Raw genomic sequence first — 43,034 nt, forward strand, 5'->3', positions numbered from 1 at the left:
ATATCCCAACTTGCTCCGGCGAAAGCTGACTGGGTGTAACCGTTTCTGGCATACCAACCTCAATAAACAGGACAAAAAAGAAAATCTATAGGATCACCCTGATCAAGCCAGACAGCAATAAATCGGGAAACCTCGGTTAGGCTGCTTTTCCCTTCACACAGTGGGTATAACCCTATAAGCTGAAAATTTTGAATAAACTTGCTTAAATCAGGAATCTAGGTCAATTTTACCCCAGGCCCCTGAGGGAGAATTACACCCCTGCGGGAAAACATGATCACATCGGCTAAGCTTATTTTGCTCGATTGCATAATAATGCCCAGGTCAGCCGCTCCACAACCCCGGTGATATCTAACTTATGTTTGCGCTGAAACTCGGCCACCGCTTCCTTGGTCTTTGCATCAAAAATCCCCTGGCGTTCGACCCGATAGCCGTTCACCTGGAGTAAGGTTTGTAATTGATAGACATCCCGGCCGGTTAAGCCTTGGCGTAGGATCCGCTCTCCCAGGGGGACTTTATCCTTGAGGGAAAACCACGTTTCTGGCCCCGCCACGCCATCAATCCGTAGGCCAAATTTCCGCTGATAACGCTTTAGTGCTTCTTCGGTGCGACTGCCAAAATCCCCATCCACCTTGAGGGTAAACCCGTGGGCCTTGAGTAATTCCTGTAACTCCACCACATCCGGCCCAACTGACCAGGGATAGAGCGTTGGCCCTGTTAAGGCATAGGGTGAGATTGAGCCAGTCATAGATCGTCAGAAAGGGGCAGCGATAAAAGGCAACAGGCAGCAAGGAACTCTTCCCAAAGCATAGGCACTTTTAGCAAAATTTAGCCCAGGCCCAGGAATTTTAGCCCAGCGGTTATAATTAGTAGCTTAGGATACTTAATCTTCACCCCACAGCAATAACGCCATGAGTCGCGGCACACTTTTCGACAAGGTTTGGGATTTACATACCGTTAGCACCCTTCCCTCTGGGCAAACTCAGCTTTTTATTGGCTTGCATTTAATCCACGAAGTCACCAGTCCCCAGGCCTTTGCCATGATTCGGGAGCGGAAGTTACCAGTCCTATTCCCCAACCGCACAGTCGCCACTGTGGATCACATTGTCCCCACCGATAACCAGGCCCGCCCCCTAGCCGACTCCTTAGCCGAAGAAATGCTCCAGGCCCTTGAGAAAAACTGCCAGGATTACAATATTCGTTTCTATGGCATTGGTTCGGGGAATCAAGGGATTGTCCATGTCATTGCCCCAGAGCAAGGCTTAACTCAACCGGGGATGACCATTGCTTGCGGGGATAGCCATACTTCTACCCACGGGGCGTTTGGGGCGATTGCCTTTGGAATTGGGACGAGTCAAGTTCGTGATGTTCTTGCTTCGCAAACCCTAGCCTTGGCCAAGCTCAAAGTCCGCAAGATTGAGGTCAATGGCAGTCTTCGTCCGGGTGTCTATGCCAAGGATGTAATTTTGCACATTATCCGTAAGCTTGGAGTCAAGGGTGGGGTGGGCTATGCCTACGAATTTGCGGGTTCAACCTTTGCCCAGATGACAATGGAAGAGCGGATGACGGTGTGCAATATGGCCATTGAAGGCGGGGCCCGCTGTGGTTACGTTAATCCCGATCAAGTCACATTTGATTATCTTCAGGGTCGAGATCAGGCGCCAAAAGGTGAGGCCTGGGAGCAAGCCGTGGCCTGGTGGCAGAGTTTAGCAAGTGACCCCGATGCGGTCTATGACGATGGGGTGGTCTTTGATGCGGCTGAGATTCCACCGACTGTCACCTGGGGCATTACTCCCGGCCAAGGAATTGGGGTCAATGAGCCGATCCCGGAGCCTAAGTATTTACCCGATTCGGAAAAAGCCCTCGCTCAAGAAGCCTATACCTATATGCAACTAGAACCCGGTCAACCGATCCAAGGGACAAAAGTTGATGTTTGCTTTATTGGCAGTTGCACCAATGGGCGGATTAGTGATCTTCGGGAAGCAGCCAAAATTGCCCAAGGCCGTCAGGTTGCCCCAGGGATTAAAGCCTTTGTCGTCCCAGGTTCAGAGCGGGTGAAGGAAGCGGCCGAGGCAGAGGGCCTGGATCAAATTTTTACCGCCGCTGGATTTGAATGGCGCGAACCTGGCTGTTCCATGTGTTTAGCCATGAATCCCGATAAACTCCAAGGCAGTCAAATCAGTGCTTCCTCTTCTAACCGTAATTTCAAGGGTCGGCAGGGATCGGCTTCAGGACGGACATTATTGATGAGTCCAGCGATGGTCGTGGCCGCGGCGGTGACGGGGCAGGTGACAGATGTGCGGGAATTGTTGAATTAAGGATTGAAGCTTAAGGATTGAAGCGGCCCTTGAGAATCTGTTCAGCCAGGGCGAGATCGGCCGGAGTTGTGATCTTCAGGTTGGTTTCCTCGCCCATGACGATCTGAACAGGTAAATCAAATTTTTCAAAGAGGGCGGCATCATCCGTAACCTCCAGGCCCAGGTCTCGTCCTTTTTGATGGCAGTCTTTTAATTCCTGAACCCAGAACCCCTGAGGCGTTTGGGCGGCCCAGAGAAAGTCCCGATTGGGGGTTGCGGTGACAATGTTTGTCGAGTTAACAATCTTAATGGTGTCTTTAACCGGAATTGCCGCCACAAATCCAGAGCAGTTCTCAAGGGCCTGGGCGCAACGCTGGAATAAATCAGGTGTGGCCAAGCATCTAGCTCCATCGTGGATCAGAACCTGAGTCGCATCATCCGGGAGAGCTTGTAGGCCATTATAAACTGACTCTTGGCGGGTCTTTCCCCCCGGAATGAGAACAGTCGGGTACGGGAAATCAAATTCCGCCAGTAGCACCTGCCAGTCCGGAAAATCTCCAGGTTGGCCAATGATTCCTAACCAGGAAATAGCAGGTGTCGCTCTAATTGCTGTCAATGTCCAGGCCAAGAGCGGCCGACCCAGCACCTCCAGTAGGAGCTTATTCCGGTGACTGCCCATGCGTTTACCCAGGCCGGCTGCCGGAATTAATAAATGCATAGTTAAGGTTCAAGTTCGAGGTCTGGAAACCAATTATCCTCCAAAACCTACCCCAAACCGATAAGAATTTTCTAGGAAGATTTAATCAATCCCAATGGGTCGCCGGAACGCCTAAAATTTCTCAAGTCTAAGAACGGCGGCCGGGTGTACCTTGATCTTCTGGAGGTGGAGAATCGGCCATCAGGGTCGAAGTTGTCCGGTTGATCTGTTCAAGGGAAGACATTGAGGTGGCGCGGCCAAATCCCCAGGCCAGGCTGAGGCAAACGAGACTGACAACAATCGCAATTACATAGGGCATGGTAGAGACCTCTGAAGAAGGGTTAACTGGGGAGAAGGTAGGGGAAAACATCATTTTTAGTGTCTGTTGGGAGGCGCAGGGCAAGCAGCTTGGGCAGTGAGATGAGTAACTCGAAAGTCATTTAACCAATGGCATCCTTGCTGGATCAAGTCAGGGAGGGAATAAAGAGGCATTAGATAAACTTGGTCATTTTGGCCGGCAACCGCTAGGTGTTGGGAGGCGGCCGGACTGACATCGAGGGTATAGGAAATACCGGCCTGGTCATTCACAGTCGCAATGGGTTGACCACTCAAGGCCCAAACACTGACAATGCCATCCTGCCCCGCACTGACAATCATTTCGCCATCTTGACTCAATCCTAAGCTGAGAATACTACTCATGTGACCCCTAAATTGACGGATTTTACGACCGTTCAGTTCCCACAGGCCAATGATTCCGCCTTCCCCAGCCACAATCACGGTTTTGCCATCGGGGGTAATATTTAAGCTGGTCAGCCAACCTTGCTGGGGGTTGAACTCGCGGATTAACTTGCCAGTCTTCACATTCCAAAAGCGCACCCAACCATCTTGACCTGTACTGACTACGGTTGAAGTGGGGGAGTTTTCGGCCCCTGGAGTTGGAGGTAAGAAGCGTAACCCCCAAATTGCCCCAGTATGGCCGTGGAACTTACGAGCAGACTGAGGTGGCCAAGCTGGGAATTGATCAGCGGTTGCTGTGAACGGGCCTGACCAAACCAGAATCTCCCCGGTTTTCCCCGCCGCCGCCAAATACTGGCCATCCCCACTAAAGTCAACGGCATAGATGGCTGGCCCAGGCGGTTGCAGGGATAGAACAGAATTGGGGTGCTGCTGGAGGGGCCAAATTCCAACCGTACCATCATCACCCCCAAAGGCGAGGCTCTGGCCATCAGGGCTAAATTCCACGGTATTCATTCCCTGCGAGCTGGCCTGGATCCGTTGGCTGAGTTGCCCATTCAGTTGCCAAAGCTTAAGGCTGCCATCTTTCCCCGCAGTGGCCAGGTGATCTCCTTGGGGAGAAAAGTTAACGTGCCACACACTGGCCTGACCTGCGCTCCAGAGCTTATCTCGGGGTTGAAAATCCCACAGGAACAGCCGACCACTGGGATCGCTACTCAGGAGTGTTTTCGTTCGCTGATTGAAATCCACACTGGTGACAAACCGTTCATGGCCCGATAGCTCATGTTGGAGTAAGCCATTTACAGTCCAGAGACGAATTATATTATCTTCACTCAGAGTCAATAATGTTTCCCCAGAGGGACTGGCTCCGACTAAATAAGCTGGGGTTAAACTGACCCGCCACTGGTTAATTTGCTGGCCTTGGGTCGTCCAAAGCCGGAGAATCCCATCCTCTCCAACTGTGGCAATTTTTTTGTGGTTAATAAAGATGACACTTTTTTGGATTACGGCTTGACCCAGGCCCGCCTGCCAGGCCCCCACCAACTGCCCCGATAACGTCCAAAGCCGAATAAAGCCATCATTGCCCGTGGTGACGAGGGTTTGCCCATTGGGAGCGTAGGCAAGGCTGAATCCTTTGGGGGCCTGGGCAAAAAAGCGTGACTGGAGGCGGCCATTTGCGGCCCAAACTAGGACTTCACCTTGATTGGTTAGGCCCGCTAAGGTGGTTTGGGTTGGACTGAACTTAAAGCTCGCCAGGCCTGTTGCCAAGTTGCCCAATGTAAATAATTTTTGCGGCTGACCGGCTAGATTCCAAACTTCACCCGTGCCGGCCTGGGTAAAGAGGGCCAGTTGCTCACCTTCAGGATTAAACCGCATTCCCACGAGGGGTTGGGTGGACAGTTGGGCCTGGGCTAATTTCTCCCCTTGGATATTCCAACGTTGAACCTGGCCGTCTGTGAGCACCGTCAGCACTTGTCCATCTTGGGTGAGGCTGCTACCAACTAAGGGTTTGGCAATGTTCCATTGGTTGCGGGCCAGGATGCGGCTGAGGATCGTATTCAGGGTTAGGATCGGGCGCGTGGTTGGGTATTGACTCAGGGGCTGTGGGCCAACAATCCGCAATAGTTCCCGGCCATTTTCGATTGCCGCCACCAGCGAGGGTAAGGGTTGGGAGGGAAATTGATTGAGGATATTGATACTGTCCTGTTCAAGGCCCAAACTGGCTTGGGAGCTTTGGAGTTCTTGGCTGGTGCGCACCAGGCCTGTACCGACTACAATCGCAATCACCGACACTAACCCTAAACCAGCTAATGATAATTGCCCAAGGCGGCGGGCCTGTTGGCTGGCTTGACTCAGGATGCGATTGGCCTGGGCCATGGCTTCTTTTTCTTGACGTTCAATAATCAGGGTGCGTTGGGTTTCCTGTTGTTGCCAATCTTGGGAAGCGGCTAAGAATTGATAGTCTTGGTCACTTAAACTTTTGTCACTGGCCCAACTTAAGGCTTCTTTGAGGCTTTCTCCCCGCAATAGCCGCGAGGTATCGCTACAGTTGGACTCGACCCAGGCCTGGAGTAATACCCCATAGGGCCGTAATTGCCCCAGTTGAAACTCCACCCAGGCCAAGTCAAACACCTGGGCATAAATTGGATTAAAGACCCGTAACTGCCCCTGGTCGTAAGCCACTAGGCCGGTTAACCGCAATTCAATCTGTTCACTACTGTCATCGGCAGGAATTGTCCCGGTCTGGAGCAGGTGTTGATACAGGCCTAAAATGCGGCTGGCCCGTTGTTCATTGGCCAAAATCCGGTTGCGAATGGTTTTTAAGTGTTCTGGTTCATCATGGTGTTCCCAATCGGTTAAGACTCTGGCCTGGACGAGTTGGTTAATGGTGGCGGTCTCCTGGCCTGGGGGAATGGGGTCTAAAAGGTGCTGTTGGGCCAGGCGGCAGAGTTTTTGGGTCAGAAAGGGTTGCCCCCCCGTCCAATCTAAGATGGCCTGGAGTACGGTTTCTGGGTTCGGACTGAGATCGGCCAAGCCTTGGGCTAAGGGGGCCGCTGCCGGTAATGCTAAACCCTCTAGGGGAATGGCGCGCCCAATATTAAAGGGAGTCCGTTGCTTATCTTGAATTAAATTGGCAGGAGTTGTCACCCCCATCAGCGCAAAGGTGAGGCGATTAAAGGCTGGATTATCCACCCGTTGGTTATAACAGGCCCGCATCCAGGTAAAGAAGTCATCGGTGGCGAAGGGTAAACTCAGGAGGCTATCAATTTCATCAATAAAAATGACCAGTGGGGTCGAAATCAGATCCAATAAGACGGTTTCAACAAAATCCCCTAGACGTTGCACCGGCCCTAGATAGGCGCGTTCTCGCCACCAGGCCCGCAGTTGAAACTGCTCTCCCAGGCCAAACCCCTGCACCAAGGCCCCAATCAAGCTGGCGTACCACTGATCACTATTGATGTTTTGGCTGCCAATCTTGGTAATATCTACGGCTGCACAGGCCACCCCCGCGGCTTGTAACCGTTGCATCACCTGAACCCGCAAACTAGACTTTCCCATCTGGCGGGCATTGAGGACATAACAAAATTCCCCGCCCATGAGTCCATCAAAGAGGGCCATATCCGCCGCCCGTTGCACATAGGTACGAGCAGAATTGGGTAAGCTTCCGCCAACTTGGTAGGAAATGCTTGAACTCACTAAAGGCGGGGATGTCATTTGAGAGCATGACCCATTGATGGCTGGACAAAGGATAAATCAAGGAAAAGTTGGCGAGGCATTATCTCCAGGACTTCTAAACGTTTCTAGTGGTCTAGCCCCCCCTGTGTAACCCAACAAAACAAATCAAATCAGTCTTGATGGTTACTCCAGACGCAGAAGCAGGCAACCGATGTTCCAATAATCTTCCCAATCTTAAGCCAGGCAACTAAGAGTGGAGCAAGCCAGAAACAGTTACTCATCAATGAGCCAGGAATTAAAGGTTGCGGTTTCATCCAAAATTCGCTTCGGTCGTAAAACGAGGATGACCTGCCCCAAAATTTCCACCTCTGCTTCTGTCCCTAACCAGGCCAAGCGGATATCTTCACCCTCCATCACTAAAACATAGCGTTCGGGATCCCAGGCCCGCTGGCCCCGATCCACAATGACTAAAACCTCTTCGCAGGGCTGATCCGCTGGGACATTGGGAAGATTGGTAGTTTTCGATAAAATTGCCATCGGTTCTATAGCTTGGCGAATGACCTGCCACCCTGGGATCGGGACAAAGGCTCCGGCCTGGGTTGATTTGAGAGTTGCAAAGGCACCTGTTTCCGTAAATTGAGGCACTTGAGCTAGGGCCTGGGAGGTAAGGGGCAGTTGCCCAACCAGAGGGACAATCCGAGGCATTTCTTCTTCAGATTCCAGACGATAAAACGGCAGACGGGGGGCCGTTTTGGCAGTGGGAACGGTGGTGCTCAGGAGGAGGGCTTCCAAGGCTTTGCGGGCTGGGTTGGCCTGGGCATAACTGAGACCTTGGGCAATCAGGCGAGACCGCTCTACTAAATCAACCTGTTGGCGAGCTAAATTCCAGTAATAAGCGGCCACCCGATCTCCCCCAGTTTGGCCAAAGGATTCTGGAATCGTGATCCGGCCGGCGTTTTTGAGGGCATTGGCGATCTCATGGGCCCCATCAGAGTCCAGGCCCCGATCCTGAATTAACTCCGCCCCCCAAACCCGCTCCTGTTGATTCAAAATCCGTAGTTCGTAAAGACAATCACTGGCCCGTTGTTGGAAATGAGCTAGGGTTTGACTGTTAGCTGGCCCAGCTTCAAGACTCTTAAAAACTTGAATGGCTGTAATGATTTGATTTTGATGAATCGGTTCAAAGCCTGTAGCTTCAAAAATGGCCTGGGGTGAGAGGCCTGATTTTTGCAATTGTTGACAAGCACTCGCCCAATCCAGCCAGTTCCCTTCTTTGCGGCGGAGTTTTTGGAGGATTTGGGTAATTTCAGGTTCACTTAATTGGGTAGTTTCAACAGTCATAAAATTATTTTTTTAGTTGGAATCAGATTAAGAATTACGTTTTACCCAGGCCCGAAACTCTTGTAGTGTTTGCGTTTCACCAATTTCTAGACGCTTTTGCAAAAATTCAACGAAAACAGGAGCTGGGATTTGGGGAAATATCAGACTTGTAACCCTGTGATAGTAGGAGCCTTGTTCCAGGAGATAATACTGCAACGTCTTTCCATCGTATCGCCAAACTTCAGGAATCCCTAAACTGGCATAGATAGGCAAGCGGGGTAAGGAAGAACTAGTGGCATCAACTTCTAAGATCAAGTCCGGGGGTGGATCTCCCGCCCGTAAATCAACATTCACTTTACCGCGAATAACTGGCTCATGTTGAATGTAGTAACAGGAATCAGGCTCACATCCCCTACTCATATTGTCAGTTTTTAAGAACATTGAACCAAGTTCTCGAATATTAATTTTCAGTTCATCACAGAGAGTTCTAATCAAGGAACTTAAAAAGCATTTACTGCCTTCATGAACTGCTAAAGGGGGCATAATTTCTAAGTCACCATCCAGGTAATAAAACCGAGCTTTGCGATCTTCTCCTGTCTCTTCAATTAATTTTTCAAAGGTCTCCCAACTGACATGAGGTAAAATCCGTGGTGCGGTAATTTCTAAGTCACCATCTAGGTAATAAAACCGAGCTTTGCGATCTTCTCCTGTTTCTTCAATTAATTTTTCAAAGGTCTCCCAACTGACATGGTGTAGGACAGCAGACGTAGCATCTAGTAAGTAGGTTAAAGATTCAGAACTGGAGGCGAGCATAGCTTTCACCATTGATATAGATTGACTTGAGGCGATGATTACCAGGCCTGGGGTTGAAACTTAGCATCATTCAGGATCACAACTTGATCGCCCGAAAGACCTAAATGACCCTACATTCAGGATAAAGCAGAATAAATAGTTACTTGCTCTCCCTAACGGATATGGCTGGTCTGATTGATACCGCAGAGAAATAGAGTCTCTTAAATCCCCAACCGCTGATAAACTTCCTCTAAATTACTCAGATGTTGTTTCGGATCAAAGCAATCGGCGAGTTCCTTGGCTGAAAGATGTTGACTGATTTCTGGATCAGTGGCTAGGGAGTCGCGAAAATTACCACCTTCTTGATTCCAGGCCTGGTGGGCATGGCGTTGAACTAAGGCATAGGCTGATTCACGAGTTAAGCCTCTTTCCACGAGGGCTAACAACACCCGCTGACTGAAAATAACCCCACCATATAAGTTCATATTCCGGGACATATTTTCCGGGTAAACCTGCAATGTGCGGATGAGTTCTGTCGCTTCCACCAACATAAAATGAGCCGTAATGGAACTGTCGGGCAAAATCACCCGTTCCGCCGCACTATGGGAAATATCCCGTTCATGCCAAAGGGCGACATTTTCTAAGGCCACCATCGCATTTCCCCGCAATAACCGCGCCAGGCCAGTCAGGCGTTCCGAGCGAATCGGATTGCGTTTATGGGGCATGGCCGAGGAGCCTTTTTGTCCCTTAGAGAAATATTCCTCAACTTCAAGCACATCTGTCCGTTGGAGATTGCGAATTTCCACCGCAAACCGCTCTAGACTGGCTCCCAACAACGCTAAAACCTGGGCATATTCAGCATGACGATCCCGAGAAATCACTTGGGTTGAAGCTGGATCCGGTTGCAGTCCCAATTTTTGACAGGTGAGAGCCTCAACTTGGGGACTAATGTTGGCATAGGTTCCTACGGCCCCCGAAATTTTCCCGACAGCAATGGTTTGATGTAACTGACACAGGCGTTGGCGATTTCGTAACAGTTCCGCTAACCACCCGGCTAACTTAAACCCCAAGGTAATGGGTTCGGCGTGGATGCCATGACTGCGACCCACCATGATTGTGTAGCGATGTGACTGGGCCTGGGTCCGAACCGCTTGAATCAGGTGTTCCAGTTGGGTAGAAAGAATCGCCAGACTGGCAACCAGTTGTAGGGCTAATCCGGTATCTAAGACATCGGAACTGGTCATGCCCAAGTGAATATAACGCCCTGCATCGCCAACATACTCGTTCACGTTTGTCAGAAAGGCAATGACATCATGTTTAACTTCAGCTTCAATTTCTAAGACTCGCTGCGGCTCAAAGTTGGCTTTGGCTTTGATGGTTTCAACGGCATCGGCAGGAATTAACCCTAACTCGGCTTGCGCTTCACAGGCGGCGATTTCAACTTGGAGCCAAGTTTTTAACTTGTAAGCATCAGTCCAAATTTCGCCCATCGGGGCCAAGGTATAACGTTCAATCATAGAGAGTGACTAAGGGGTTGGTAAAAGGCAAGAAAACTGCATGGTATCAAAAAAGCTATTTCCGTTCAGGGTGACTTGCGGCATCGCCTGCCCCCATTTGGTTTAAGCGCAGAATGAGTTGATAGAGACGGCCAAAGTCTCGCTGATTAAAGTGGAGTTTCAGCCGGGGTAAATGGGCCGTATGAATAAAGTTAGGACGATGATCTGGTTGCTCGTCTCGGAGTTCTTGGAGGGATGCGGTTGTTTTTTCAATCGTACCACTGTCTAAAATATCAGCAAAGTCTTGATTTAATGCCGCAATTTGCCCATCGGTTAGCTCTTGATTCAAACGCAAGATGAGATATTCATTGACATAGCGGCACGAATGATAAACTCGATAGAAATTACCCAGATTAGTTAAAGCTTGCTCAACGCTATCGGTAATTGTATAAAGCTGATCATCTTCATCACTGATTAAACCATTGCCTTTAAGCTCCCGTTGAATATAATCATGCCAATTTTGCCAATAGGTACCACCCGGCCTATCGACTAAAACCAAAGGGATAGGGGGAGATTTACCCGTTTGGCAGAGGGTGAGACATTCAAAGGCCTCATCGAGCGTCCCAAAGCCGCCCGGAAAAACGGCAACGGCATCGCTTTCCTTGAGCAAAAAGAGCTTACGGGTGAAGAAATATTTAAAATGAATGAGGCGGGGATCACCCTCAATAAAGCTGTTAGCACCGGGTTCAAAGGGTAACTCAATATTCAAGCCAAAGGAATGTCCAGGCCCGGCACCTTTATTACCCGCTTCCATAATCCCTGGCCCGGCCCCCGTCATAATCATAAAGCCCCGTTCTGTGGCCTGGTGAGCAAAATCATGGGCCATTTGATATTCTGGAGCCGTTGAGTTTGTTCTGGCCGAACCAAAAATAGAAATCTTGCGGGTATGGCGATAGGGTGCAAAGACTTGCAAGGCTCGTTCCATGTCTCGTAAAGAGGAACGAATCACTTTCCAATCTAATCGATCTAAATCCGCTTCCGTTAGGCGCAAAAGAACGGCTAAAATTTGCTGAATTAAGTCGCCATTTGTGACTTGATCGAGTCGTTGAATGAGTTGTTCAAAGTCTTGCTGAAGCGTGGCAAGGGCCTTGGATGTTGGACTCATGGGGTGGCCTGGTGGGAGCGAACCTTCATTTTATCAGGTGGCGTATCCGAGCCTCAGACTTTTAGTCTTTATTGTTCCCTAGAGGAACTGATCCAATGTGGCTTCAATTTTAGTTTTGGGAACAGCCCCAACTAACAAGTCAACTTTCTGACCCCCCTTAAAAATCATCAAGGTTGGAATGCTGCGAATCCCATATTGAGAAGCAACTGCAGAATTTTCATCGGTATTAACTTTGACGACTTTTACTTTGCCGTCATACTCATTGGCAATTTCTTCGACAACAGGAGCCACCATCCGGCATGGCCCACACCAAGGTGCCCAGAAGTCCACAAGTACAGGTACTTCACTATCGAGAACTTCGTCTTTAAAGGTGGCATCTGTAACTGAAACGGCTGAGGACATAGGGCAAAATCCAAACGAGCAAAACAAAAAAGCGACTATTCTTTCTCTGTCCCTTTCGTTGTCTATCCTATCACACTGTTCTATAGCTCCAGACCGGGTGACTCGGTGTTTCTGAGCCGTTGGGTGTTACATTTTATTGCGGTTTCCGACCACCATCAGTCCCATGGGGAACATCTACCCTCAGGAGTGCTTCAATACAGCCAAGTCCCAGGCCAGTTAGTTTTCCCAGGTCATTTTTGAACCGATAAAAAAGGAAACCGCCTAAACCGAAGTCCAGGCGGGGTGTGGTGTGAGGAGTGAACGGAAACATGTGTCTCCGCTAACTACTATTCTAAGTGACGGTTGCTGAACTGCTCTAGTTCCCAGGGGCCAATTTAATTTGTTGATTTTGCTGATTTTTCCTACACATAATTAGGAAATCAGGAGTTCCATAACAAACTCAGTCAAAATCCTTAGCGGCCCATCCCCAGTTTTTGAGCTTTTTGATAAACCTTACCCTCAGTTAGGAGAGAGGGGGCAATCACGATCTCAACCTGCTGCATTTCGATAATATTTTTTGCCCCTAGGGTTCCCATGCTGGTTTGTAAGGCCCCCAAGAAGTTATGGGTTCCATCATCCAGTTGAGCCGGCCCCCGGAGAATTTGCTCCAGCGTGCCGGTTATCCCGACCCGAATCCTTGTCCCCCTAGGTAGAACTGGACTGGGTGTGGCCATCCCCCAATGGTAGCCCCGACCCGGTGCTTCAGCCGCCCGTGCAAAGGGAGATCCCATCATCACCGCATCAGCCCCACAGGCAATACATTTACAAACATCACCACCCGTCACGAGGCCGCCATCCGCAATCACAGGGATGTACTGGCCGGTTTCCTCGTAAAAGTCTTGGCGGGCCGCAGCACAATCCGCAACGGCGGTGGCCTGGGGAATTCCGACTCCTAAGACCCCGCGGGAGGTACAAGCCGCGCCGGGACCAATCCCCACTAAAACCGCCGCCGCGCCGGCCTTCATCAAACTCAATGCCACATCATAGGTGACACAATTACCGAGAATGACCGGAATTGGCATTTCTTGGCAGAATTGAGCTAAATCTAATGGGGTGACGCTTTCGGGAGACAGATGGGCTGTAGAAACTACCGTGGCCTGGATGAAAAATAGGTCTGCACCAGCCGCCGCAACCACCTGCCCAAACTTACTGGCTCCCGCCGGGGTGGCACTGACTGCGGCAATTCCCCCTTGGGCCTTAATTTCTTGAATCCGTTGGGTGATCAGTTCTGGTTGAATGGGCTGGGCATAGAGGGACTGCATCAAAGGCACAAATTCCGAGGCATCTACCGCGGCAATTTGATCCAAGATGGGGTTGGGGTCGGGGTAACGGGTTTGGATCCCCTCTAGGTTTAAGACTCCTAAGGCCCCCATCTGACTTAACTTGACGGCCATAGCGACATCCACAACCCCATCCATTGCACTAGCAATAATCGGGATAGCCCGAGTCAACGGACCCAGTTGCCAAGAAGTATCAGCTAATTGTGGATCTAATGTCCGGCGACCGGGGACTAGGGCAATTTCATCAATACCATAGGCTCTGCGGGCTACACGGCCTCGCCCAAGTTCAATATTCACCATATTCTTCCTGATCTTTGTTGTTAAGCTATCACGAACTCGGGTTGCTCGGAGTCCGGCGAATGGGGCGTGGAGGCAGGGAATGCCGCTCGGGAGTGGTTGAAGTCGGATGCCCACTCGTGCGTTTGCGGAAGGGAGGCTGGGCTGGCCGGGCTGACTTGGGGGCTTTCCGAGGTGGCAGCACGCCTACGGGGTTGGCTTCCTGAATCACCAAGCGGTTTCCTTGGCGTTGGGCATGTAAATCCCAAAAATATCCAGGGGATTTCATTTCCACAACTCCTTCAAGGCGCACCTTAAAAGCTTTACCTTTGTCAGCGTTTTTACGGGGTTGCTGTTGAATCTTGACCATGACGAATTTCTTATCTTGAGAGTTGAAAATAACTTCGCCCCGGATTGAAAAATAGCCATCATCGGATTCTACAGACGCAACGACTGACTCTGTGGCAACTGGGCTGTCTTGCTGGAGAATGTCAGGCTCCCATACACCAACAATTTGTAGATGTAGGATAATATCTTCTGGGCTAGGGGCCTGGGGTTGACTACTTCTACGGGAGTCTTTCCTGATTTCTTTTTTCTTTTCTCTTGCCAAATCTCGAGTGCGGGGATAAACGACCCAAAGATGTTCTTCATTGAGATCGAGATATTTCTTGATCAGATTCATAACCTGCCCCAAGAGTACTGTTTCAATTTCCTGACCGTCACTGGTGAGGAGGATGCCACGATTGAACTGATCTGGGTCGGGCTTATAAATGCCTTTGACCAGGCCAATGGCCCGATACTGAAGCCGTTCACTGACTGCTGGAATTGGGTGTAGGCGAGTTACGGTGGATTCCGGACTAGGCGGGGGGGGTGGAGTGGGATCGGGAGAAGACAATGGCGGCGGAGGGGGTGGCGGCGACACTGTTTTTTTAATACTGATAATTTCTGGTGCGCCTGAGCTGGACTTCGGCTTTGTCCGTTTTGGAGTAGATTCGGCTGTCATGAATGGTCTCGCAAATGTCTGGTGCAGAAAATTGAACTGGATGAGAGTGCCAATTATGCCAATTATATATGTCTCAGGATGAATGAAGGGAACTCACTAAGAGGGGGTCTAAGAACACTACTTAGGAAAATAAATACACCTTGGACATTCCCTAGATGACTTCGTTTTAGACCCCTGCCGAGGCTACTGTTTGGGGATGCAAGGGCTGTTGCTTCAAACCCCGCGCTAAACGATTGAGGGCATTCATGTAGGCCTGGGCGGAAGCGACGATCACATCGGTATTGGCAGCATGACCGGAGTAAATTCGATCCTCATGTTGCAGACGAATCGTCACTTCTCCCATGGCATCAATCCCAGCCGTTACTGATTGCACAGAATATTCAATTAAGCGATTTGGCAGGCCAATCACCCGATTAATCGCCCGATAGACCGCATCCACTGGCCCGGTACCAATGGCAGCATCAGTGAGTTCTTCCCCCTCAGGCGTGCGGACAATCACGGTTGCCGTGGGTTTGGCATGATCGCCACAGGTAACTTGGACAAATTCCAAGACATAACCGCCCGGATCACTGGCCTGGGTTTCATCCTTGACAATGGCTTCCAAGTCCCAATCCGTAATTTCCCGTTTTTTATCGGCCACATCCTTGAAGCGTAAGAAAGCTTTATTTAAGTCTGTTTCTGACAGTTCAAAGCCTAATTCCCGCAAGCGACTGGCAAAGGCATTCCGGCCGGAGAGTTTCCCCAAGACGATTTGGTTTTCGGCCAGGCCAATCAGTTGGGCATCCATGATTTCATAGGTGAGTTTGTGTTTCAGCACCCCGTCTTGGTGAATTCCCGACTCATGGGCAAAGGCGTTGGCTCCCACGATGGCTTTATTGGGTTGAATCAACATCCCGGTCAAGTTAGAAACTAGGCGCGAGGTTTTGTAGAGTTGACGGGTATCAATATTGGTCAAGGATGCCTCAGAGTCCACGGGGCGACCGAAGAAGGGATTGAAATACTGCCGCCGCACATGGAGGGCCATGACCAATTCTTCTAAGGCAGCATTCCCAGCCCGTTCGCCAATGCCATTGATCGTGCATTCCAGTTGCCGGGCTCCGTTTTTCGCCGCCTCGAGGAAGTTAGCCACCGCCAAACCGAGATCATTATGCCCATGGACAGAAATAATCGCCTGGTCAATGTTGGGGACGTTGTCTTTAATGCCCTTAATCAAGGCCCCAAACTCAGCCGGAGTGGTGTAGCCCACTGTATCGGGAATATTGATCGTGGTGGCCCCGGCAGCAATGGCAGCTTCGAGGACTTGATAGAGAAATTCCGGATCCGAACGGCCGGCATCCTCTGGGGAAAATTCCACATCTTCCACAAAGGTTTTGGCATAGGCCACCATTTCTGGGGCAATTTTGAGGACTTCAGCCCGGCTTTTTTTCAGTTTGAACTCTAAATGAATATCCGAGGTGGCAATAAAGGTGTGGATGCGTTTGTAGTGGGCTGGGGCCAGGGCCTGGGCAGCGGCTTGAATATCGGCCTGGGTGGCGCGGGCTAAACCACAAATCACCGGGCCAGTTTCCGTTCCCACCTGCTCGGCAATCCGTTGGACGGCCTCAAAATCCCCCGGGCTGGCAAAGGGAAATCCGGCTTCAATAATATCCACCCCCAGTTTGGCCAGTTGTTTGGCGATGACCAGCTTTTCATCCACATTCAGCGACGCGCCCGGAGATTGTTCCCCATCCCGCAGTGTGGTGTCGAAAATGAGAATGCGGTCAATGGCCTGGGGCGGATATTTGATGCTCATATCATTACCGTTGCCTGAAAACTGAGAGTGGTGATCTAAAACTAGAGGAACATAAAGCGAACTTAAACCGAGTTTGTCTTAGTTACGCTTCTCCTTCCTAGTTTAATCCTTGGCCTGGGAATTGCCCTGTTTTTTTGAGGTTGCCCTGCTAATACTCTAGGGCTTGTTTTCCAGCGGGGCGCGACTGTAGTGAGCAAGTTTAAAGATATACAGGCCATGGGTGAGTAAACCGAGGAGCCAAATTCCCGTCACCCAGGCCGGCCAGGGCCAATTTTTATCTAGGAATATGTCGAAAAACCAAATTCCAGAATTGCTGGCGGCAAACAAGGCAACATGAACCGCAAAGTTAATCCGGTCTTCGAGGCGGCGATAGGCTGGATCCTGGGGATCGGGTTTGCGGGGCCAACGGGGCGGCATAGAAAAAACACTCCAAACAAGGCTGGGGGGAAGGGAATTTTACTTGTATCCTAACCTGTTCTATGGTTCGACTTTGACGTTCCCGGCCGGATCAATGGTGACTTTTACCCCCAAGCGGCGGAGATTTTCAATGGCGGCCTGCTGTCCCCGCCCAGATACGGCATTTCCCAGAACCATCAGCCAGGAGTTAATTTGGGCCTGTTTGCTGTCGGGATTGGTGCGGAGAAAATCTGCCATTCGTTGATAAAAGGCGGCTGACTCTTTGGCCTTTGCCGTGTTTTGGAGACTGACCCATTGGGCGGCCATTTCGTAGGACTGCTGGGCAGCTTTGTGATCCCCCAGATAGAGCAATTCATCAATGGCTTTATAAACCCAAATTAAGTAGGCCTGGTCAAAGACGTTCGGGTCGAGTTGTTTTAAGCCTTGGTTCATCAAATCTACGGTGATTTGGGGTTGCCCAGCAAAGAGGGTGGTGGAGGTGGACAGAAACACATAGGCCCGGACAAATTTGGGGTCGCGGGGAATGGTAACTTGAAAAAAGTAAGGCGAAAGATCGTAGCCAGTGACATCCCGGGCCCGCCAATCCCCAAAATATTGCAGAAATTGGAGAAAGCTCCAGTCCCCAATCAAGTTATCAAAGCCAAAGCTGGGCATCTGGGCCAAAATTTGCAGTTGGGGCTTGAGTTGGGCGACTTCCCGCTGATAGACCTCGGGGGATAGGGATTCCTGGGCCTGGGTTTGGAGGGTTTTGAGGGAGGCTTGTTGCATCCAGGCCACGACCGCTAAGGCCCCACAGGTAAAGATGGCTCCCAAGAGGTCATTTTTGGTCAGGGCTAGTTTCATCGCTCTAGGCTTAAGATTGCTGCCATGTTCTGAGTTGGATCCAAATTAGCACCAAGGTTGCCACCAATAACACCATTGCCGCCGCGGCCGCATAGCCAAAATCAAACATCCCAAAGGCCTGTTGATAGATGTAATAGACCAATAAATTTGTTGAGTTAAGGGGGCCGCCACCCGTGACCACATAGACCTGTTCAAAGCTGCGGAGGGTGAAAATTGTGGTGGTGACTGCGGTTAAGACAAGGGTGGGTTGCAGGCCGGGAAGGGTAACATAGCGAAATTGCTGCCAGGCCCCGGCCCCATCTAAACGGGCGGCTTCATAGAGCGTTAGGGGAATGGTTTGCAGGCCGGCGAGAAAGACGACCATATTAAAGCCCAGTTGCTTCCAAATACTCAGCAGAATTAAGACCGGCATGGCCCAAGTTGTGCTACCTAACCAGGAAATGGCCTCTACCCCAACGTGCGCCAATAGTCCATTCACCGGCCCCTCAGTTTGAAACAGCCAGCGAAACCCCAGCCCGGCAGCCACAATTGAGGTGACGGAGGGTAAAAAATAGGCAGTGCGCAGGGTTGTTCGGCCCCAAATTGGCCCATTTAAGCCCACCGCAATTAGGAGGGGAAGAATGAGGCTAGGCATTACCGTGACGATGGTGAAATAAACCGTATTGCCTAAAACTTGCCAGAAGTCGGGACTTAAGAACAGGCGTTGATAATTCTGCCAACCAACCCCATAGACACCGGAACGGGTAAAGCTGCCCCCCGTAAAGCTTAAAACTCCCAGATAAAGAATCGGGATAAAAACAAAAATTCCCAGAAAAATCAAAGCCGGAGCTAAGAATCCCCAGGCCATCAGGGACGGCGGTATGGGTTGGGTTGGTTTATCCACAGCCAGTTGGCCTCAATTGGAAGGGGAAACATATTGATCTTAACGGCTCCCCCAGTTCCTTAAGTCGGGTTTGCTAATTGTTTCACTAAACTCCCAAATTGATTCCAGGCCAGTTCAGCCGGACGCATTTGCTCCATTAGATAACGGGCGGTGGCTTCCCCGGCCTGGGCAGATTGAATCACCTCTGGGAGGCGTTGGCGAAACCGATTGGCAATCCCGACAATTTGTTGGTTGGCATGGACGCATTGCTCCCCCAGCTTGTTAATTTCGGTAGTAATGAAATCAAAGGCACTGAACTGCCCCCCGGCTCGCCCAATAATTAAACTGGCTTGTAAGGCTAAATGCTTTACCTGACGGCTGATGTGGGCAATCTCGGCACTGGCCCCATCAACAATTTCCAGTTCTTGCTCTAGAACCCCACCCAAACGCAACACCTGATTAAATTCCCGCATCAAGCTATTGGCAGAGGTGATTGTCCCTTGGGCGGCCTGTTGGCTTTCCTGGACGACCAGTTGCCCCATTCCCAAGAGTTGCTGATTGATCCGGCTGATTTGCTTGGCCTGGGCCCGTAATTCCTGATTTTGATGTTCGAGAATTTCTTGGTGGCGGTGGCTGTCGATCTGGCTTTGGGCTAATTGCTGGGCATAGCTTTCGGCTTTGGCTTGGGCGGTGATGAGGGCCTGGGTCAATGCCTGTTTCTCATCCTCTTGCTGGGCCATAAAGCGGTGAATTTGCTGGAGAATCTTGGTCTGGGCTAAGAGCAGAGTATGGCAACTCAAGAGTAAATAATCCCCTGCCCCTGCCCCTGCCAGGATGATGGGGTCATAAACAAATTCACTTTCACGGGATAAAGCTGCTCTCACGGCCGTGATAATTGGGCAACTGGCGGGCAAAACCAGGGGTAAGGCCTCTAGGGCAGAACCCTCTAGGAGTAACTGGATCGGCCGCTTGAGGTAGAGTTCCCGCCCAAAGGGTTGATTCAGGCGCGCATAGAACTTGGCCTGGGGAATCAGAGCCTTGGGTTTATTGTCTGCGAGGATAATCACACCGGGTAACTCCGGCTGGGCCTGGAACTGCTCCAAAATAGATTGCCCAATCACGTCACTGGTGAAGCAACTGCTATAGGTGGGGAGCAGATGCAAGGGAGATTGCGGTGTTAAAGGCTGATTGGTCTGACTGGTTAGTTCTTGAAGCTGTGCCATTCTTCCCCCAGGCCCGCCTCGGCAGTAGAACCGTTTTACTTGCGATGACAACTAAGGGAAATTTAACAACCTGACGTTAAGGAAAAACTATGGCGGGGTTAATAAGTCTGGGGTCATTCCCGGCCCTGCTGATCCTTCTCCGGGGAGATCAGTTTGCCCGTGAACAGCAGTCGCGCCCTAACCCCCTCAACAATCCTGATCTCGGCCCATAGATTTGGGATAATCTTGAGGCATCCCGTTCACATCCCGCGAAATTCCTTGGCTCTTCATATTGCTTGGCTTGGTAAAAAATCTCCCCCCTGTGGCAATGTTACCTATAGTCGGGAAATTACGAACGCGCTCCAAGATCGGGGGCATCAGGTCAGCTTTCTTCATTTTGTCCAAGATACGGAGAGTGAAGCCCTAGATCGACCGCTACAGCCAGGAGACGGGCAAGAAGTCACCCTACCCTGTCTATATAAATCCCAGGTTTATACGATTCCCTCCTTGCGGGCCAGTAAGGTTTTGGCCTCCTCATTGCGGCAATTAAAACCCGATATTGTCCATGCCTCCTTGACCCTCTCCCCGCTGGACTTTTTACTGCCAGAAATTTGTGAAGAGTTGGGGATTCCTCTGGTGGCCACCTTCCATCCGGCCTACAGCGACAAATATCGGAACCTCTCCTCGGGAACCCAATTGGTGATGTACCAGTTGTATGCCCCGTTTTTAGCCCACTATGACCGGATCATTATTTTTTCTCAGCCCCAACGGGAGTTATTGATTCGCTTAGGTGTGCCGCCCCAGCGCGTGGTTGTGATTCCCAATGGGGTAGATATTCAGAAATATTCCCCTGGCCCCTCCCGTGTCAAACAAGAGTACAACGCCGAGCGAATTTATATTTACCAAGGGCGCATTGCGATTGAAAAAAATGTTGAATCCCTGTTGCGGGCCTGGTGTAAAGCCAAACTGCCAGCAAATTGCAAATTGTTAATGGTCGGGGGCGGCTCCCTGATGTCTTCGTTGATTTCAACCTATGGGCCAGAGCAAAATGTGCTGTGGTTGGGAACGATTTTGGATGAACAACGGCGGATTGAACTCCTGCGCGGGGCTGATGTGTTTATTTTGCCCTCCTTTGTCGAGGGGTTGTCTCTATCGTTGTTGGAGGGGATGGCCTGTGGTCTAGCCTGTTTAGCCACCGATGTGGGCGCGGATGGGGAGGTTTTAGATGGGGCTGGAATAATTTTGAATCCTCAGTATGTCAAATCCCAACTGCAAACCCTGCTGCCCCTGTTTCATCAACACCCCGAAATGATTCCGATGCTGGGGCAAAAGGCGCGTCAACGGGTTGTGGAAAAATATAGCCTTAGTCACAATGTGGATGCCTTAGAAACCTTCTACCATGAGATGTTGCCGGATTATAATTTCAAGGTTTCCCTCCGGGTCAGCTAACGTTGGTATCTTAACCAGAAAGAAATCGCCGCCACATTCTTGGGTTTGGGGATCAAATTCAACCCCCATTTAGAGAACAAATTCCCCCGGCCTGGGTCAAGATTTGCATGACTAACTCCCTCTTTTAGAACAGTTGAGAAGAGAGTTACTCCTGGGTTTAGTGGTGAGGATAAGGATGGGTAAATTACGATTGTGCCGCGGCAGGCTCAGTTTGGGATTTCTGGTTGCCGGATTACTTGGATTGATGCTGATGATGCCAGGGTTGCTTCTGTCTTCTCAGGCACAAGATTTAACTGGCCTGGGGTGGGAATTGGGGTCTTTTCCGGTGGAGAATTTTCAAACCTATTCCTCCCCCTTTGGCTATCGGGCTTCACCGACTGGAGGGTATGGGACTGAGTTTCACAATGGGCTGGATTTTGCCGCGCCTGAGGGGAGCTACATTCGCAATTGGTGGGCCGGAAAAGTGATTGAGGTTTCTGATGATACGGCCTGTGGCACCTTGGTGCGGGTACAATCCGGGGCCTGGCAGCACGTCTATTGCCACATGAAAGGCCAGGTAGAAACAGAACCACGGGGGCGAGTCATGGTGGATCGGGCTGGGGGGGTAGAAATTTGGCAGGGACAGACCTTAGCGACTGGGATGCGAATTGGGCGAGTGGGGATGACGGGCCGGACAACGGGGCCACATCTGCATTGGACATTACGCCATCAAGGGCAACTGGTGAATCCGGGGGTCGTCCTCCAGGCCATGGCCGAGGCTCAACAAGCCGTAACCACTCCTGAATCACCTGTAACAAATCAAGGTTAGAACTATAGCGTTACTCGTTTAGGGTGCTTATTGGGACAAGTCAGAATAGGCTTTATGGGCAGTCTTTCTAAGATTTCTACTCTCTCGCAACAGTCTGTGTAACGCTATAGAGCCAAAATATTGAAGCCGATTCCAGGCCTGTCTAGGGTATTGAACAGAGGCTTAACAGTTGGAATAGTGGCTGGATTTCAATTTATCTTGTGATCTCAGGTACAGTGGCATCCCAGACCAGCTATGGATTTATTGACGATTTTTCCGTAGTAACTGCCAGGCCAGGAGAATCACAAACATCGGATTATTGAGTAAATATCGTTGCCATAAACGTCTGGGTTCTTGACTAAAGCGAAATAGCCATTCCAGGCCTAGGCCCATCATCCAACGGGGAGCCTGTTTGACTTGACCACTGTGAAACGCAAACGCAGCCCCAACTCCCAGAACAATTGCCGGAATCAAAGGGGCATAATCCGCCAGCCAATACTCCTGCTTCGGACATCCCAAGCCGACAAACACAATTTTGGCTCCTGAGGCCGCAATTCGTTCACAGTCTTGGATTAAGGCTAGATCGTGGGCTGGAAATCGGCTTTGGAAGGGCGGGGCATGGCTACCAGCAATGATCAGGGCGGGGAATTGGTGCAATAGCCGGGCCTGGAGTTGACTTAAGCCATTTTCGTCACTGCCATAGAGATAAATCGCGTTGCCATTTTTTTCAGCCCAAGCACAGCCCGCTAATATCAGATCCGGCCCATAGACCCGTTGAGGATTTTTGACACCCAAGGCTTTTAAGGCCCAAACCAAGGGCATTCCATCGGCCGTTACCAGTGCGGCTTGGTTCACAACCCTCTGAAAGGCGCGCTGCCAAACCCCGGACATAACCACATGAACATTAGCCGCCACCACATAGCCCCATTGTTCTTGGGCGATCCATGTTCCGAACATCTCCCAGGCCTGGTCATAGGTGGTGACATCTACCCTTGTGCCGAGAATATAACGGGAGTCCATTACCCCAAGATCCGTACTAAAGGCTAAGGGCAGGCTTATGGCGTAAGGCAATTTCTTGGCGTTGGCCGGGGGTGAGGTGCAACACCTGGGGCGGGTTCGGAAGTTGGGCTAAATCTGGTTCTAAGGTATCCCCCATGTCCAGGCCCTGAAGTAACCTCGCCAAAAGACCCGTAGCCTGAATTTCCCCCGGTTGGGCTGTGGGGACAATCACTTGGGGCTGCACGGCCGTCACTAACTCCAGGCCTTGGGTTTTCCCAGCAATAATTGTTCCCAGCAGCGGCACATGGACATCACTAATGGGCGTAATTACCACATCAATGGGGGCAAAGTTGCTTAAAGCCGGATCATGGTAGCCGTGGGGTTCGTAATAGAGGGAGCAACCGGAGGCCGGGGATTGGAGGACATAGCCATTTTCTTGCCGGAGTGGCCCAATCGGTGAACCAAGGGTAGCCTGAATCTGAATGTTCCCTAAAGCATAGGTTTCCCCATGATGGAGGACGGAGATCTGGTGAAAGCCAAGTTTCTGAACTGTTTCTAAGGCGCTGGGGGGGCAAAGGAGGGGAATTTGGGGGTCTAACTGTTGCAAGCTGGGAGGATGGGTGTGATCCGGTAAACCCTGGGAGAGCAAAATTAGGTCTATGCTTTCGGGGCAGGGCCTGGGGGTGAGTCGGGTTAACTGTAATAACCAGGCCGGTAAGCCAAAGGTCATCGGCCCCACGAGCCAAGGATCAATGAGGATGCGCTGATTATCCAATTCCACTAACCAGGAGTTCAGGTCTAACCAGGTTAAGTACAGACTCACCGTTGTCTCCCCATATCGTTAATCGACATTGATCTAGTTTTGAAATTACCTGCCCCTAGCCTAGCCCAGTTGGAGGATGGCAACCCAGTTTCCTGCGGGACAAGATAGAATAATTCCCCACCTTAGAATATAAACAACTTCTAGCCTTTTGTAAAGAAGTGTTGCATTTTCTCAGAATAGCCGTTAAGTTTAAGGGGTAATGTGGCAACCTTAAATAACTCCATTGGCGTTTTAGAAATGCAATCCCTCCGTTGGAAACAACTCATTGAATATCTGCAAGGAGAAATGGCCCTACCTAGTTCTTCCATCGCCCTTGGTCTGAAGCATTGTGACGAGAAAATTAATTTATTGCCTGTGGTGCTGTGGAAGTATGGCCTGGTTTCCATTGAGCAACTGGATCAAATTTTTGATTGGATGGAGACGAGTTAATTCTTAGAATTCCTAGGAACAGACTATAACGTTACTCATTTAGGCTGAGATCGGGACAAGTCAGACAATGCTTTCTGGGCAATCTTTTCCACATTTCTACTCGCTCAGAACAGCCTGCCTAACCCCATAGATCAAGGTCAATCTAAGCTCTCAGCATCAACAGCTAAGGCTGCCTAAGGTTCCGCCTCCAGCCAACTCATTAAGTTCATTAAGCTAACTAAGCCCCCACCGCCTCCTTGGCCGCGTAAAGCACTTCCACATTGATATGACTAATATTTCGCTCACGGGCAAATTTTTCGGTGTTGCGTTTCACCTTGCCGCGCACAAAGCCCGGAATTTTATTCAGTTCTGCCAGGCCATCGCTAGTCCAATTGAGATCCGAATCGGCTGAGATGCCCTTGTGAATCACTTCCTTGGTGTCGTGGCCGCCAAAGATTTCCAAGAGATGATCTTCCATCCCCAAGGTAAAGGAGTTGTAGATTAAATCCACAATCTGATTACTGCCTTCGTAGCCGAGGAAAGGTTTGTAGCCAATCGGGAAGTTTTGAATGTGAATCGGGGCGGCAATCACACCACAGGGGGTATCCAACCGTTTACCAACATGACGTTCCATCTGGGTGCCAAAAATCGCCGCCGGTTCAACCCGGGCAATGGCATCTCCAATCGCCCCATGATCATCGGTAATAATCACTTCATCACAAAAGTCTTGCACCTGTTCCCGGAACCAATCCCCATCGTATTTGCAATAGGTTCCGGCCCAGACCACGTGAATGCCCATTTCCCGACTGAGGATTTTTGTAATCGCCGCGGCGTGGGTGTTATCACCAAAGACAACTGCCTTTTTACCGGTTAAGTTCTGACAGTCAATGGAGCGGGAAAACCAAGCGGCCTGGGAAACATGGAGAGTTTGGGACTGGATAAAGTCTTCGTAGTTAACGGTGGCTCCCTGCTGGTTGAGGAGGGTTTGAATTTGGCGAATACAGCGGGCCGTTTCCACCACCCCCATCGGCGTAATATCCACAAAGGGCTGATTAAATTCCTGTTCTAAATAGCGGGCTGCCAAGGGGCCAATTTCCCGATAAGGAACCAAGTTAAACCAGGCCTGGGGGAGAGTTTTGATGTCATTGACCGAAGCTCCATCCGGGATCACCGCGTTGATGGTAATCCCCAAGTCGGCCATCAGTTTCCGTAATTCCCGGACATCGTGCTGATTATGAAACCCAAGGGTAGTTGGCCCGAGGATATTCACGGAGGGTTCAGGGGTTTTGGCTGTAACGAGATCGCCATTTTTGCGGGCTTTGGCAATATAGAACTGAATAATTTGTTCCAGCGTCCGATCCGCGGCCTGGAGTTCATTGACCCGGTAGTGATTGACATCAGCCAAAATGACATCGGAGACCGTAGTTTGGGAGGCCCGCTCGACAAAATTCTCTAAATCTTCCTGGAGGATGCTGGAGGTGCAGGTGGGGGTGAGGACAATTAAATCGGGGTGTTCTTCGCTATCTTTACGGGTGATGTTATCCACAACTTTTTCTTGGGAACCGCGGGAGAGGACATGGCGATCCACAACGCTGGTGGTGACTGGGGTAAAGTTTCGCTCCCGTTCCAGCATCGAGCGCATGACGTTGAAATAATCATCACCAATGGGGGCGTGCATAATTCCGTGAACATTTTTGAAGGAACTCGCCACCCGCAATGTCCCAATATGGGCTGGGCCTGCATACATCCAATACGCCAACTTCATCGCTGATGTCTCGCTTGCGATTAAACTACTTAAAACCATAACGGCTTTCGGGAATCAGACTGTCTCTCCTGCCGCGCCATGCAACAATACTTGATGATTGGCAATATCCCGTTACTTCGTGATTTGGGGGTTAATTTGGAGGGTAACCGGGGGGCGTGATGACAATAGTTTGGGTCTGCCAAGCTAACACAATCCCATCTACCAAAAGTTTGTAAAACTATGGCTAGGGTGACATGGATGATCAAGATCAATGGTTAGCTCTGAATATTGGGAATACTCATTATTATTGGGCCAGATTTCAAGGACAAAAGCTGATTAAAAGCTGGAAACAGCCCTATCCTATTACTGCTAGTTTTCAACAGTCCTACTTGCCAAATAGTGAACATCTTGCAGAATTTGAGTCATTGCCTTGGTTATGGTTAGCCAGTGTTGTGCCCCAAGAAACAGAAAAATGGTTAAATTATTCCCACTTAAAGTTGTTAAATCTCTCTGACGTTCCCCTTGCAAACTGTTATCCCAGCTTGGGAATTGATCGAGCCTTGGGGGCCTGGGGTGCGGGAGTCAAGTATGGCTGGCCGATTTTACTCATTGATGGCGGCACGGCTTTAACCCTGACGGGAGTAGATGCCCAGCGACAATTTCAGGGGGGAGTTATCTTACCAGGCCTGGGCTTAATGACCCAATCCTTAGCAACCCAAACAGCGGCCTTAAGGAATTTGAATTTTGATTGGCAAACCCTTCCTCCCTTGTGGGGAAATGATACTCCCAGTGCGATCCAATCTGGAATTTTCTGGACTGTTTTAGGAGGTTTAGATTTGTTTATTCAAGATTGGCTAAAAACATATCCAACCAGTCAGATTATCTTCACAGGGGGGGATGGAGAATTCTTAAAATCCGGGTTATTGAAATGGCAACCCCAGTATCTTGATTTACCCTGTCACCTGGATCCCAATGTGATTTTTTTAGGCATAGCGGCAATTCGCCAGAAAAATAGATATTAAAGTTAACAGTCTTGATTTATTGCTTAATTTAATCCTGACCCGGCCTGTGTGATCAAACTTAACCGGATTATCAGTCTTTGAGCACTAGGATTTGATTTGGAATTTCTAACTGAATTGCAGGGCCTAAATTCCCACAGATTGCACTGATAGCCATCCCCTTCGCTCCAGATGGGGAAAACCGCCATGATCGATTTTTTGACCCTCGCCATATAGCATAGAAACAGGATTTATTGATCACCTAATCCGCCTTGACCTAATTCTTGGTTGTGCTTTTCGATGGCATTGCAGCTATATAACACGCTCACGCGGCAACTTCAGCCCTTCCACTCCCTCCAACCCGGCCGGGTAACGATCTATGCCTGTGGAGTGACTGTTTATGATTACTGCCATTTGGGTCATGCCCGCTCCTACCTGGCCTGGGATATTCTCCGGCGATATTTAGAGTTCTTAGGCTATGGCGTTACCTATGTGCAAAACTTTACCGATATTGATGACAAAATTATCAAACGGGCCCAACAAGAACAAACAACGGTGACTGAAATTGTCCAGCGATATATCCAGGCCTACCACACCGACATGGCCCGCCTCAATATTCGCCCCGCCGATCACTATCCCCAGGCCACTGCGGTCATGCCGAAAATTATTGAGTTAATTCAGGAGCTTGTGGCCCAAGGTTATGCCTATCCAGTCCAGGGGGATGTCTATTATGCAGTCGAGAAATTTCCCAGCTATGGCCAACTCTCCGGGCGGCATCTAGAACAAATGAGTGCGGGGGCCAGTGGGCGGGTTGATGAGATGGAGCAAAAAAAACACCACCCCTTAGATTTTGCCCTGTGGAAAGCCGCCAAACCCGAAGAAATGACGGTCTATGACCCTTGGGATTCTCCTTGGGGACTGGGGCGGCCAGGGTGGCACATTGAATGTTCGGCGATGGTGCATCAGGCCTTTGGTGGCACGATTGATATTCATGCCGGCGGGATGGACTTGATTTTCCCCCACCACGAAAATGAAATTGCCCAATCGGAAGCAGCGACTCAGGCCCGGTTGGCTAATTACTGGCTCCATAACGGCTTTGTGACGATCAACACCGAGAAAATGTCTAAATCTCTGGGGAACTTCACTACGATCCGCTCTCTGCTGGACTCTGGCATTGATCCGATGGCTGTGCGGTTGTTAATGCTCCAGGCTCAGTATCGCAAACCCCTAGATTTCACCCCCCTGGCCCTAAAAGCGGCTACCCACGGCTGGCAAACCTTAAAAGAGGGCCTGGAATTTGGCTGGATCCATGCGGATTTATTGGCCGATTTAGACCCGTTACCCATTGACCCTCAGCACCAAGCCGCATTCCAGGCCAGTATGGATGATGACCTGAACACTCCGGCGGCCCTGGCCATCTTGTTTGATTTAGCTAAAAATCTCCAAGGCCAACATAACCAAATTCGCCACACCGGCTCCAGCGATCAACCCCTTACCCACCTTTGGCAACAATGGCACAGCCTAGTGAAATTAGCGGCAATCCTGGGCCTGGAGGTAACCCCCAACAGTGCCGAACCTGAACCAGAGCCAATAATCACTGATGCCGAAATTGAAACCCTGATTCATCAACGCCAACAAGCCAAACAAGGTCGGAATTTTGCTGAGTCGGATCGGATTCGGGACTACTTGGCCACCTTAGGAATTAAATTAATTGATCAAAAAGGCGGGGAAACCCGTTGGCTCCGTTCATAGTTGGGGTGGGTTTTAGGGGCATTGGGAATAAACGTTAGGATGAATAGGTAGAGTCTCCTGCCTAATCGAGAATATTGCTATTTATCACCCTGCTCGAAATCTACCTTGAAAAAGCTTGCTCAACCGGCTGCCATTTATACCGATAATGTCTTTGATCGGCTGGCCCTTGGTTTAATCAACCGTAAAATTGCCCAGGCCTTGGGTCTTACTCCACCTCCCCCGACCTATGCTAACTTTGTCTGGTTATCCCAACAGGTGATGCAGGGACGGACGGCCCAGGAACAACAAGCTCTGATTGCCAAAGTTCTTGCCTCTGTCATTCCCCGTTGGGTACTTGGGGGGATTCGGACAATATTCTCGCCAGCCCCACTCGTCTGTGAACTCAATGCCTGGTTTGCGACCCGTCTCTTTCAATGGCTGGTTGGCCCCTGTGAATGGCAAGCGACCCTTGTGGCTGGGCCGGATCAGGCATTTCGTTGGCAAAGAAGCCGCGTCCAAATTAAGAAATGTCGCTATCTCGAAGAAAGTGGCTGTGTGGGGATGTGTGTGAATCTGTGTAAATTGCCGACCCAAAAATTTTTTACAGAACAGTTTGGGATTCCCCTGACGATGAGCCCAGATTTTGAGGATTTAAGTTGTGCCATGGTCTTTGGTCAGATGCCCCTCCCTTTTAATGAGGAAGAAGCCGCCCAGCAGCCCTGTCTTCACAGCGATCCCAAGCAAGCTCCCTTACCCTGTCCAAAGTTATAGATTGTTCTATTTAGCAAATACTTTTGCTGTCGAAATTTAGACCTAACGATCCACAGACCCCATAATCACATCAATACTGCCCAAAATAGCGACAATATCTGCAACCTTGGTTCCTTTGACGAGTTGGGGCAAAACCTGTAAATTATTGAAATCGGGCGGACGAATCTTCCAGCGCCATGGGAAGACATTATCATCGCCAATCAAATAAATCCCTAGCTCCCCTTTGCCCGATTCAACCCGGACATAATGCTCACCTTTGGGGATTTTGAAGGTAGGAGCCAGCTTCTTACCCATGTATTGATAGTCAAAGCCATTCCATTCCGATTTTGCCCCTTCCACCATCCGTTTGGCTTCGAGGTTTTCGTAGGGGCCGCCAGGAAGTCCTTTGAGGGCCTGGAGAATGATTTTGGTGGATTCCCGCATTTCCCGGATCCGCACTAGGTAACGGGCAATACAATCCCCATCCGGTTCTGTGACAACCTCCCAATCAAAGTCGTCATAGCATTCATAGTGATCAACCCGGCGCAGATCCCAGTTCACCCCGGAACCGCGCAACATTGGCCCCGAGAGTCCCCAGTTAATCGCTTCCTCACGGGTAATTGTCCCCATGCCTTGGAGGCGGCGGATAAAGATCGGGTTGTTGGTAATCAGACGCTCGTATTCATCAACTTTGGGGAGGAAATAGTCACAGAAGTCTTGGCATTTGGTTACCCAACCATAGGTGAGGTCGGCCGCCACCCCCCCCATGCGGAAATAGTTGTTATTGATAAATCGCATCCCAGTGGCTGCTTCAAACAGGTCGTAAATGAGTTCCCGTTCCCGGAAAATATAGAAGAAAGGAGTTTGCGCGCCCACATCCGCTAAGAATGGCCCCAGCCAGAGGAGGTGATTGGCAATCCGGTTTAGTTCCAGCATGATCACCCGGATATAGCTGGCCCGCTTGGGGACGGCAATATTAGCCAATTTTTCTGGGGCATTAACGGTAATGGCTTCGTTGAACATCCCGGCCGCATAATCCCAGCGACTGACGTAGGGGATAAACATGATATTGGTGCGGTTTTCGGCAATTTTTTCCATGCCCCGATGGAGATAGCCAATCACCGGCTCGCAGTCCACCACATTTTCCCCATCCAAAGTCACCATTAGCCGCAACACCCCGTGCATGGACGGGTGATGGGGGCCCATATTAATGAGCATTGGTTCTGTGCGAGTCTCAAGGGTAGGCATAGGAACGCGCGACCAAGAAAGTTAATTTACACCTCTACATAGTACAGCCAGGCCTGGAGATTGGGCCTTTTCAGAGCATTGTGAACCTTTCAAAAATTTGATTTGAATGATTGGTTAACCCTATGGAAAGAAGACTACTAGCCAAGGGAGTCATCCACAGCCTCTGTTTGGCTCAGCCGATTCCGGGCCGTTTCCTTAAATCCCGTTACAGGACGATGGGCGGTTGCCTTGGCCAGGCCAAAAATCGGCATATTCACATAGATTGCTTCGGCTTGCTCCGGTTGGATGCAATAGGTTTCATGCCAAATGCCCACACTGCCATCACGACCAATATTGCGATTAAAATTCTGCCAGGCCTGGAGGTGCGGATCATCCCTATTGCGGGCAAACTGCTCCAGATGCTCAAAGGAACGCCAATAGGAAACTAAAACAATTTCTAGGGGAAACAGCCGAAAAAAAGACTCTTGGCCTAAAAAGCCTTTCTCCGGAAACTGATCTAAAACCTTTAACATCGGCCCCATCGCCCTGGCTGTCGGAATCCACTTGGAAAAGGCCCAAAACCGATTCACCCGCATCCCAATTAGGAAAACGACAACGCCCTGCTGGGTATCCGCTGTAAATCGTCCCGGAATGACTGCTGACATAAAATAGAACGCCTCAAAAATGATGTGACCACTGCCTAATCACTCGGCCCGAAATGGTTTGCCCAGTATAGGAGGTATTTTGAGAACGGGAAAAAAGGGTTTCTGGGGTGACAGTCCAGGCCTGGTTTGGATCAAATAAAATCCATTCCTGTTGATTGACCTGTCTCAAGCTGGGTGGTGATTGCTGGAGAATTTCGGCCGGTTTTTGACTTAGGGCGCGCCATAATTCCAACGCTGTGAGTTTCTCAGTCACGACTAATTCTTGCCACAACAACGGTAATGCCAACTCCAGGCCAATGGCTCCCGGTAAAGCTTCAGCAAAGGAAATCACTTTTTCTTCATAGGTACGCGGGCGATGATCTACGGCAATGGCGTTAATCACACCTGACTTAATTCCTGCAATCAGCGCAGTTTGATCCTCCGGTGTGCCAAGGGGTGGTTCGAGTCTTAAATTGGGGTCGTAACTAGTGAGGTCGTTGGTATTTTTCAGTAAATGTAACCAGGAAACACTAGACGTTATGAGAGCAGCTTGATGGTAATAGCTTTCTAAAAGTTCAACACTCCGGGCTGTGGAAACTCGCATCACATGCAGTGGTTGGGGCAGTTCTCGACTCAGTTCTAAAATGCTAGTTAATGCTGTTGTTTCAGCACTCACGGGTTGCTCAATCAGGCCCAGAGCTAAAGCAATCTCACTTTCCCGGACTACACCGCGACCGGCTAATTCGAGATTTTGAGGCCACAGGGCAATGGGTAAGTGGGTCGCTTGCAAATATTCCAAACTGCGGCGAATCACCCCCAAATTTCCCAGGGGCCGACTATCACTAAAACCAATCACCCCGGCCTGGGCTAGTTCATAGAGTTCGGTGAGTTTTTCGCCCTTGGCTGCCTGAGTAATCGCGCCCCAAAAGTGCAGTTGGACGGGTGAATTAGGGGGAATCTTGGCCTGGAGTTGAGACAAAACCGCGGCATGATCTAAGACTGGATTCGTCAACGGCAGCAACGCGACGCGACAAAATCCCCCGGCCTGAGCCGCTTGGATCAAGGACTCTAGGGTTTCCCGTTGTTCATACCCCGGTTCACCGCCTTGACTATATAAATCCACCAGGCCTGGGGCCAAAATTAATCCCGCACCCGACTGCCTGGGAATTTCTGCCGCGACTGAAGATAAATCCCGCTCAATTGCCCGAATTTGACCCTGTTCAATCCAAACATCGCCGCAAAAATCCCACTGCTGAGTTGGATCAATAATCCGTACCCCTTGCAGCACATAGGATTCAGGTAAGTCTCTCATCTACAATGCTCCGGCCGCGGTTCGATCCAATACGCCTCCCAAGTGGGTCGTAATATTCATGGCCTGTAGCCGTGGTGTTCCCCCATCAAGAGGATAGTCAATCACGCTCACCGCCCCATTCCCCTGCTTGAACTGCCAAAACTCCTCCGGCCCCAGGCCTGCCACATGACAGAGAATCACCTTATTGATTGCATCATGGGCCACGACTAACCCGACAATTGGTTTGGTGTAATTAGGATTATTTTTAGCCGTCTCGATGATTTGATCCCAGGCCTGGATTGCCCGATCCCAGACTTGCTGGAGATTTTCACCCGCAGGCATTTGTACTTCGTGGGGAACGGTTCGCCAGCGTTCAATTTCGCCCGGATATTCGGCTTCTACTTCTGGTTCAAGTTTTCCTTCCCAGGCCCCGTGGCTAATTTCGGCCAGTTCTGGTTCTAGGCCCAATTCAATCTGGGGATGAAACTGCAAAATCGCTTCGGCCGTGGCTTTGGGACGTAGGAGCGGGCTGGTAATCGCAAACTGCAACGGGACATTTTCGAGAAATTTGGCAACTTTGGCTCCTTGTTCTCGGCCGGTGGCATTGAGCGGCACATCAATTTGACCTTGAAACTTACCCTGACGATTCCAATCGGTTTCCCCGTGGCGCACCAGCAACAGGCGTAAGGTTTTTTCTTTAAAGCGCGGGGTGGGAAAAGGATCGCCGAGATGACTGGTGAGATTAAACCCTTCCAGTTGTGCCGGTTCCCCCCAGTCCCCCGGAAAATTCAAGACGTTAATGGCACAGTTGGCCTGTTGCAGTCGGATATAGCCTTCCAAGCCCATGCCCAAGGCGGTACAAATCAAGGCCCGGTTAATCCCACTGTGACCCACCAATAAAATTGTTTGATCCTGATGCTTGTCTAAGATAAATTGCCAAAAAGCCTGGGCCTGGACAAATAAATCTCGCAATGGATAGACCGTTTTAGTGCCCTCGGGGGTTTCATAGTCCATCCGTAAATCTTGGGGGCTGCTGTGCCAATGCTGGTAGGCTTCCGGGTATTTTTCCTTGACTTCCTCGAACTTCAGCGTTTCCCAGGCCGGCAAGAAAATTTCTTTGAGTAGGTCTGTTTTTTCCGGCGGACTAACTTGTAATTGATAGGAGATTTCCAGAGCGGTTTCATAGGCGCGGCGTAGGGGACTGCTATAGAACTGGTCAAAATTAATTCCCTTCAGGGCCTGGCCGACTTGTTTGGCTCCAGCAATCCCTTTTCCCGTCAAAGTCGAGGCATCCCCGTGCCCCTGCACCCGGCCCTGCACATTAAATGTACTTTCCCCATGCCGGACAATTACTACTTTGGTCGCCAAGCCACTAACCTCCCCGAAGGACAGCCCCCAGGCCATGATTTAATCCCCCGCAATTTTACCCTGATTCCTTAAACTTGGAGCACAACCGTACCACCCCCTGAATCCTCATCTATGGTTGCAATAGGCTGTCTAGTTCGGGCCTAAATTCGTAGGGTCAGGACTCGTGAATCAGTTTGCAATCCGCACGCCCCAGTTTTGTTACTTTTCTTAGGATTTGTTAGATTAAAATTATAAATCTTTAGGATTCTTAATACTTATGAATATTTCGCAACAGTTAGGACGGTGGTCAGTCGCGCTCCTGCAAACTCGGTTTACCCCTAGCTATGGCTCTCAAGCGGGTTGGACTATTTTACGGATCGTGGCGGGCCTGGTGATGATCCACAATGGCCTGGATAAATTGGCTGATATTGAGAGCTTTTCGGCGGCCTATGTAGAAGTGATCGGCTTACCGTTCCCAATTTTCTTTAGCTATGTGGCAGCCTTGACGGAATTGCTTGCGGCCCCATTGTTAGCCCTCGGATTTTTAGCCCGACCAGCGGCCCTGGGATTATTCAGTACGATGCTGGTGGCCATGTATCACCATGTTTTAGTTGCAGGGTTCAGTATTCCCTACTTGGAACTGTCCATGCTCTACGCGGCGGTCTTCCTTTTCTTCCTGCTCAATGGGGCCGGTTTGTTTTCTGTTGACGCGTTTTTGGCTGGGAAGTTCAGTAGCTTTATGGCTGGACAATCTCAGGATGTTCCTCAGGCCGAACCAGTTGCCTTAGCTGAACAAAGCCGGACGATTTAACCCATCTGGGGTATTGAGCACAAAACTGCTTCCATGGCCGACCATAAAATCAAACCCGATCCCAGGCCTGGGGTTTTTAGCCCTTTTCCAACGTTCTGAACAGGATTCATGACTAGGGTTAACTCACCCAGGCCAGCTATTTCAATCTCGATCAGTGGTTAGTTGCTATTCATGGAGAAATTGCAGCGGTTTTGAGCATTCCCGATTTGCCAATGCCTAACTTAGGTTTGGTGAAATACCTGGGCATGATTCTCCCATTGGGGTTAGGAAGCATCAGGAATGTAAGCTCTGTCCATAACTTTGACCACCCATAAACTGGATCAGGATTTTAGTGAAATAACTTAAACGGTGCTAGAGCTTTTAATAACAGAGGTGTTAGGGACTCAGCCAGTTCAGCATCATCCTCAAAAGTCAGGCGTTGACTACTGGGTAAGTCCACCGGAAACTGGCCGGGCCATTGGGGGCGTTCCATCTGCGCTAGGAGAATTTGTTCTTGGCGTTTACAGTGCAAGGCATACCCGACCTCTACGGAGACTTTCGGGCTGGGAATTAGAACTGGAGGTTGAGTATCTAAATAACTAATTGGGCTAACATCGGCAATAAAAACTAGACTGCGGCGGAGTTTCCCAGCCAATGTACTTTGTAACCGGATTGGGCCATCACTGAGCCGATGGGATTCAACTAGGGTGAGTTCTAAGCGTGATTGGGGGTTAAATTCCGTCAACCAGGCCTGGATGGCCCAGCGGAGTTGATCACTAGAATCACTAAATTCAGTTTGGGAACAGAAAAAAATCGTTGGCTCTAAGTGGGCGAAGGTGTCCTGTTTAACAAAGTAGATTTCATGACTAATCAGGTCAATGTTGGCAATTAGATAGCTACCACTCCCTTCAATATAAAATTCCACAGTTTCCCCTTGCAGGTAGCGTTGAAACCAGAGGGATTCCTTAACCTCCGCTGCATCATCGAGGAAATCTGCCCGCAATGCTGTTTTTAAGAGGCTATTTTTACTCAGGCGTAAATCATGGGGGCGTTGTTCAATGGTTTCTAAGGGTTCATATTCCGCTAAATACCAGGCCCGTAAAGCAATAATTGCCATCCCATCTAATTCCCAAACCTTGCCCCTAGATTAGCATTTGCCCTTCCAGCTTGGGTGCATCACTGGCTCCAGATCTGCAAGGCCCGAGACTCCCCTGGTTAATCCCCGAGAAATCCCCGGCCTGAGATGGCAATTTACCTAGTCAATTTAGGCATTAGGCCTTGTCTAACTGCGCTTCTGTTGCCGCAATACTGAGCAGAGTTTTGAGGACAGAATCCGGGTTTAAGCTGATGGAGTCAATCCCCTGTTCCACTAAGAATTGCGCAAACTCCGGATAGTCACTCGGGGCCTGGCCACAGATGCCAATTTTGCGGTGATGTTTCTTGGCAGTTTGAATGGCCTGGGCCACCATCCGTAGGACAGCCTCATTGCGCTCATCAAACAGGTGGGCAACTAACCCGGAATCCCGATCTAAGCCCAAGGTCAACTGGGTTAAATCATTAGAACCAATCGAAAAGCCGTCAAACACTTGGGCAAACTGATCCGCCAAGATCACATTGCTGGGCAACTCGCACATGACATAGACTTCCAGGCCATTTTCACCCCGCTGTAGCCCGTGTTTGGCCATCTCCTCTAAAACCCGTTGTCCCTCGGCTGGTGTCCGACAGAAGGGAATCATCAGAATCACATTGGTTAAGCCCATTTCCTCCCGGACTCGTTTCATGGCCTGGCATTCGAGGGCAAACCCCGCCGCATACTGGGGATCGTAATAACGCGACGCCCCCCGCCAACCAATCATTGGGTTTTCTTCTTTGGGTTCAAACTGCTGCCCGCCGAGTAAGTTGGCATATTCATTACTCTTGAAGTCAGACATCCGCACGACAACAGGTTTGGGGTAAAAGGCCGCCGCAATCGTGCCAATGCCGTGAGCTAACTTATCGACAAAGAACTCGGATTTTTGCGGATATTGGGCCGTGAGTTCGGCAATTTCGGCTTTCACCTCGTAGTTTTCCAGGTCGTCAAAGTGGATCAGGGCTAGGGGGTGGGCTTTGATGTGATTGGCAATGATAAATTCTAACCGAGCTAACCCCACCCCATCATTGGGAATCGCAGCTAACCCAAAGGCTTCTTCCGGGTTGCCCACATTCATCAGGATTTGAGTGCGGGTGCGGGGGAGATTTTCTAAAGCCACCTCATCCACGCCAAAGTTCAACAGGCCCCCATAGACTTTACCCACTTCCCCTTCCGCACAGGAGACAGTGACATCTTGGCCAGTTTTTAAGACTGCTGTAGCATTTTCACAGCCAACCACTGCTGGAATTCCCATTTCCCGAGCAATAATCGCGCTATGGCAGGTTCGCCCCCCTTGATTGGTGACAATGGCACTGGCTTTTTTCATAATCGGTTCCCAATCCGGGTCGGTGCGGTTAGTAATTAACACTTCCCCGGCCTGGAATTGGTTGATCTGGTGGACATCCATAATCACCCGCGCTTGCCCTTGGCCGATCATTTCCCCCACAGCCCGCCCTTGCACCAGAACATTACCCGTTTCTTGGAGTTTGTAAGACCGCAGCACATTGGTCGCCTTTTGGGATTGGACGGTTTCCGGCCGGGCCTGGACAATGAATAACTGCCCCGTAATCCCATCCTTGGCCCATTCAATGTCCATGGGCGTGTAGGTGCCCCGCAGTTGGGAATAGTGATCCTCAATGGCACAGGCCCAGTGTCCGAGTTGGAGAATTTCATCGTCCGTTAAGGCAAATTGGGCGCGAGCTTCGGGACAAACCGAGACATTTTTCGTCAGCTTGGAACCCCCTTGGTCATAGATCATTTTGATTTCTTTGCTGCCGAGGCGTTTTTCTAAGATCGGCCGATAGCCCGTTTTCAGGGTGGGTTTGAAAACCAGATATTCATCCGGGTTGACAGCCCCTTGGACAACATTTTCCCCTAACCCATAGGCAGCCGTAATCAAGGCCGCATCCTTAAAGCCCGTTTCAGTATCAATGGAGAACATCACCCCCGAGCAGGCCAAATCCGAGCGCACCATTTTTTGCACCCCGACTGATAAGGCCACATCCAGATGATCAAAGCCTTTAATTTGTCGATAGGAAATGGCCCGATCCGTAAAAATCGAAGCAAAACAACAGTGGCAAGCCTTCAATACCCCAGAAATCCCATGCACATTCAGATAGGTTTCCTGCTGGCCGGCAAAACTGGCATCGGGCAAATCTTCGGCGGTGGCGCTGGAACGAACTGCCACATCTGTCTCGGGCCCATAGTGTTGACACATTTCCCCATAGGCCTGGGTAATGGCTGCTTGCAGAGATTCAGGGAAGGGGGTTTCAAGAATTAAGGATCGGAGTTCTTGGCCGATTTGTCGCAGTTGGGGGACATTTTCTACATCTAAAGGGGATAAAAGGGCGCGCAGTTTCGGTTCCAGGCCTCCCTCCAGAATAAAAGTACGATAAGCATGAGCAGTAGTTGCAAAGCCATCGGGAACATTAATCCCTTTCGGTGTGAGTTGTTGCAGCATTTCCCCTAATGACGCATTTTTGCCGCCAACAATGGGTAAATCAGCCAAGCTAAGACGGTTTAGGGGGAGTACCAGGGCCTGGGATGGATCGCTGAGAAACTTTTGTGCTTGGGCAGGAGTAGCAAACATATTTCTCTCCTCGTGTCGCGATTCAATAAGAGTCCGGAGTAAGGCTATATCTATACCTATCTTCCACTTGGCATACTGGCTCAATCGAGATTTTTCTTAACTCTTTATCTTTGGATTAGCAAAACGTCATAAAAATAATCGCAATCCTGACCTAAACGGTGCTGTTTTTCTTTGAACTGGCCTGGATATTGTTGAGTAGGGCGGCTGTTGTTAAGAGTTTGAGAATTTTCCCAATAATGCCCCCATCTTCCCAGGCCCTAACACATCAGGATTCTCTAACCACTGTAGTAATAACTACTTGGTCTTACTTCCCAACCTACCCATGGCCGAATTAACCAAGCAAGCTCAAAGAAAAGATTCCAGGATAACAAGAAAGCAAATTATGTTTTGCTCCGACAATCAGACGACTAACGACCAAGATAAGCGGCGGTAGATAACCTCTGCATCCACATTGGGATCTCTCAACCATCCGCTTCATCGACTTGTTATACTGCTGGTACTGACCTGAATTTTGGACGACTTTCTAGATAATGAGCGGGTCAGCAGTTGTTGAATGACTCGAAACAGAATCGATGGCTGAAGTAATGCACCAGATGACTGAACCATGTGAAAAACATTAAACAATACCAAGGTTACTTGAGGTTCTTTGGTCGTTAACTGAATGAGTCGATCCATATACCAGCCGATCGCTTTTTCTGGCAGACTTGGGGGCTGGGTCAACCCTTTCACACTGGGATATTTCGCATCTTGGCTGGTCGCTGCAATCCACGGTGTTACATTAACCCTGGCAAGCTCTTTTTGAAAACGGCTTGGTAGCTCGGTTAAAGCGGTTTCTTGCAAACATTGTTGCAACAATACAGCCCCTAATGCTGCTACCGTCATGCCTTGTCCATAAATCGGTGTGAATGAGCAGACAGAATCTCCTAACGCAATAAATCCCTGCGGTTGGCGGCTGAGACGTTCATAGTGGCGTAATCGATTTCCGGGTGGATGATAAATGCCGATCGCAGTTGCAGGCTTTGCATCTTTGACTGCATTGTAAATGTGTGGACTCGGCAGATTTCTCAAAGCCTCTAGGAATTCAGCTTCATTTGTAGAAGGTCGATTAGGAGCCGTCCCACAGACTCCGACAATCCAACGGTTATTTTCAATCGGATAAAGCACTCCCATTGAAGTTCGTTTTGGGGGATCTGCTTGAATGTACACACCTTTCCAGTCTTCTTGAAAATCAGCAGGGATTTCATAGAGGCGACTGGCATAGCCCATCGAAGTTGTGATGACTGTTTCTTCAGGGGCATCATAGCCGATCGCTTTTAACCATTTGGGCGCTTGAGAACTATAGCCGCTCGCATCAATCACCAAATCTGCGGAAAGCTCTTCTTGCTGTACCTGCTCGGAATGCTCACCTTCTCGACGACGCACGATCGCACCTGTTACAGCAGTTTTGTCTGAGTTGGTCAGTAAGCCTGTGACATAGCTCGCTTCAAGAATTTGAATGTTGCTGAACTCCGACAGACGACGATGAATCAGCCAATCTAGAATGTATCGACTGAAAGACAATGCCTTAAACCCAGATGGGAAACGGGCTGTCCATCCAAACGGATTCATCCATTCTACGTCTGCTCCCATATCCAATACGGCTGCACCCGCATCGATCAGGTCTGATTCTAGCCCAGGAAAAAGGTCTTCCATGATCTGACGACCACGAGTCAGCAAGATGTGAAGCTGTGTACATTGAGGTAAGCCTTTGCGAGGTGCAGGTGCTTCGGTCGGAAAGCGATCGCGCTCCAAAATCGTGACCTGCTCAAAATAGCCTGAAAGAATTCGCGTAGTTAGCAATCCTGCCATGCTGCCACCAACCACAACGGCATGACGACCCAGAGTCGAAGAAGCTTGCACCATATCGCCTCAATTTTATGAATTAAAAATTTCATTCATAATTATGCTAGCAGCAGAAATCGATTGTCAACTGTGAATTAACTTTTTAGTTCATTGATTTGAGCAGCTATGATGGAAGCTGGAAAACGCTGCTAAGGTTCTACTGTGGTCAATCAATCAACTCAAAAATCGGGTCGCGCTGTGCGAGATGCAGAAAAGACGAAGCAGCAAATTTTAGACGCGGCTGAAATTGAATTTGCCAAGCATGGTCTGAAAGGTGCAAGAACAGACAAAATTGCTAAAGCTGCTGGTGTCGCTTCGCGCATGATTTATTACTACTTCGAGAGCAAAGAAGGGCTGTATCAAACCGTTCTCCAACGTCCGGCAACAGAGATTCAAGATGCGATCGCCCAAATTGATTTTGCAATCTCATCGCCAGATCAAGCTTTAGCAGCCGTGATTCGAGCCGCAATCGCTTATGAGACCAAACATCGCCACCGTGGAATGCTGCTGTTTCAGGAAGCGAGTCAGAATCAAGGAAAATACTTTATTCAAACCAACTGGCAGCGAGCGATCGACCTACTTACTGGACTATTAGAACAAGGAATAAAAGCTGGAATTTTCCGACCACTTGATCCTTATATGACCACGCTCAATATCATTGGGGTATGCGTTTTTTATGGTAATGCTCATGAAAATCTCAAGCATTTAACTCCAAATCAAGATTTGTTGAGTGCAGAAATGATTGAACAGTATACGCAAGCTGCGATCGATTTGATCCTAAAGGGCGTTCAAAACACAAGCACCCACCAATAATTTTCAAACTACTGCCAGCACCTGTAACCGAAGCAGTATAACGACCCCGTTCACCCGCCGCTAGTATGCTCTCGGACTCAACCAACCAACTTGATACGGTCGGTGTTCAACGGGATTGTTAGACCACTGCATTTAGAGCAGGTAGCCAGGGAATATCTGTAACGCCTGGTTCATAACCAAGTTGTTTGATCAGTGTTGTGATCTGTCCTCGATGATGAGTTTGATGATTGAACATATGTGTCACTAAAATCGAGGCCGATAGCACACGGCGTTTTCCGTCTACATTGCTTGTGTACTCAAATGGTTGTCTGAGCCACACCGGGTCAAGCTTCATAGACCATTCTAAAATTTGCTGATCCATCTTCTCTCGCTCTACTCTTAGCTCTTCAAAATCCGCATATAGCTCCTGCCCGATCGCTGCGACTGAGAATGGGTTGTTGGTAAAACGTCCCATCCATGCCTTATCGCCATAGAGTAAGTGATTCAATGTTCCATGAATAGACTTAAAGAAAGCACCAAGATCTTGTTTACGTTTTTCGTCAGGGATTATTGAACAAACCGAATACAGACTCTGGTTCATCCAGCAATTGTACTCAGCCATTAGTGGGTAGTAGCTATCGTCATACATACTCATCAACTTCTAATCATTGAGGTTGAACTGACTCAAATTATGCAAATGTATCTTGCGATTGCATCTCACAACGATCTTTCGATTATACCTCAACTGAGAACTCACCCTTAACTTGAGCATCGCAACCCATGGGTAATCTCTCGCTACATACTTATAGAAGAATTGCGGTCTAACTAGGTATTAGGCTGAAAGATTACACCTAAAGGGATGATTAAGGTGTTTAGGCTGAATGTCAAGCCTTTACCTAAGAAACCTATAAGGAGGAAAATACAGAAAGCTTCTGCCTAATTAATTTTTTTACCATATAGAAACTCATAAATATTATGGTTTATAAATAAATCACCATTAATTTCAAGTTATGCAAGCTGAGCCTTCTCCTAAAAAACTGCAATGTGAGGATCAGCAGCCTGTTTAGAAGAGAAAGTATTGCTAGGCCATGGGTAAGACGGTTGCAGGTTTACAGGTGAGAATCTTCCCAATAATACCCCCATCCGCCCAGGCCCTAACGCATCAGGATTCTCTGACCACTGTAGTAATGACTACTTGGCATCACGTCCCAACCCACCCTTGTCCGAATCAACCAAGTAAGCCCAAAGAAAAGATTCAAAGGATAATAGACAGCAAATCACAAGTTCTACTCCGAGAATCAGATAACTAATAATTTTGCTCAACAGATGCAGATAACCTTTGTAGCAAAAACTAAGATTTTGAGGCGTTCCAGTGTAGCGAAGTTTTTAGCTGTTATCAACATAACGATCAACTATATCCCATGTCTTTAAGAAAAGATTTTCTCTATCTTCTGAGGTCATGGATGCAACATCGCCGTGTCGTACAGGTTCGGCTGCTTTCTCTATAGATCGAATTGATTCTTCGTCGCACTGAGCAATTTCTCTTAGCTTTTCCCATTGCACTGATTTATTTTTTGGGTTGAGGTTGAATTTCAGAATGCAGTGTTGACGCAATGATTCAATTGCTCGGTAACAGTAGAAGCCAGTATCATCAGGATTTTTCATAGCTGATATTAGATCATTAAAACATCTATTTAATAAAATACCTTCTGTACCTGTTCTTTTTTGTCGGATTAAGTTAATTCTTGTATCAAGGTCAATAGCTTTGTTACGCTCTGCGATACATGGAATATCAATTCCAAAAACATTACAGCATATTCCTCGCTAAGTTGGTACACTTTTTCTGAAGCTGTGTCAAAGCG

General features: G+C 49.5%; 40 protein-coding genes (1 of these 40 cut by a window edge). 10 read left to right on the forward strand and 30 right to left on the reverse strand.

Translation table 11 applies throughout. The annotated features are described in order from the left end of the window. On the reverse strand, window positions 1–52 hold the start of the coding sequence (locus RIF25_RS07570) for a Mo-dependent nitrogenase C-terminal domain-containing protein (RefSeq protein ID WP_322877943.1). It extends 608 nt beyond the left edge of the window; the window shows 52 of its 660 coding nt (coding positions 1–52); it begins with the start codon at window positions 50–52; its stop codon lies off the left edge, out of view. A 237-nt stretch (window positions 53–289) separates the two neighbouring features. Further along, window positions 290–745: a peptidoglycan-binding domain-containing protein gene (locus RIF25_RS07575; protein ID WP_322877944.1), complete on the reverse strand. Its 456-nt coding sequence runs from the start codon at window positions 743–745 to the stop codon at window positions 290–292. A 163-nt stretch (window positions 746–908) separates the two neighbouring features. Here RIF25_RS07575 and leuC point away from each other — a divergent pair, with 163 nt between their 5' ends. Further along, window positions 909–2,315, forward strand: coding sequence for a 3-isopropylmalate dehydratase large subunit (gene leuC / locus RIF25_RS07580; RefSeq protein ID WP_322877945.1), 1,407 nt, complete (start codon window positions 909–911; stop codon window positions 2,313–2,315). Between the two features lie 10 nt (window positions 2,316–2,325). On the opposite strand, the gene ispD is transcribed toward leuC, so the two are convergent. From ispD to RIF25_RS07660, 16 genes are all read right to left on the reverse strand, one after another. Continuing rightward, window positions 2,326–3,012: a 2-C-methyl-D-erythritol 4-phosphate cytidylyltransferase gene (ispD, locus tag RIF25_RS07585; protein ID WP_322877946.1), complete on the reverse strand. Its 687-nt coding sequence runs from the start codon at window positions 3,010–3,012 to the stop codon at window positions 2,326–2,328. A 127-nt stretch (window positions 3,013–3,139) separates the two neighbouring features. After that, a complete protein-coding gene (locus tag RIF25_RS07590; protein ID WP_322877947.1) occupies window positions 3,140–3,310 on the reverse strand; it encodes a hypothetical protein in 171 nt (56 codons plus the stop codon). A 56-nt stretch (window positions 3,311–3,366) separates the two neighbouring features. Next, window positions 3,367–6,942: an AAA-like domain-containing protein gene (locus RIF25_RS07595; RefSeq protein WP_322877948.1), complete on the reverse strand. Its 3,576-nt coding sequence runs from the start codon at window positions 6,940–6,942 to the stop codon at window positions 3,367–3,369. A 234-nt stretch (window positions 6,943–7,176) separates the two neighbouring features. After that, window positions 7,177–8,244: a RuBisCO accumulation factor 1 gene (locus RIF25_RS07600; protein WP_322877949.1), complete on the reverse strand. Its 1,068-nt coding sequence runs from the start codon at window positions 8,242–8,244 to the stop codon at window positions 7,177–7,179. A 27-nt stretch (window positions 8,245–8,271) separates the two neighbouring features. Beyond that, window positions 8,272–9,036: a Uma2 family endonuclease gene (locus tag RIF25_RS07605; RefSeq protein ID WP_322877950.1), complete on the reverse strand. Its 765-nt coding sequence runs from the start codon at window positions 9,034–9,036 to the stop codon at window positions 8,272–8,274. A gap of 200 nt (window positions 9,037–9,236) precedes the next feature. Continuing rightward, window positions 9,237–10,532 carry an adenylosuccinate lyase gene (gene purB / locus RIF25_RS07610; protein ID WP_322877951.1) on the reverse strand — a complete coding sequence of 432 codons (1,296 nt, stop codon included), beginning with the start codon at window positions 10,530–10,532 and terminating at the stop codon, window positions 9,237–9,239. A gap of 55 nt (window positions 10,533–10,587) precedes the next feature. Next, window positions 10,588–11,676, reverse strand: a complete 1,089-nt coding sequence (locus tag RIF25_RS07615; RefSeq protein ID WP_322877952.1) for an LOG family protein — start codon at window positions 11,674–11,676, stop codon at window positions 10,588–10,590. A 78-nt stretch (window positions 11,677–11,754) separates the two neighbouring features. Then, complete coding sequence (gene trxA / locus RIF25_RS07620; RefSeq protein ID WP_015124274.1) at window positions 11,755–12,078, reverse strand: thioredoxin; 324 nt, start codon at window positions 12,076–12,078, stop codon at window positions 11,755–11,757. A gap of 133 nt (window positions 12,079–12,211) precedes the next feature. Beyond that, entirely contained in the window at window positions 12,212–12,388 is a 177-nt protein-coding gene (locus RIF25_RS07625; protein WP_322877953.1) for a hypothetical protein, read from the reverse strand. A gap of 142 nt (window positions 12,389–12,530) precedes the next feature. After that, window positions 12,531–13,694 carry a GuaB3 family IMP dehydrogenase-related protein gene (locus RIF25_RS07630; RefSeq protein ID WP_407682362.1) on the reverse strand — a complete coding sequence of 388 codons (1,164 nt, stop codon included), beginning with the start codon at window positions 13,692–13,694 and terminating at the stop codon, window positions 12,531–12,533. Window positions 13,695–13,725: 31 nt separating this feature from the next. Beyond that, entirely contained in the window at window positions 13,726–14,676 is a 951-nt protein-coding gene (locus RIF25_RS07635) for a hypothetical protein (protein WP_322877955.1), read from the reverse strand. A 166-nt stretch (window positions 14,677–14,842) separates the two neighbouring features. Continuing rightward, window positions 14,843–16,468: a 2-isopropylmalate synthase gene (locus RIF25_RS07640; RefSeq protein WP_322877956.1), complete on the reverse strand. Its 1,626-nt coding sequence runs from the start codon at window positions 16,466–16,468 to the stop codon at window positions 14,843–14,845. Window positions 16,469–16,624: 156 nt separating this feature from the next. Continuing rightward, on the reverse strand, window positions 16,625–16,885 hold the full coding sequence (locus RIF25_RS07645) for a 2TM domain-containing protein (protein ID WP_322877957.1): 261 nt from the start codon (window positions 16,883–16,885) through the stop codon (window positions 16,625–16,627). 60 nt (window positions 16,886–16,945) lie between these two features. After that, window positions 16,946–17,728 carry a hypothetical protein gene (locus RIF25_RS07650; RefSeq protein ID WP_322877958.1) on the reverse strand — a complete coding sequence of 261 codons (783 nt, stop codon included), beginning with the start codon at window positions 17,726–17,728 and terminating at the stop codon, window positions 16,946–16,948. A gap of 10 nt (window positions 17,729–17,738) precedes the next feature. Continuing rightward, entirely contained in the window at window positions 17,739–18,575 is an 837-nt protein-coding gene (locus tag RIF25_RS07655; RefSeq protein WP_407682363.1) for a carbohydrate ABC transporter permease, read from the reverse strand. A 95-nt stretch (window positions 18,576–18,670) separates the two neighbouring features. After that, on the reverse strand, window positions 18,671–19,813 hold the full coding sequence (locus tag RIF25_RS07660; protein WP_322877960.1) for a CBS domain-containing protein: 1,143 nt from the start codon (window positions 19,811–19,813) through the stop codon (window positions 18,671–18,673). A gap of 89 nt (window positions 19,814–19,902) precedes the next feature. Between RIF25_RS07660 and RIF25_RS07665 the strand changes: the two genes are divergently transcribed. The 3 genes from RIF25_RS07665 to RIF25_RS07675 all read left to right on the forward strand — a co-directional run bounded on the left by RIF25_RS07665 (window position 19,903) and on the right by RIF25_RS07675 (window position 22,049). Continuing rightward, window positions 19,903–20,025 carry a hypothetical protein gene (locus RIF25_RS07665; RefSeq protein ID WP_322877961.1) on the forward strand — a complete coding sequence of 41 codons (123 nt, stop codon included), beginning with the start codon at window positions 19,903–19,905 and terminating at the stop codon, window positions 20,023–20,025. Between the two features lie 13 nt (window positions 20,026–20,038). Then, on the forward strand, window positions 20,039–21,241 hold the full coding sequence (locus RIF25_RS07670; RefSeq protein ID WP_322877962.1) for a glycosyltransferase family 4 protein: 1,203 nt from the start codon (window positions 20,039–20,041) through the stop codon (window positions 21,239–21,241). A 244-nt stretch (window positions 21,242–21,485) separates the two neighbouring features. Further along, the gene (locus RIF25_RS07675) at window positions 21,486–22,049 is read left to right on the forward strand and encodes a M23 family metallopeptidase (protein WP_407682360.1); all 564 of its coding nucleotides are present in this window, start codon (window positions 21,486–21,488) and stop codon (window positions 22,047–22,049) included. Window positions 22,050–22,289: 240 nt separating this feature from the next. On the opposite strand, the gene RIF25_RS07680 is transcribed toward RIF25_RS07675, so the two are convergent. After that, window positions 22,290–23,048 carry a WecB/TagA/CpsF family glycosyltransferase gene (locus RIF25_RS07680; protein WP_322877964.1) on the reverse strand — a complete coding sequence of 253 codons (759 nt, stop codon included), beginning with the start codon at window positions 23,046–23,048 and terminating at the stop codon, window positions 22,290–22,292. A gap of 16 nt (window positions 23,049–23,064) precedes the next feature. After that, window positions 23,065–23,850 (reverse strand): MBL fold metallo-hydrolase, encoded by a 786-nt coding sequence (locus RIF25_RS07685; protein WP_322877965.1) that lies wholly within the window; start codon window positions 23,848–23,850, stop codon window positions 23,065–23,067. A gap of 201 nt (window positions 23,851–24,051) precedes the next feature. Here RIF25_RS07685 and RIF25_RS07690 point away from each other — a divergent pair, with 201 nt between their 5' ends. Then, window positions 24,052–24,279 (forward strand): DUF2949 domain-containing protein, encoded by a 228-nt coding sequence (locus tag RIF25_RS07690; RefSeq protein ID WP_322877966.1) that lies wholly within the window; start codon window positions 24,052–24,054, stop codon window positions 24,277–24,279. Window positions 24,280–24,496: 217 nt separating this feature from the next. Here RIF25_RS07690 and bchB read toward each other — a convergent pair whose 3' ends face one another. Then, window positions 24,497–26,023 carry a ferredoxin:protochlorophyllide reductase (ATP-dependent) subunit B gene (gene bchB / locus RIF25_RS07695; protein WP_322877967.1) on the reverse strand — a complete coding sequence of 509 codons (1,527 nt, stop codon included), beginning with the start codon at window positions 26,021–26,023 and terminating at the stop codon, window positions 24,497–24,499. 233 nt (window positions 26,024–26,256) lie between these two features. On the opposite strand from bchB, the gene RIF25_RS07700 reads away from it, so the two are divergent. The 3 genes from RIF25_RS07700 to RIF25_RS07710 all read left to right on the forward strand — a co-directional run bounded on the left by RIF25_RS07700 (window position 26,257) and on the right by RIF25_RS07710 (window position 29,502). Continuing rightward, the gene (locus RIF25_RS07700) at window positions 26,257–27,024 is read left to right on the forward strand and encodes a pantothenate kinase (RefSeq protein ID WP_322877968.1); all 768 of its coding nucleotides are present in this window, start codon (window positions 26,257–26,259) and stop codon (window positions 27,022–27,024) included. A 276-nt stretch (window positions 27,025–27,300) separates the two neighbouring features. After that, window positions 27,301–28,752 (forward strand): cysteine--tRNA ligase, encoded by a 1,452-nt coding sequence (gene cysS / locus RIF25_RS07705; protein WP_322877969.1) that lies wholly within the window; start codon window positions 27,301–27,303, stop codon window positions 28,750–28,752. Window positions 28,753–28,857: 105 nt separating this feature from the next. Further along, window positions 28,858–29,502, forward strand: a complete 645-nt coding sequence (locus tag RIF25_RS07710) for a DUF4033 domain-containing protein (RefSeq protein WP_322877970.1) — start codon at window positions 28,858–28,860, stop codon at window positions 29,500–29,502. Between the two features lie 42 nt (window positions 29,503–29,544). On the opposite strand, the gene RIF25_RS07715 is transcribed toward RIF25_RS07710, so the two are convergent. The 4 genes from RIF25_RS07715 to RIF25_RS07730 all read right to left on the reverse strand — a co-directional run bounded on the left by RIF25_RS07715 (window position 29,545) and on the right by RIF25_RS07730 (window position 34,011). Next, window positions 29,545–30,729, reverse strand: coding sequence for an NAD(P)H-quinone oxidoreductase subunit H (locus RIF25_RS07715; protein WP_322877971.1), 1,185 nt, complete (start codon window positions 30,727–30,729; stop codon window positions 29,545–29,547). A 137-nt stretch (window positions 30,730–30,866) separates the two neighbouring features. Next, complete coding sequence (locus RIF25_RS07720; RefSeq protein ID WP_322877972.1) at window positions 30,867–31,373, reverse strand: DUF4188 domain-containing protein; 507 nt, start codon at window positions 31,371–31,373, stop codon at window positions 30,867–30,869. A 13-nt stretch (window positions 31,374–31,386) separates the two neighbouring features. Further along, window positions 31,387–32,664 carry a dihydroorotase gene (locus tag RIF25_RS07725; protein ID WP_322877973.1) on the reverse strand — a complete coding sequence of 426 codons (1,278 nt, stop codon included), beginning with the start codon at window positions 32,662–32,664 and terminating at the stop codon, window positions 31,387–31,389. Next, complete coding sequence (locus RIF25_RS07730) at window positions 32,665–34,011, reverse strand: histidine phosphatase family protein (RefSeq protein ID WP_322877974.1); 1,347 nt, start codon at window positions 34,009–34,011, stop codon at window positions 32,665–32,667. Window positions 34,012–34,267: 256 nt separating this feature from the next. On the opposite strand from RIF25_RS07730, the gene RIF25_RS07735 reads away from it, so the two are divergent. Beyond that, window positions 34,268–34,801, forward strand: coding sequence for a DoxX family protein (locus tag RIF25_RS07735; protein WP_322877975.1), 534 nt, complete (start codon window positions 34,268–34,270; stop codon window positions 34,799–34,801). Window positions 34,802–35,129: 328 nt separating this feature from the next. On the opposite strand, the gene RIF25_RS07740 is transcribed toward RIF25_RS07735, so the two are convergent. The 3 genes from RIF25_RS07740 to RIF25_RS07750 form a co-directional block, all read right to left on the reverse strand. Next, window positions 35,130–35,897, reverse strand: a complete 768-nt coding sequence (locus tag RIF25_RS07740) for a hypothetical protein (protein WP_322877976.1) — start codon at window positions 35,895–35,897, stop codon at window positions 35,130–35,132. Window positions 35,898–36,051: 154 nt separating this feature from the next. Further along, a complete protein-coding gene (gene ppsA / locus RIF25_RS07745) occupies window positions 36,052–38,499 on the reverse strand; it encodes a phosphoenolpyruvate synthase (protein ID WP_322877977.1) in 2,448 nt (815 codons plus the stop codon). A gap of 474 nt (window positions 38,500–38,973) precedes the next feature. After that, window positions 38,974–40,401 (reverse strand): FAD-dependent oxidoreductase, encoded by a 1,428-nt coding sequence (locus RIF25_RS07750; protein WP_322877978.1) that lies wholly within the window; start codon window positions 40,399–40,401, stop codon window positions 38,974–38,976. Between the two features lie 141 nt (window positions 40,402–40,542). Here RIF25_RS07750 and RIF25_RS07755 point away from each other — a divergent pair, with 141 nt between their 5' ends. Continuing rightward, complete coding sequence (locus tag RIF25_RS07755; protein WP_322877979.1) at window positions 40,543–41,193, forward strand: TetR/AcrR family transcriptional regulator; 651 nt, start codon at window positions 40,543–40,545, stop codon at window positions 41,191–41,193. A gap of 118 nt (window positions 41,194–41,311) precedes the next feature. On the opposite strand, the gene RIF25_RS07760 is transcribed toward RIF25_RS07755, so the two are convergent. Next, window positions 41,312–41,821 carry a DinB family protein gene (locus RIF25_RS07760; RefSeq protein ID WP_407682364.1) on the reverse strand — a complete coding sequence of 170 codons (510 nt, stop codon included), beginning with the start codon at window positions 41,819–41,821 and terminating at the stop codon, window positions 41,312–41,314. 737 nt (window positions 41,822–42,558) lie between these two features. Further along, entirely contained in the window at window positions 42,559–42,837 is a 279-nt protein-coding gene (locus RIF25_RS07765) for a hypothetical protein (RefSeq protein WP_322877981.1), read from the reverse strand. Window positions 42,838–43,034: the final 197 nt, after the last annotated feature.

Source organism: Pseudocalidococcus azoricus BACA0444, assembly GCF_031729055.1.
In the GTDB taxonomy this organism is placed as follows: domain Bacteria; phylum Cyanobacteriota; class Cyanobacteriia; order Thermosynechococcales; family Thermosynechococcaceae; genus Pseudocalidococcus; species Pseudocalidococcus azoricus.

Bases quoted from the DNA above. Each gene is read 5' to 3' on its own strand.
- RIF25_RS07605 (WP_322877950.1), bottom strand. From the start codon at position 9,036: ATGCTCGCCTCCAGTTCTGAATCTTTAACCTACTTACTAGATGCTACG.
- RIF25_RS07640 (WP_322877956.1), bottom strand. From the start codon at position 16,468: ATGAGCATCAAATATCCGCCCCAGGCCATTGACCGCATTCTCATTTTC.
- bchB (WP_322877967.1), bottom strand. From the start codon at position 26,023: ATGAAGTTGGCGTATTGGATGTATGCAGGCCCAGCCCATATTGGGACA.
- cysS (WP_322877969.1), top strand. From the start codon at position 27,301: ATGGCATTGCAGCTATATAACACGCTCACGCGGCAACTTCAGCCCTTC.
- RIF25_RS07740 (WP_322877976.1), bottom strand. From the start codon at position 35,897: ATGGCAATTATTGCTTTACGGGCCTGGTATTTAGCGGAATATGAACCC.
- RIF25_RS07720 (WP_322877972.1), bottom strand. From the start codon at position 31,373: ATGTCAGCAGTCATTCCGGGACGATTTACAGCGGATACCCAGCAGGGC.
- RIF25_RS07590 (WP_322877947.1), bottom strand. From the start codon at position 3,310: ATGCCCTATGTAATTGCGATTGTTGTCAGTCTCGTTTGCCTCAGCCTG.
- RIF25_RS07750 (WP_322877978.1), bottom strand. From the start codon at position 40,401: ATGGTGCAAGCTTCTTCGACTCTGGGTCGTCATGCCGTTGTGGTTGGT.
- trxA (WP_015124274.1), bottom strand. From the start codon at position 12,078: ATGTCCTCAGCCGTTTCAGTTACAGATGCCACCTTTAAAGACGAAGTT.
- RIF25_RS07765 (WP_322877981.1), bottom strand. From the start codon at position 42,837: ATGAAAAATCCTGATGATACTGGCTTCTACTGTTACCGAGCAATTGAA.
- RIF25_RS07660 (WP_322877960.1), bottom strand. From the start codon at position 19,813: ATGGCACAGCTTCAAGAACTAACCAGTCAGACCAATCAGCCTTTAACA.
- RIF25_RS07700 (WP_322877968.1), top strand. From the start codon at position 26,257: ATGGATGATCAAGATCAATGGTTAGCTCTGAATATTGGGAATACTCAT.
- RIF25_RS07675 (WP_407682360.1), top strand. From the start codon at position 21,486: ATGCTGATGATGCCAGGGTTGCTTCTGTCTTCTCAGGCACAAGATTTA.
- RIF25_RS07725 (WP_322877973.1), bottom strand. From the start codon at position 32,664: ATGAGAGACTTACCTGAATCCTATGTGCTGCAAGGGGTACGGATTATT.
- purB (WP_322877951.1), bottom strand. From the start codon at position 10,532: ATGATTGAACGTTATACCTTGGCCCCGATGGGCGAAATTTGGACTGAT.
- RIF25_RS07715 (WP_322877971.1), bottom strand. From the start codon at position 30,729: ATGCCTACCCTTGAGACTCGCACAGAACCAATGCTCATTAATATGGGC.
- ispD (WP_322877946.1), bottom strand. From the start codon at position 3,012: ATGCATTTATTAATTCCGGCAGCCGGCCTGGGTAAACGCATGGGCAGT.
- RIF25_RS07650 (WP_322877958.1), bottom strand. From the start codon at position 17,728: ATGAAACTAGCCCTGACCAAAAATGACCTCTTGGGAGCCATCTTTACC.
- RIF25_RS07615 (WP_322877952.1), bottom strand. From the start codon at position 11,676: ATGAGTCCAACATCCAAGGCCCTTGCCACGCTTCAGCAAGACTTTGAA.
- RIF25_RS07680 (WP_322877964.1), bottom strand. From the start codon at position 23,048: ATGGACTCCCGTTATATTCTCGGCACAAGGGTAGATGTCACCACCTAT.
- RIF25_RS07735 (WP_322877975.1), top strand. From the start codon at position 34,268: ATGAATATTTCGCAACAGTTAGGACGGTGGTCAGTCGCGCTCCTGCAA.
- leuC (WP_322877945.1), top strand. From the start codon at position 909: ATGAGTCGCGGCACACTTTTCGACAAGGTTTGGGATTTACATACCGTT.
- RIF25_RS07645 (WP_322877957.1), bottom strand. From the start codon at position 16,885: ATGCCGCCCCGTTGGCCCCGCAAACCCGATCCCCAGGATCCAGCCTAT.
- RIF25_RS07575 (WP_322877944.1), bottom strand. From the start codon at position 745: ATGACTGGCTCAATCTCACCCTATGCCTTAACAGGGCCAACGCTCTAT.
- RIF25_RS07655 (WP_407682363.1), bottom strand. From the start codon at position 18,575: ATGGCCTGGGGATTCTTAGCTCCGGCTTTGATTTTTCTGGGAATTTTT.
- RIF25_RS07595 (WP_322877948.1), bottom strand. From the start codon at position 6,942: ATGACATCCCCGCCTTTAGTGAGTTCAAGCATTTCCTACCAAGTTGGC.
- RIF25_RS07635 (WP_322877955.1), bottom strand. From the start codon at position 14,676: ATGACAGCCGAATCTACTCCAAAACGGACAAAGCCGAAGTCCAGCTCA.
- RIF25_RS07625 (WP_322877953.1), bottom strand. From the start codon at position 12,388: ATGTTTCCGTTCACTCCTCACACCACACCCCGCCTGGACTTCGGTTTA.
- RIF25_RS07760 (WP_407682364.1), bottom strand. From the start codon at position 41,821: ATGTATGACGATAGCTACTACCCACTAATGGCTGAGTACAATTGCTGG.
- ppsA (WP_322877977.1), bottom strand. From the start codon at position 38,499: ATGTTTGCTACTCCTGCCCAAGCACAAAAGTTTCTCAGCGATCCATCC.
- RIF25_RS07600 (WP_322877949.1), bottom strand. From the start codon at position 8,244: ATGACTGTTGAAACTACCCAATTAAGTGAACCTGAAATTACCCAAATC.
- RIF25_RS07665 (WP_322877961.1), top strand. From the start codon at position 19,903: ATGGCGGGGTTAATAAGTCTGGGGTCATTCCCGGCCCTGCTGATCCTT.